The sequence below is a fragment of the Pseudomonas sp. LBUM1669 genome, from assembly GCF_059695705.1.
Genome location: NZ_CP166784.1, coordinates 5,226,046 through 5,283,716, shown reverse-complemented (window position 1 = coordinate 5,283,716; position 57,671 = coordinate 5,226,046). Strand labels below are relative to the sequence as shown.

The 57,671-nt window shown below is 60.1% G+C and carries 51 protein-coding genes and 1 other RNA gene (2 of these 52 only partly in view); 32 read left to right on the top strand and 20 right to left on the bottom strand.

The window, feature by feature from the left end; translation table 11 throughout:
- On the bottom strand, positions 1-1,738 hold the 5' portion of the coding sequence (locus tag ACA051_RS24495; RefSeq protein ID WP_497305346.1) for a penicillin-binding protein activator. Its footprint begins 74 nt before the window's first position; the window shows 1,738 of its 1,812 coding nt (coding positions 1-1,738); its start codon is at positions 1,736-1,738; the stop codon falls past the left edge of the window.
- 175 nt (positions 1,739-1,913) lie between these two features.
- Between ACA051_RS24495 and rsmI the strand changes: the two genes are divergently transcribed.
- The 18 genes from rsmI (at position 1,914) to lpxC (ending at position 21,420) form a co-directional block, all read left to right on the top strand.
- Positions 1,914-2,819, top strand: coding sequence for a 16S rRNA (cytidine(1402)-2'-O)-methyltransferase (rsmI, locus tag ACA051_RS24490; protein WP_497305344.1), 906 nt, complete (start codon positions 1,914-1,916; stop codon positions 2,817-2,819).
- Between the two features lie 76 nt (positions 2,820-2,895).
- Positions 2,896-3,249, top strand: an RNA gene (gene rnpB / locus ACA051_RS24485) — RNase P RNA component class A.
- A gap of 354 nt (positions 3,250-3,603) precedes the next feature.
- The gene (gene mraZ, locus ACA051_RS24480; protein ID WP_497372278.1) at positions 3,604-4,059 is read left to right on the top strand and encodes a division/cell wall cluster transcriptional repressor MraZ; all 456 of its coding nucleotides are present in this window, start codon (positions 3,604-3,606) and stop codon (positions 4,057-4,059) included.
- Positions 4,056-5,003 carry a 16S rRNA (cytosine(1402)-N(4))-methyltransferase RsmH gene (gene rsmH / locus ACA051_RS24475; RefSeq protein WP_497305342.1) on the top strand — a complete coding sequence of 316 codons (948 nt, stop codon included), beginning with the start codon at positions 4,056-4,058 and terminating at the stop codon, positions 5,001-5,003. Before mraZ ends, rsmH begins: the two co-directional genes overlap by 4 nt.
- A complete protein-coding gene (ftsL, locus tag ACA051_RS24470; RefSeq protein WP_497305341.1) occupies positions 5,000-5,293 on the top strand; it encodes a cell division protein FtsL in 294 nt (97 codons plus the stop codon). Before rsmH ends, ftsL begins: the two co-directional genes overlap by 4 nt.
- Positions 5,293-7,032: a peptidoglycan D,D-transpeptidase FtsI family protein gene (locus tag ACA051_RS24465; RefSeq protein ID WP_219094613.1), complete on the top strand. Its 1,740-nt coding sequence runs from the start codon at positions 5,293-5,295 to the stop codon at positions 7,030-7,032. Before ftsL ends, ACA051_RS24465 begins: the two co-directional genes overlap by 1 nt.
- A complete protein-coding gene (locus tag ACA051_RS24460; RefSeq protein ID WP_497305339.1) occupies positions 7,032-8,495 on the top strand; it encodes a UDP-N-acetylmuramoyl-L-alanyl-D-glutamate--2,6-diaminopimelate ligase in 1,464 nt (487 codons plus the stop codon). Before ACA051_RS24465 ends, ACA051_RS24460 begins: the two co-directional genes overlap by 1 nt.
- Positions 8,488-9,855: a UDP-N-acetylmuramoyl-tripeptide--D-alanyl-D-alanine ligase gene (locus tag ACA051_RS24455; protein ID WP_497372276.1), complete on the top strand. Its 1,368-nt coding sequence runs from the start codon at positions 8,488-8,490 to the stop codon at positions 9,853-9,855. Before ACA051_RS24460 ends, ACA051_RS24455 begins: the two co-directional genes overlap by 8 nt.
- Complete coding sequence (gene mraY / locus ACA051_RS24450; RefSeq protein ID WP_403107801.1) at positions 9,855-10,937, top strand: phospho-N-acetylmuramoyl-pentapeptide-transferase; 1,083 nt, start codon at positions 9,855-9,857, stop codon at positions 10,935-10,937. The genes ACA051_RS24455 and mraY overlap by 1 nt, the downstream gene beginning before the upstream one ends.
- A 5-nt stretch (positions 10,938-10,942) precedes the next feature.
- Positions 10,943-12,289: a UDP-N-acetylmuramoyl-L-alanine--D-glutamate ligase gene (murD, locus tag ACA051_RS24445; RefSeq protein WP_497305337.1), complete on the top strand. Its 1,347-nt coding sequence runs from the start codon at positions 10,943-10,945 to the stop codon at positions 12,287-12,289.
- Positions 12,286-13,503 carry a putative lipid II flippase FtsW gene (gene ftsW / locus ACA051_RS24440; RefSeq protein ID WP_497305336.1) on the top strand — a complete coding sequence of 406 codons (1,218 nt, stop codon included), beginning with the start codon at positions 12,286-12,288 and terminating at the stop codon, positions 13,501-13,503. The genes murD and ftsW overlap by 4 nt, the downstream gene beginning before the upstream one ends.
- Positions 13,493-14,563 (top strand): undecaprenyldiphospho-muramoylpentapeptide beta-N-acetylglucosaminyltransferase, encoded by a 1,071-nt coding sequence (gene murG / locus ACA051_RS24435; RefSeq protein ID WP_219094429.1) that lies wholly within the window; start codon positions 13,493-13,495, stop codon positions 14,561-14,563. Before ftsW ends, murG begins: the two co-directional genes overlap by 11 nt.
- Positions 14,556-16,016: a UDP-N-acetylmuramate--L-alanine ligase gene (gene murC / locus ACA051_RS24430; RefSeq protein ID WP_497372274.1), complete on the top strand. Its 1,461-nt coding sequence runs from the start codon at positions 14,556-14,558 to the stop codon at positions 16,014-16,016. The genes murG and murC overlap by 8 nt, the downstream gene beginning before the upstream one ends.
- Entirely contained in the window at positions 16,013-16,981 is a 969-nt protein-coding gene (locus tag ACA051_RS24425; protein WP_497305332.1) for a D-alanine--D-alanine ligase, read from the top strand. The genes murC and ACA051_RS24425 overlap by 4 nt, the downstream gene beginning before the upstream one ends.
- A gap of 4 nt (positions 16,982-16,985) precedes the next feature.
- Positions 16,986-17,855 carry a cell division protein FtsQ/DivIB gene (locus tag ACA051_RS24420; protein ID WP_219094435.1) on the top strand — a complete coding sequence of 290 codons (870 nt, stop codon included), beginning with the start codon at positions 16,986-16,988 and terminating at the stop codon, positions 17,853-17,855.
- Between the two features lie 15 nt (positions 17,856-17,870).
- Positions 17,871-19,130 carry a cell division protein FtsA gene (ftsA, locus tag ACA051_RS24415; RefSeq protein ID WP_046048247.1) on the top strand — a complete coding sequence of 420 codons (1,260 nt, stop codon included), beginning with the start codon at positions 17,871-17,873 and terminating at the stop codon, positions 19,128-19,130.
- A 72-nt stretch (positions 19,131-19,202) separates the two neighbouring features.
- Positions 19,203-20,396, top strand: a complete 1,194-nt coding sequence (ftsZ, locus tag ACA051_RS24410) for a cell division protein FtsZ (RefSeq protein ID WP_033061342.1) — start codon at positions 19,203-19,205, stop codon at positions 20,394-20,396.
- Between the two features lie 112 nt (positions 20,397-20,508).
- On the top strand, positions 20,509-21,420 hold the full coding sequence (lpxC, locus tag ACA051_RS24405; protein WP_008147525.1) for a UDP-3-O-acyl-N-acetylglucosamine deacetylase: 912 nt from the start codon (positions 20,509-20,511) through the stop codon (positions 21,418-21,420).
- A 118-nt stretch (positions 21,421-21,538) separates the two neighbouring features.
- Here the strand turns inward: lpxC and ACA051_RS24400 are convergent, their stop codons facing one another.
- The 7 genes from ACA051_RS24400 to ACA051_RS24370 form a co-directional block, all read right to left on the bottom strand.
- Positions 21,539-23,035, bottom strand: a complete 1,497-nt coding sequence (locus ACA051_RS24400; RefSeq protein WP_497305330.1) for a sensor domain-containing diguanylate cyclase — start codon at positions 23,033-23,035, stop codon at positions 21,539-21,541.
- Between the two features lie 147 nt (positions 23,036-23,182).
- Positions 23,183-24,451: an OprD family porin gene (locus ACA051_RS24395; RefSeq protein ID WP_497375632.1), complete on the bottom strand. Its 1,269-nt coding sequence runs from the start codon at positions 24,449-24,451 to the stop codon at positions 23,183-23,185.
- A 246-nt stretch (positions 24,452-24,697) separates the two neighbouring features.
- Positions 24,698-24,922, bottom strand: coding sequence for a hypothetical protein (locus tag ACA051_RS24390; protein WP_497305327.1), 225 nt, complete (start codon positions 24,920-24,922; stop codon positions 24,698-24,700).
- A 274-nt stretch (positions 24,923-25,196) separates the two neighbouring features.
- Positions 25,197-26,561, bottom strand: coding sequence for a heavy metal sensor histidine kinase (locus tag ACA051_RS24385; RefSeq protein WP_497372272.1), 1,365 nt, complete (start codon positions 26,559-26,561; stop codon positions 25,197-25,199).
- On the bottom strand, positions 26,551-27,228 hold the full coding sequence (locus tag ACA051_RS24380; protein ID WP_007916978.1) for a heavy metal response regulator transcription factor: 678 nt from the start codon (positions 27,226-27,228) through the stop codon (positions 26,551-26,553). The genes ACA051_RS24385 and ACA051_RS24380 overlap by 11 nt, the downstream gene beginning before the upstream one ends.
- Before the next feature lie 9 nt (positions 27,229-27,237).
- Entirely contained in the window at positions 27,238-30,339 is a 3,102-nt protein-coding gene (locus tag ACA051_RS24375; RefSeq protein WP_497305323.1) for a multidrug efflux RND transporter permease subunit, read from the bottom strand.
- A complete protein-coding gene (locus tag ACA051_RS24370) occupies positions 30,336-31,496 on the bottom strand; it encodes an efflux RND transporter periplasmic adaptor subunit (protein WP_497305321.1) in 1,161 nt (386 codons plus the stop codon). The genes ACA051_RS24375 and ACA051_RS24370 overlap by 4 nt, the downstream gene beginning before the upstream one ends.
- Before the next feature lie 1,473 nt (positions 31,497-32,969).
- On the opposite strand from ACA051_RS24370, the gene ACA051_RS24365 reads away from it, so the two are divergent.
- Positions 32,970-33,341 (top strand): DUF6124 family protein, encoded by a 372-nt coding sequence (locus ACA051_RS24365; protein ID WP_497305320.1) that lies wholly within the window; start codon positions 32,970-32,972, stop codon positions 33,339-33,341.
- Between the two features lie 202 nt (positions 33,342-33,543).
- A complete protein-coding gene (locus tag ACA051_RS24360) occupies positions 33,544-33,801 on the top strand; it encodes a hypothetical protein (RefSeq protein WP_007943495.1) in 258 nt (85 codons plus the stop codon).
- 155 nt (positions 33,802-33,956) lie between these two features.
- On the opposite strand, the gene ACA051_RS24355 is transcribed toward ACA051_RS24360, so the two are convergent.
- The 5 genes from ACA051_RS24355 to norR form a co-directional block, all read right to left on the bottom strand.
- Positions 33,957-34,706 carry a YkgJ family cysteine cluster protein gene (locus ACA051_RS24355; RefSeq protein ID WP_497305318.1) on the bottom strand — a complete coding sequence of 250 codons (750 nt, stop codon included), beginning with the start codon at positions 34,704-34,706 and terminating at the stop codon, positions 33,957-33,959.
- Positions 34,707-34,789: 83 nt separating this feature from the next.
- Positions 34,790-35,116 carry a hypothetical protein gene (locus ACA051_RS24350; protein ID WP_497305316.1) on the bottom strand — a complete coding sequence of 109 codons (327 nt, stop codon included), beginning with the start codon at positions 35,114-35,116 and terminating at the stop codon, positions 34,790-34,792.
- Between the two features lie 167 nt (positions 35,117-35,283).
- Positions 35,284-35,742, bottom strand: a complete 459-nt coding sequence (locus ACA051_RS24345) for a GNAT family N-acetyltransferase (protein WP_497310657.1) — start codon at positions 35,740-35,742, stop codon at positions 35,284-35,286.
- Positions 35,743-35,769: 27 nt separating this feature from the next.
- Positions 35,770-36,672 carry a chemotaxis protein CheV gene (locus ACA051_RS24340; protein WP_461955629.1) on the bottom strand — a complete coding sequence of 301 codons (903 nt, stop codon included), beginning with the start codon at positions 36,670-36,672 and terminating at the stop codon, positions 35,770-35,772.
- Between the two features lie 285 nt (positions 36,673-36,957).
- On the bottom strand, positions 36,958-38,508 hold the full coding sequence (gene norR / locus ACA051_RS24335) for a nitric oxide reductase transcriptional regulator NorR (protein ID WP_497305314.1): 1,551 nt from the start codon (positions 38,506-38,508) through the stop codon (positions 36,958-36,960).
- A 157-nt stretch (positions 38,509-38,665) separates the two neighbouring features.
- On the opposite strand from norR, the gene hmpA reads away from it, so the two are divergent.
- From hmpA to cyoE, 7 genes are all read left to right on the top strand, one after another.
- The gene (hmpA, locus tag ACA051_RS24330) at positions 38,666-39,847 is read left to right on the top strand and encodes an NO-inducible flavohemoprotein (RefSeq protein ID WP_497372270.1); all 1,182 of its coding nucleotides are present in this window, start codon (positions 38,666-38,668) and stop codon (positions 39,845-39,847) included.
- A gap of 271 nt (positions 39,848-40,118) precedes the next feature.
- Positions 40,119-40,628, top strand: a complete 510-nt coding sequence (locus ACA051_RS24325; RefSeq protein WP_497305311.1) for a disulfide bond formation protein B — start codon at positions 40,119-40,121, stop codon at positions 40,626-40,628.
- An 817-nt stretch (positions 40,629-41,445) separates the two neighbouring features.
- On the top strand, positions 41,446-42,390 hold the full coding sequence (cyoA, locus tag ACA051_RS24320) for a ubiquinol oxidase subunit II (RefSeq protein ID WP_497305309.1): 945 nt from the start codon (positions 41,446-41,448) through the stop codon (positions 42,388-42,390).
- Between the two features lie 3 nt (positions 42,391-42,393).
- On the top strand, positions 42,394-44,424 hold the full coding sequence (cyoB, locus tag ACA051_RS24315) for a cytochrome o ubiquinol oxidase subunit I (protein WP_497305307.1): 2,031 nt from the start codon (positions 42,394-42,396) through the stop codon (positions 44,422-44,424).
- Between the two features lie 3 nt (positions 44,425-44,427).
- Positions 44,428-45,054 carry a cytochrome o ubiquinol oxidase subunit III gene (locus ACA051_RS24310; protein ID WP_497305306.1) on the top strand — a complete coding sequence of 209 codons (627 nt, stop codon included), beginning with the start codon at positions 44,428-44,430 and terminating at the stop codon, positions 45,052-45,054.
- Positions 45,055-45,390 (top strand): cytochrome o ubiquinol oxidase subunit IV, encoded by a 336-nt coding sequence (gene cyoD, locus ACA051_RS24305; protein WP_497305304.1) that lies wholly within the window; start codon positions 45,055-45,057, stop codon positions 45,388-45,390. It abuts the gene before it with no gap.
- Between the two features lie 11 nt (positions 45,391-45,401).
- The gene (gene cyoE, locus ACA051_RS24300; RefSeq protein WP_497305302.1) at positions 45,402-46,289 is read left to right on the top strand and encodes a heme o synthase; all 888 of its coding nucleotides are present in this window, start codon (positions 45,402-45,404) and stop codon (positions 46,287-46,289) included.
- 208 nt (positions 46,290-46,497) lie between these two features.
- Here the strand turns inward: cyoE and ACA051_RS24295 are convergent, their stop codons facing one another.
- Positions 46,498-47,901, bottom strand: coding sequence for an aminotransferase-like domain-containing protein (locus ACA051_RS24295; RefSeq protein WP_497372268.1), 1,404 nt, complete (start codon positions 47,899-47,901; stop codon positions 46,498-46,500).
- 121 nt (positions 47,902-48,022) lie between these two features.
- Between ACA051_RS24295 and ACA051_RS24290 the strand changes: the two genes are divergently transcribed.
- Positions 48,023-48,517 (top strand): RidA family protein, encoded by a 495-nt coding sequence (locus ACA051_RS24290; RefSeq protein WP_497372266.1) that lies wholly within the window; start codon positions 48,023-48,025, stop codon positions 48,515-48,517.
- 225 nt (positions 48,518-48,742) lie between these two features.
- Here the strand turns inward: ACA051_RS24290 and ACA051_RS24285 are convergent, their stop codons facing one another.
- The 3 genes from ACA051_RS24285 to ACA051_RS24275 form a co-directional block, all read right to left on the bottom strand.
- On the bottom strand, positions 48,743-49,447 hold the full coding sequence (locus ACA051_RS24285; protein WP_497372264.1) for a hypothetical protein: 705 nt from the start codon (positions 49,445-49,447) through the stop codon (positions 48,743-48,745).
- Between the two features lie 120 nt (positions 49,448-49,567).
- Positions 49,568-51,109: a sensor histidine kinase gene (locus ACA051_RS24280; RefSeq protein ID WP_497372262.1), complete on the bottom strand. Its 1,542-nt coding sequence runs from the start codon at positions 51,107-51,109 to the stop codon at positions 49,568-49,570.
- Positions 51,106-51,822: a response regulator transcription factor gene (locus tag ACA051_RS24275; RefSeq protein WP_497305293.1), complete on the bottom strand. Its 717-nt coding sequence runs from the start codon at positions 51,820-51,822 to the stop codon at positions 51,106-51,108. The genes ACA051_RS24280 and ACA051_RS24275 overlap by 4 nt, the downstream gene beginning before the upstream one ends.
- 152 nt (positions 51,823-51,974) lie before the next feature.
- Between ACA051_RS24275 and msrB the strand changes: the two genes are divergently transcribed.
- From msrB to msrA, 3 genes are read left to right on the top strand one after another with little or no spacing between them, the layout of a single operon-like run.
- The gene (gene msrB, locus ACA051_RS24270) at positions 51,975-52,493 is read left to right on the top strand and encodes a peptide-methionine (R)-S-oxide reductase MsrB (protein ID WP_497372260.1); all 519 of its coding nucleotides are present in this window, start codon (positions 51,975-51,977) and stop codon (positions 52,491-52,493) included.
- Between the two features lie 43 nt (positions 52,494-52,536).
- The gene (locus tag ACA051_RS24265) at positions 52,537-54,300 is read left to right on the top strand and encodes a cytochrome c biogenesis protein DipZ (protein ID WP_497372258.1); all 1,764 of its coding nucleotides are present in this window, start codon (positions 52,537-52,539) and stop codon (positions 54,298-54,300) included.
- Between the two features lie 31 nt (positions 54,301-54,331).
- Positions 54,332-55,039, top strand: coding sequence for a peptide-methionine (S)-S-oxide reductase MsrA (msrA, locus tag ACA051_RS24260; protein WP_497372256.1), 708 nt, complete (start codon positions 54,332-54,334; stop codon positions 55,037-55,039).
- 12 nt (positions 55,040-55,051) lie between these two features.
- On the opposite strand, the gene ACA051_RS24255 is transcribed toward msrA, so the two are convergent.
- The 3 genes from ACA051_RS24255 to ACA051_RS24245 form a co-directional block, all read right to left on the bottom strand.
- Entirely contained in the window at positions 55,052-55,456 is a 405-nt protein-coding gene (locus tag ACA051_RS24255) for a GNAT family N-acetyltransferase (RefSeq protein ID WP_497372254.1), read from the bottom strand.
- Positions 55,453-56,466 (bottom strand): sensor domain-containing diguanylate cyclase, encoded by a 1,014-nt coding sequence (locus ACA051_RS24250; protein ID WP_497305284.1) that lies wholly within the window; start codon positions 56,464-56,466, stop codon positions 55,453-55,455. Before ACA051_RS24250 ends, ACA051_RS24255 begins: the two co-directional genes overlap by 4 nt.
- 75 nt (positions 56,467-56,541) lie before the next feature.
- Positions 56,542-57,447, bottom strand: coding sequence for a LysR family transcriptional regulator (locus ACA051_RS24245; RefSeq protein WP_497305282.1), 906 nt, complete (start codon positions 57,445-57,447; stop codon positions 56,542-56,544).
- Between the two features lie 102 nt (positions 57,448-57,549).
- On the opposite strand from ACA051_RS24245, the gene ACA051_RS24240 reads away from it, so the two are divergent.
- A protein-coding gene (locus ACA051_RS24240; RefSeq protein WP_497305280.1) for an aspartate aminotransferase family protein crosses the window boundary here: on the top strand, positions 57,550-57,671 show its 5' end (the start). The gene runs 1,054 nt beyond the window's last position; the window shows 122 of its 1,176 coding nt (coding positions 1-122); the start codon lies at positions 57,550-57,552; the stop codon falls past the right edge of the window.

Sequence of the window (57,671 nt, the reverse complement as noted above, 5' to 3'; positions counted from 1 at the left end):
GCTGGTTTTGAGTCATGCCCAGGCTGCCCGACTGGCCTTCAATGCGGCTGTCCGGAAGCGCCTTGAGTTGCCCCAGTCGCGGCGCCAGGCGATAGGCGTCAACGCCCATTGCGTACAGGCGGCCCAGGCTGCCAGCCGCTTGCGGCCATTGTGCCGTGACCTGTTTGCGCAGCGGATCATTGGCGTCCAGCAACCACGGGGTTTCGCAGAAACGGATGCCGTTCATGTCGTTGTACTGGTTCACGTCGCCGCTGGCACTGAACACGTGGGACGTGGCGTAAACCGGCACGTCGCCCGCGTACTGGAAGTTCAGGGTCGGCTTGATCTGCTGAGCCTGTTGCGGAGTCGCGGCCAGGAAGATGAACTCGATGTCCTGGCGGCGCGAAGGCTGGGCCGCTACCTGCGAGCCAACGGTACTTTGCAGGCTCTTGGCGCGACCTTCGCTCTGACGCAGCTGGAACATGTCGGCAATCTGCTGGGCCAGTTGAACCGGTTGGTCAACGCGCTCGGTCGCGACGATGCTGCCGCCGTTGGCTTGCCAATCCTGGCTGAACGCTCTCAGCACGCGATCGCCCCATTCGCCTTTCGGCACCATGATCGCGGCGCGATGCAGGCCGTCGGCGCGAGCACGACGAGACACTTCACGTGCTTCATCTTCAGCGGCCAGACCAAACTGGAACAGCTGGGCCGGACCTTGTTCGCCTTCGCTGTAATTCAGCGCCAGGGTGGTGATCGGCAGTTGCGGGCGAGCACTGAGCTGTTTGACCAGTGGTTTTTCCAGCGGACCGACCACCAGTTGCACGCCATCGGCCTGGGCCTTGCGGTAGAACTCGTCCATCGAGGTCAGGCGTGAGCTGTCATAGAACTCGATGGCTGGCGGCTTCTGCCCGGCTTGTTGCGCCTGGTAGTGAGCGGCCAGGAAGCCTTCACGCAGCGCTTTGCCGACCGATGCCAGCGGGCCGTCTTGCGGCAACAGCAGGGCGATCTTGCTCAGGGGCTGGCTGGCCAGTTCCTTGAGCTTGGTCAGTGGCAGCGGCAATTGAATGGCAGCCGGGTGCTTAGGGTTCTGGGCGCGCCAGTTGTCGATCGCGGCTTGCTGTTGTTCCAGGGTGCCGGCGGTTTTCACCGTCAGTGCCAGGCTCATCCAGCCACCAAGGTCGTCGTCGGTGGTTGGCTGCAGTTGATCGGTCGGCAGCGAGGCGATCAGGGTCCAGATCGCTTCGTGGTTTTTGCCGGCGGCTTCACCTTCGAGCATGGGTGCGATGAAGATGCGCTCCCGTGCGGCGGCCAGCGTCTGCCCGTCGGCCTCAAGGGCGCGAGCATGGACAGTGCCGGTGCGAACCTGTTGCTCGACCGGCAACTCGCTCAGGCGTTGCAGGCTCGGATGGCTCAAGGCAGTCAACGCCGCCTTGGGCTGATTGCGCGCCATGGCCAGTTCAGCCGCCAGGGTGCTGGCGAAGACCTGTTGGCCGGGCTTGAGTTGTTCCACCGGAACCTGTTGCAGGATTTGCGCGGACTGGCCGGCATTGCCCTGGCGATAGGCCAAGTCTGCCGCGCTCAGACGCAACAACGCGGCTTTTTCCGCGTCCTTGCTTTGAGCGGCCTGTTCGAGCAGTTGCTCGATACTGGCGTCCGGGGTCCGTGGAAGTTCGCCAAGGCTGGAAGAGGGCGAGCTGGCGCAAGCCGCCAGCAAGGCAGCGAGGCAGAGGGCAGTGAACAGCCGCAGGCAAGCGATCATGTAGTGTTCCTGATACTCGATCAAATTAGCGTGGAATTGTACCCAAGCACTGGCCGGGGCGCGATGTTACTGGCGTGAATCGATCAATTTAGCTCGTGCAAATGTTGCAGCGCTGCACAAACGCCTGAAAAACCCGAGGAGGGCGGGGCGATCGCAAGCGCCGCTACGCGCTACAATGTCGCCTTTTACCGATCATGAGGTGTGCGCTTTGACTGCTCCAGGTGCTTTGAATTCCGCTGCTGGCTCGCTTTATGTGGTGGCGACGCCCATCGGCAACCTGGACGACATCAGTGCACGTGCGCTGAAGATCCTGCGCGACGTCGCGTTGATTGCCGCCGAAGACACCCGTCACTCCCAGCGCCTGATGCAACACTTCGGCATTCCCACGCCGCTGGCGGCCTGCCATGAACACAACGAGCGCGATGAAGGTAGCCGCTTTATCACGCGATTGCTGGCGGGCGACGATGTGGCGCTGATCTCCGATGCCGGTACGCCGCTGATTTCCGATCCGGGTTATCACCTGGTGCGTCAGGCTCGCGCCGCCGGGATCAATGTGGTCCCGGTTCCAGGCGCCTGTGCCTTGATCGCGGCGTTGTCGGCGGCGGGACTACCGTCGGACCGTTTCATTTTCGAAGGCTTCCTGCCGGCCAAGGCTGTCGGTCGTCGCGCTCGTCTTGAGCTGGTCAAGGAAGAGCCGCGCACACTGATTTTCTATGAAGCGCCGCATCGTATTCTTGAGTGCCTGCAAGACATGGAGTTGGTGTTCGGCCCCGAGCGTCCGGCGTTGCTGGCCCGTGAAATCACCAAGACCTTCGAAACCCTTAAAGGCCTGCCGCTGGCCGAGTTGCGTGAGTTCGTCGAGTCGGACAGTAATCAGCAGCGCGGCGAGTGCGTGGTGTTGGTGGCGGGTTGGTCGGCACCCGAGACCGAGGATGCGGTCAGCAGTGAGGCCATGCGCATCCTCAATCTGTTGCTTGAAGAGATGCCGCTCAAGCGTGCGGCGGCATTGGCGGCGCAAATTACCGGTGAACGCAAGAATGTGCTCTATCAGGTTGCGTTGGATAAACAGAAGGGCGAGTAAAAACCCGACGCGCAGGAGCAGCCAAAGGCGTTTAGCGCTTGTTCTTCGGCCGCTCTGCCGTTAACCTTCGCGGCGGAGAGTCGATTGGACAGTCGCTGCCCTCTATGAAAATTAGGGGGGGGAGGAAAGTCCGGGCTCCATAGGGCGAAGTGCCAGGTAATGCCTGGGAGGCGTGAGCCTACGGAAAGTGCCACAGAAAATAACCGCCTAAGCGCTTCGGCGCCGGTAAGGGTGAAAAGGTGCGGTAAGAGCGCACCGCACGTCTGGCAACAGTTCGTGGCTAGGTAAACCCCACTTGGAGCAAGACCAAATAGGGTCCCAAGGCGTGGCCCGCGCTGGGACCGGGTAGGTTGCTAAAGATGTCCAGTGATGGCCATCGTAGACGAATGACTGTTCAAGACAGAACCCGGCTTACAGATCGACTCTCCACCTTTTTTCCCTCCCTGCTTTAATCGTTGAGCAGGGCGCTGGTAGTAGCATTTTCCCTCCTTCCAGAATCGTTGCCAGAATACTTTCGTAATACCGAAAAAATCTTACACTTAACAAATTACTTTAACTTTCGAACGCAGCCTTCTGTGCTGATTCAAGTTATAGGACAAATTCATCCGCCAGATTGTCGTTACTCCTCCGTTTACCCTCCTAAATCTCAGTTCTGTAAGGGTTTTCCTTTAAACCGCGCCTTGACGGTGCGGTGGCCGCATTCCTATAGTGTGCGCAAGTGGCGGAAAGTGGCATGAAGTGGGTTTTTTGAGCGTAAAACGCTAATATTTGGAGAAACGCTGACGTGTTTCGCGGAGCTAACGCTATCAGTCTCGATGCAAAGGGCCGTCTCGCCATGCCGAGCCGGTACCGTGACGAGCTCGTTTCGCGTAGTTCCGGTCAGTTGATCGTCACAATTGACGCCGTTGATCCGTGTTTGTGTGTTTACCCCCTCGATGAGTGGGAAATTATCGAAACCAAACTGCGCGCACTGCCTTCGCTTCGCGAAGAGAACCGCCGCCTGCAACGTTTACTGATTGGTAATGCCGTCGACCTCGAGCTCGATGGCAGTGGTCGTTTTCTGGTTCCGCCGCGTCTTCGTGAATATGCCAACTTGGATAAGCGCGCGATGTTGGTAGGCCAACTGAACAAGTTCCAATTGTGGGACGAGGATGCCTGGGATGCGGTTTCTGCCGCTGACCTGGCTGCCATTCAACAACCGGGCGCCATGCCTGATGAACTGCGTGATTTGATCCTGTGACTATTGATAGCGGCTTTAACCACATCACCGTACTGCTTGACGAAGCCGTCGAGGCTCTCGCCGTACGTCCTGATGGCTGCTATCTGGACGGTACGTTCGGGCGCGGCGGACATAGCCGGTTGATCCTGAGCCACCTCGGCCCCGATGGCCGGCTCCTCGGATTCGACAAGGATCCTCAAGCGATTGCCACCGGGCAAACGCTAGCGGCCGAAGACGGCCGCTTTGTCGTTGTGCAGCGCAGCTTTGCCGAGCTCGGTTCGGAAGTGGCCGAACGCGGTCTGCACGGCAAGGTCAGTGGCGTTCTGCTCGACCTGGGCGTGTCTTCGCCACAGCTCGACGACCCTGAACGCGGCTTCAGTTTCCTCAATGATGGCCCGCTGGACATGCGCATGGATCCGTCCCGCGGGATCAGTGCTGCCGAATTCGTCAACACCGCACCGGTGGAAGAAATCGCCCGGGTGTTCAAGGAATACGGCGAAGAACGTTTCTCCGGTCGCATGGCCCGTGCCGTGGCCGAGCGCCGCGACATCAAGCCGTTCGAGCGCACGGCCGACCTGGCTGAAGTCCTGAAAGTCGCCAACCCGGCATGGGAAAAGGGCAAGAACCCTGCCACCCGCGCGTTCCAGGGCCTGCGTATTCACGTCAACAACGAACTGGGCGATCTGGAAGCCGGCCTCGAAGCCGCACTGGACAGCCTGGAAATCGGCGGCCGTCTGGTGGTCATCAGCTTCCACTCGCTGGAAGACCGCATCGTCAAACTGTTCATGCGCAAACTGGTAAAAGGCGAAGCCGACAACCTGCCGCGCAACCTGCCGGTCCGTCACGTCGCGTTCGAACCGATCATCAAAATCCATGGCAAAGCGCAGTCCGCCTCCGAGGCCGAACTCAAAGCCAACCCACGTTCCCGGAGCGCCGTCATGCGCGTCGCGGAGAAGCTGCGGTGAGCAAGCTTTTCGCCAAGCCTCTTCCCGGCGGAAGCTTTTTCATGCTGCTGCTGTTTATTGGCGTGCTCGTGTCGGCCATTGGCGTGTCTTACAGCGCCCACTGGAATCGTCAGTTGCTGAACGCGCTGTTCGCCGAGTTGAGCGTGCGCGATAAGGCGCAGGCGGAGTGGGGCCGGTTGATTCTCGAACAGAGCACCTGGACCGCGCACAGCCGTATCGAAGTCCTGGCCACCGAGCAACTGAAGATGCGCATTCCCGGCGCCGCTGAAGTGCAGATGGTGGCGCCATGATGAAACTCGAAGGCGCACTGTTCCCATGGCGTTTCCGCCTGGTGCTGGGCTTGCTCGGCGTCATGGTCGCGGCGATTTGCTGGCGCATCATCGACCTGCAAGTCGTCGATCGTGCCTTCCTCAAGGGGCAGGGCGATGCGCGCAGCGTTCGTCACATTCCGATTCCGGCTCACCGTGGTCTGATCACCGACCGTAACGGCGAGCCGTTGGCCGTGAGTACCCCGGTCACCACTCTGTGGGCGAATGCCAAGGAAATGCAGCTGGCCAAAGAGAAATGGCCCGCCCTGGCGGCCGCTCTGGGTCAAGACCCTAAAGCCCTGGCCGAACGTCTCGAAGCCCAGGCCAACAAAGAATTCATCTACCTGGTGCGCGGGCTGACCCCCGAGCAGGGCCAGTCCGTGCTCGACCTGAAAGTGCCGGGTGTCTATGGCATTGAAGAGTTCCGGCGTTTCTATCCGGCCGGTGAAGTCACCGCGCACATGGTCGGCTTTACCGACATCGATGACCACGGTCGTGAAGGGGTCGAGCTGGCCTACGACGAATGGCTGGCCGGGGTCGCCGGCAAGCGACAGGTCATCAAGGATCGGCGTGGCCGACTTATCAAGGATGTCCAGGTCACCAAAAACGCCAAGGCCGGCAAGCCCTTGGCGTTGTCCATTGACCTGCGTCTGCAATACCTGGCCAACCGCGAGCTGCGTAACGCGATCATCGAGAACGGCGCCAAGGCCGGCAGCCTGGTGATCATGGACGTGAAGACCGGTGAGATCCTCGCCATGGTCAACCAGCCGACCTACAACCCGAACAACCGTCGCAACCTGCAACCGGCGATGATGCGCAACCGTGCCATGATCGACGTGTTCGAGCCGGGTTCGACCATGAAAGCCATCTCCATGAGCGCCGCGATCGAAACCGGTCGCTGGAAGCCGAGCGATACCGTCGAGGTATACCCAGGCACCTTGCAGATTGGTAAATACACCATCAAGGACGTCTCCAAGACCGAAGGCCCGGTGCTCGACCTGACCGGCATTCTGATCAATTCCAGTAACGTCGGCATGAGTAAGGTCGCGTTCGATATCGGCGGCGAAACCATCTTCCGCCTCGCGCAGAAGGTCGGCCTCGGCCAGGACACGGGTCTTGGCTTCCCGGGCGAACGCGTCGGCAACCTGCCGAACTACCGCGAATGGCGCAAGGCTGAAACCGCCACGCTGTCCTACGGTTACGGTATTTCCGTGACCGCGATCCAGTTGGTCCACGCCTTCTCGGCCCTGGCCAATAACGGTCGCCTCGCACCGCTGACCCTGATCAAAACCGACAAGCCAGCTCAAACCACGCAAGTGCTGCCGGAAGCCGTCGCGAAAACCATGCAAGGCATGCTGACCCAAGTGATCGAGGCCCCGCGCGGTGTATTCCGTGCGCAGGTGCCGGCGTATCACGTGGCCGGCAAGTCGGGCACTGCGCGCAAGACGTCGGTGGGCACCAAAGGCTACGCCGAGAATTCCTACCGATCGCTGTTCGCCGGCTTCGGCCCGATGAGCGATCCGCGTTACGCAATCGTGGTGGTGATCGATGAGCCGACCAAGGCCGGCTACTTCGGTGGTCTGGTCTCGGCGCCGGTGTTCAGCAAAGTGATGTCCGGGACGCTGCGCCTGATGAACATCACCCCGGACAATCTGCCACCGACGCAAACCGCTAACGCCACACCGGTCGTTCCGCTGAAAGCCAATGGAGGGCGCGGCTGATGTCTCTTAGTCTGAATAAAATTTTTGCCCACGCAGGCCGTGATCTGTTGATCCGCGAACTGACCCTGGACAGCCGCAACGTGCGTGCTGGCGATCTGTTTCTCGCCGTCCCTGGCGGCAAGTTCGACGGGCGTGCGCACATTGCCGATGCCTTGCAGCGCGGTGCTGCTGCCGTGGCTTACGAAGTCGAAGGCGCTACCGTTTTGCCGATCACCGACGTTCCACTGATTCCGGTCAAAGGCCTGGCGGCGCAGCTGTCGGACATCGCCGGTCGCTTTTATGGCGACCCGAGCCGTCACCTGAACCTGGTCGGCGTGACCGGCACCAACGGCAAAACCAGCGTTACGCAATTGGTTGCGCAAGCTCTGGATTTGCTCGGCCAACATTGCGGCATTGTCGGCACCCTGGGCACCGGTTTCTACGGCGCACTGGAAAGTGGCCTGCACACCACGCCGAACCCGATCGCCGTGCAAGCGACCTTGGCCGACCTGAAAAAGGCCGGCGCCAAAGCCGTCGCCATGGAAGTGTCTTCCCACGGCCTTGACCAAGGCCGCGTGACCGCGTTGGCGTTCGATGTGGCGGTGATGACCAATCTGTCCCGCGATCACCTCGATTACCACGGCACCATGCAAGCCTACGGCGAAGCCAAGGCCAAGCTGTTTGCCTGGAACGATTTGAAGTGCCGGGTGATCAATCTCGACGACGAGTTCGGCCGCCAGCTGGCTGCGGACAAACGTGAATCGCGCCTGATCACCTACAGCCTGGAAGATGCCAGCGCCTACCTTTATTGCCGTGAATCGCAGTTCGACGACGAAGGCGTGCGCGCCACGCTGGTCACGCCGCAGGGCGAACACCATTTGCGCAGCACCTTGCTGGGTCGCTTCAACCTGAGCAACGTGCTGGCCGCCGTCGGCGCTTTGCTCGGCCTGGACTACGCGCTGGACGAAATCCTCAAGGTCCTGCCGAAACTCGAAGGTCCGGCCGGTCGCATGCAGCGCCTCGGCGGCGGTACTCAGCCACTGGTGGTGGTCGATTACGCCCACACGCCGGATGCGCTGGAAAAAGTCTTGATGGCCCTTCGTCCACACGCCAAAGGCCGTTTGCTGTGCCTGTTCGGTTGCGGTGGTGATCGTGATCGCGGCAAACGTCCGCTGATGGCTGAAGTGGTCGAGCGTCTGGCGGACGGCGTGCTGGTCACCGATGACAACCCGCGTACTGAAGATCCTTCGGTGATTTTCGACGACATCCGCGCCGGTTTTACCGCTGTGGATAAAGTCACTTTCGTCGCCGGCCGTGGTCAGGCGATTGCCCAATTGATCGCCAGTGCTTCGGCGGATGACGTGATTGTTCTGGCTGGTAAAGGTCACGAGGACTATCAGGAGATCAACGGCCAGCGTCACGCTTTCTCCGATCTGGTCGAGGCCGATCACGCCTTGACCGCGTGGGAGGTGGCCCATGCTTAAAGCCCTGAAACTGAGCGAGCTGACCGGCGCGCTGAATGCCCGCTTGGTCAGTGCCGATGCCACGTTCGATGGCGTCAGCATCGACAGCCGCGCGATCAAGCCAGGTCAGCTATTTATTGCCCTGACCGGTCCGCGCTTCGACGGTCATGACTATTTGAACGACGTTGCCAGCAAAGGCGCGGTCGCTGCACTGGTCGAGCGCGAAGTCGCCGACAGCCCGCTGCCGCAATTGCTGGTCAAGGACACCCGCCAGGCGTTGGGCCAGTTGGGCGCGATGAACCGTGCCGCGTTTACCAACCCGGTCGCGGCGATCACCGGTTCCAGCGGTAAAACCACGGTCAAGGAAATGCTCGCCAGCATCCTGCGCACACGCGGTCCGGTCCTGGCGACCCGTGGCAACCTGAATAACGACCTCGGCGTCCCGCTGACCCTGCTCGAACTCGCGCCGGACCATACCGCCGCTGTCATCGAACTCGGTGCTTCGCGTCTCGGCGAAATTGCCTACACCGTCGGCATGACCAAGCCGCATGTGGCCGTGCTCAACAACGCCGGGACCGCCCACGTCGGCGAGTTCGGCGGGCCGGAAAAAATCGTTGAAGCCAAGGGCGAGATCATTGAAGGGCTGGAGGCCGATGGCGTCGCCGTGCTCAATCTTGACGACAAGGCGTTCGGCATCTGGAAGACCCGTGCGGCCGGTCGCAAAATCCTTTCGTTCGCCCTGAACAACCCAAGCGCCGACTTCTACGCCAGCGACCTGGATCGCGATGCGCGCGGTTGCCCGGCTTTCAATCTGCACAGTCCTGAAGGTGTGGAGCGCGTTCAACTGAACCTGCTCGGCACCCATAACGTCGCCAATGCCATGGCCGCCGCCGCTGCCGCGCATGTCTTGGGCGTGTCGCTGTTCGGCATCGCCACCGGCCTCGGCGCGGTGCAACCGGTCAAGGGCCGTACCGTCGCGCAACTGGCCAGCAATGGCATGCGCGTGATCGATGACACGTACAACGCGAACCCCACCTCCATGTGCGCCGCCGTTGATATACTCGCCGGCTTTTCCGGCCGCACCGTTCTGGTGCTCGGGGATATCGGTGAGTTGGGCGATTGGGCAGAGCAGGGGCACCGCGATGTGGGCGAGTACGCCCGCGGCAAGGTTTGTGCGCTATACGCCGTCGGGCCGCTGATGGCTCACGCCGTGAACGCTTTCGGCCAGCAGGCTTATCACTTCGCCACTCAGGCTGAGCTGATCAAGGCCCTGGGCGCCGAGCAAGACACAAACACCACCATTTTGATCAAGGGCTCGCGCAGCGCAGCGATGGAAAACATCGTCGCCGCTTTGTGCGGGTCCAGCCTGGAGAAACATTAATGCTGCTGCTGCTAGCGGAGTATCTGCAACAGTTCTACAAAGGCTTCGCGGTCTTTCAGTACCTGACCCTGCGCGGGATCCTCGGTGTGCTGACCGCGCTGGTTTTGTCGCTGTGTTATGGCCCGTGGATGATCCGCACTTTGCAGAACCGTCAGATCGGTCAATCCGTTCGCAACGACGGTCCACAATCCCACCTGTCCAAGTCGGGCACTCCGACCATGGGTGGCGCACTGATTCTGTCGTCCATTGGTGTCAGCACCTTGCTGTGGGCTGACCTGAGCAACCGCTATGTCTGGACCGTTTTGCTGGTGACGTTGCTGTTCGGCGCCATCGGCTGGGTCGACGACTACCGCAAAGTCATCGAGAAGAACTCCCGTGGCTTGCCGAGCCGCTGGAAGTATTTCTGGCAGTCGGTGTTCGGCCTCGGCGCGGCGATCTTCCTTTATATGACCGCTGCAACGCCGGTGGAAACCACCCTGATCCTGCCGATGCTCAAGGACTACAGCATTCCGCTGGGCATAGGCTTCGTCGTTCTGACCTATTTCGTGATCGTCGGCTCGAGCAACGCGGTCAACCTGACCGACGGCCTCGACGGTCTGGCGATCATGCCGACGGTAATGGTCGGCGGCGGTCTGGGCATCTTCTGCTACCTGTCGGGTAACGTGAAATTCGCTGAATACCTGCTGATCCCTTATGTACCGGGCGCCGGTGAGTTGATCGTGTTCTGCGGCGCGTTGATCGGTGCGGGGCTCGGTTTCCTCTGGTTCAACACCTATCCGGCACAAGTCTTCATGGGCGACGTCGGCGCGCTGGCGCTGGGCGCGGCCCTGGGCACCATCGCGGTGATCGTCCGTCAGGAAATCGTCCTGTTCATCATGGGCGGCGTGTTCGTGATGGAAACCCTGTCCGTGGTTATCCAGGTGGCTTCCTTCAAGCTGACCGGTCGCCGTGTGTTCCGCATGGCACCGATTCACCACCACTTTGAACTCAAGGGCTGGCCCGAGCCGCGTGTGATCGTCCGTTTCTGGATCATCACCGTGATTCTCGTACTGGTCGGCCTTGCCACCCTGAAGCTGAGGTAGAACGAGTGTCTCTGATCGCTTCTGACCACTTCCGCATCGTTGTCGGCCTCGGCAAGAGCGGCATGTCCCTGGTTCGCTTCCTGGCGAACCGGGGCACGTCGTTTGCTGTGGCTGATACGCGGGAAAATCCACCGGAACTGGCCGCGCTCAAGCGTGACTATCCGCACGTGGAAGTGCGTTGTGGCGAGCTGGACGTCGAATTCCTGTGCCGTGCCGACGAGCTCTACGTGAGTCCCGGCCTGGCGCTGGCGACCCCGGCCCTGCAGGCTGCCGCCGCCCGTGGCGTGAAATTGTCCGGTGACATCGAGTTGTTCGCGCGTAACGCGAAGGCGCCGATTGTCGCCATCAGCGGTTCCAACGCGAAAAGCACCGTCACCACCCTGGTCGGCGAGATGGCTGTGGCGGCGGGCAAGCGTGTCGCTGTGGGGGGCAACCTCGGTACGCCGGCGCTGGATTTGCTCAGCGACGACGTCGAGTTGTACGTGATGGAGTTGTCGAGCTTCCAGCTCGAAACCACCGATCAACTCAACGCCGAAGTAGCGACCGTGCTCAACGTCAGCGAAGACCACATGGACCGCTACAGCGGTCTGCCGGCCTATCACCTGGCCAAGCACCGGATCTTCCGTGGCGCCAAACAGTTTGTAGTCAATCGTCAGGATGCCCTGAGCCGTCCATTGATCGGCGAGGGCCAGCCATGCTGGACCTTCGGTTTGAGCAAACCTGATTTCAAGGCCTTTGGTATCCGCGAAGAAGACGGCGAGAAGTACCTGGCCTTCGAGTTCCAGAACCTGATGCCGGTGCGCGAGTTGAAAATTCGCGGTGCCCACAACCAGTCCAACGCCTTGGCGGCTTTGGCGCTGGGCCATGCTGTCGGCCTGCCGTTCGACGCCATGCTCTCGAGCCTGCGCACCTTCGCCGGGTTGGAGCATCGCTGCCAGTGGGTCCGTGACCTGGACGGCGTGAGCTATTACAACGATTCCAAAGCCACCAACGTCGGCGCCGCACTGGCCGCCATCGAAGGCCTGGGCGCGGACATCGACGGCAAACTCGTGTTGATCGCCGGTGGCGACGGCAAGGGTGCCGAGTTCAAAGATCTGCGTGACCCAGTGGCGGTCAACTGCCGCGCCGTGGTGCTGATGGGCCGCGACTCCGACTTGATCGGTCAGGCCATCGGCGACGCCGTGCCGCTGGTTCGCGTCAGTTCGCTGGAGGAAGCGGTTGCACAATGCCGCGCCCTCGCCGAGCCAGGCGACGCCGTGCTGCTGTCGCCTGCCTGCGCCAGTTTCGACATGTTCAAGCATTACGAAGACCGTGGTCATCAGTTCGTCCGCGCCGTGGAGGAACTGACATGAGCCTGCTCAATATCATCAAGCCTTATCCGTCGCCGATCATCACCGGGCGCGGCATCGACCTCGACTTCCCGATGCTCGCCGGTTGCCTGGCGTTGATCGGCCTCGGACTGGTCATGATCGCCTCGGCTTCGACGGAAGTGGCGGCCGTGCAGTCGGGCAGTGCCCTGTACTACATGATTCGCCACCTGATCTACATCGTGCTGGGCCTGGGTGCCTGCATCGTCACCATGATGATTCCGATCGCCACCTGGCAACGCCTGGGCTGGCTGATGCTGATTGGTGCGTTCGGTTTGCTGGTGATGGTGATCATCCCGGGGATCGGCCGTGAAGTGAATGGTTCGATGCGCTGGATCGGCTTCAGCTTCTTCAACGTTCAGCCGTCCGAGATCGCCAAAGTATTTGTGGTGATCTACCTCGCCGGTTATCTGGTGCGTCGCCAGAAAGAAGTGCGGGAAAGCTGGATGGGCTTTTTCAAGCCGTTCATCGTTCTGCTGCCAATGGCCGGCCTGTTGCTGATGGAGCCGGACTTCGGCGCCACCGTTGTCATGATGGGCGCGGCGGCGGCGATGCTGTTCCTCGGCGGTGTCGGACTGTTCCGTTTCTCCTTGATGGTGGTCCTGGCGGTCGGCGCGGTGGTGCTGTTGATTCAAGTGCAGCCGTATCGAATGGCGCGTCTGACCAACTTTGCCGATCCATGGGCTGACCAGTTCGGTGCCGGCTATCAGTTGTCGCAGGCATTGATCGCGTTCGGTCGCGGCGAATGGCTGGGCGTTGGCCTGGGCAACAGCGTGCAGAAACAGTTCTACCTGCCGGAAGCCCACACCGACTTCGTGTTCTCGGTCCTGGCCGAAGAACTGGGTGCCGTGGGTTCCTTGTGTACGGTGGCGTTGTTCGCCTTTGTTTGCGTGCGTGGCATGTACATCGGTTATTGGGCCGAGAAGGCCAAGCAATTCTTCGCCGCCTACATCGCTTACGGCCTGTCGTTCCTGTGGATCGGCCAGTTCCTGATCAACATCGGGGTGAACGTCGGCCTGTTGCCGACCAAAGGCCTGACCCTGCCGTTCCTCAGTTATGGCGGCAGTTCGCTGGTGATCTGCGGTGCCTGTCTCGGCTTGTTGTTGCGCATTGAGTGGGAGAGTCGGACCCACCTGGGCAGCGAGGAGATGGAGTTCCATGAGAGCGACTTCGCCGAGGAGCCGACCCATGGGCGCTAACGTCTTGATCATGGCGGGCGGCACCGGTGGCCACGTGTTCCCGGCGCTGGCGTGCGCTCGCGAATTCCAGGCACGCGGTTACACCGTGCACTGGCTCGGAACGCCACGCGGGATCGAGAACGAGCTGGTGCCGATGGCCGGTATCGAGCTGCATCGGATCAATGCCACCGGTCTACGCGGCAAGGGCAAATTGTCCCTGCTCAAGGCCCCGTTCATGGTGCTCAAATCCGTCTGGCAGGCGCGGGCGATCATTCGTCAGCTGCGGCCAGTGTGCGTGGTCGGCTTCGGTGGTTATGTGACCGGCCCCGGCGGCGTTGCAGCCAAACTGGCCGGCGTGCCGGTGATCGTTCATGAGCAGAACGCTGTGGCCGGTACCGCCAATCGGTTGCTGGTGCCGTTGGCCGCCCGAGTCTGTGAAGCGTTCCCCGACACCTTTACCCTGTCGGACAGCCGTCGGACCACCGGTAACCCGGTGCGCACCGAGCTGTTCCTCGAAACACAGCGCCCCGCCCTGGCGGGTCGCAAGGCGCGTTTACTGATTCTGGGCGGAAGCCTGGGCGCAGAGCCGTTGAACAAGTTGCTGCCTGAAGCCCTGTCGCAAGTCGCCCCCGACCTGCGCCCGGAAGTGTTTCATCAGGCCGGCAAAAACCACGATGAAGTGACTGCAGAGCGCTATCGCGCGGCTGGCGTCGAGGCGCAAGTGCAGCCTTTCATAAAAGACATGGCCCAAGCCTATGGCTGGGCCGACCTGGTGGTGTGCCGCGCAGGCGCATTGACCATCAGTGAACTGGCTGCCGCCGGTCTGCCCTCGATGCTGGTGCCTTTGCCCCACGCGATCGACGATCACCAGACCCGCAACGCCGATTATTTGGCCCGTGAAGGCGCTGCCTTCCTGATGCCGCAAAGAACGACTGGCGCAGCGGATCTTGCCGCACGCCTGACAGAGGTCCTGATGCAACCACAACGACTCAACGACATGGCCACTGCGGCACGCCGCCTGGCCAAACCCGATGCAACCCGTAACGTGGTCGATACCTGCCTGGAGGTGGCCCATGGTTGAGAAACAGAAAGCCATGCCGCAACCGGAAATGCGCCGCATCCGTCGCATCCACTTCGTCGGCATTGGTGGCGTGGGCATGTGCGGCATCGCCGAAGTGTTGCTGAACCTGGGCTATGAAGTGTCCGGTTCCGACCTGAAAGCATCGCCGGTAACCGAGCGTCTCGAGTCCTTTGGCGCGCACATCTTTATTGGCCACCGTTCCGAGAACGCCGCTACTGCTGATGTGCTGGTGGTGTCGAGCGCCGTGAACACGTCCAACCCGGAAGTGGCCACCGCTCTGGAGCGCCGAATTCCTGTGGTGCCACGCGCTGAAATGCTGGCCGAGCTGATGCGCTATCGCCACGGCATTGCCGTCGCCGGTACGCACGGCAAAACCACCACCACCAGCCTGATCGCTTCGGTGTTCGCGGCCGGTGGCCTGGACCCGACGTTCGTCATCGGTGGCCGTCTGAATGCCGCGGGCACCAATGCTCAGCTCGGCACCAGCCGCTACCTGATCGCCGAAGCCGACGAAAGCGATGCCAGTTTCCTGCACTTGCAGCCGCTGGTGGCCGTGGTCACCAACATCGACGCCGACCACATGGCGACCTACGACGGTGACTTCAACAAACTGAAGAAAACCTTCGTCGAGTTTCTCCACAACCTGCCGTTCTACGGTCTGGCGGTGGTGTGCCTGGACGATCCGGTGGTGCGTGACATCCTGCCGCTGGTGAAGCGCCCAACCGTCACTTACGGCTTCGGCGATGACTGCGACGTGCGCGCAATCAATGTGCGCCAGCAAGGCATGCAGACCTTCTTCACTGTGTTGCGTCCTGATCGCGAGCCATTGGATGTCTCGGTGAACATGCCGGGCAACCACAACGTATTGAACGCGCTGGCCACCATCTGCATCGCCACCGATGAAGGCGTCAGCGATGAAGCCATCGTCCAGGGCCTGTCCGGCTTCCAGGGTGTCGGCCGACGCTTCCAGGTCTACGGCGAACTGCCGGTAGAAGGCGGCAACGTGATGCTGGTCGACGACTACGGTCACCACCCGACCGAAGTCGCGGCGGTGATCAAAGCCGTCCGCGGTGGTTGGCCGGAGCGCCGTCTGGTGATGGTGTACCAGCCGCACCGTTACAGCCGCACCCGCGACCTGTACGACGATTTCGTCAATGTACTGGCCGACGCCAACGTCCTGCTGCTGATGGAAGTCTACCCGGCCGGAGAAGAGCCGATCCCGGGCGCCGACAGCCGCAAGCTGTGCAACAGCATCCGTCAGCGCGGTCAGCTCGACCCGATCTACATCGAACGTGGTGTCGACCTCGCACCGATCGTCAAGCCGCTGTTGCGTGCCGGCGACATCCTGCTGTGCCAGGGCGCCGGTGATATCGGTGGTCTCGCCCCGAAACTGTTGGCCAGTCCGCTATTCGCGGGTGCTGTTGCCGCGCCGACTGCGGGGAAGTTGAAATGACTGCTGCCTACGCCAACCTCGTCTCCACAATCGCGCCGAAAGACTTCGGCCGAGTCGCCGTGCTGTTCGGCGGCAAGAGTGCCGAGCGTGAAGTGTCCCTGAAGTCGGGTAACGCGGTACTCGACGCGCTGCTGAGCGCCGGTGTGGATGCGTTCGGCCTCGATGTGGGCGATGACCTTCTGCAGCGTTTGCTGAACGAAAAGATCGACCGCGCCTTTGTCATCCTCCACGGTCGTGGCGGTGAAGACGGCAGCATGCAGGGCCTGCTCGAATGCCTGGGCATTCCCTACACCGGCAGCGGCATTCTGGCGTCGGCGCTGGCCATGGACAAGCTGCGCACCAAACAGGTCTGGCACAGCCTCGGCATCCCGACGCCGCGTCACGCGGTACTGAGCTCCGAGGCTGATTGTATTTCGGCAGCGACGGAACTGGGCTTCCCTTTGATCGTCAAACCGGCCCATGAAGGTTCAAGTATCGGGATGGCCAAAGTGACGTCCGCGTCGGAATTGATCGACGCCTGGAAAGCGGCCAGTACCTACGATTCGCAAGTGTTGGTCGAGCAATGGATTCAAGGTCCGGAGTTCACCATCGCCACCCTGCGTGACCAGGTGTTGCCACCGATTGCCCTGGGCACCACGCACAGCTTCTACGACTACGACGCCAAGTACGTGGCTTCCGATACCCAGTACCGGATCCCATGTGGCCTGGACAGCAACAAGGAAAAAGAACTGATGGACCTCACGGCGAAAGCCTGTGAGGCGCTAGGTATCGCCGGCTGGGGCAGGGCAGACGTGATGCAGGACGCCGACGGGCAGTTCTGGTTCCTCGAAGTCAACACCGCACCGGGCATGACCGATCACAGCCTGGTGCCGATGGCGGCCCGTGCTGCCGGTCTGGATTTCCAGCAACTGGTTCTGGCGATTCTGGCGGCAAGTACTGCCAGCAACCAAGAGCCGCGAGGTTAAGACCATGCAAGGCGCACAGCTGAGACATCAGCCCCCTCCAGCACCCGGCCGCAAGCCGGTGCCGCGGGGTGCGAGCCGAATGGTGGCCAAAGAGCCGATGTCTGCGCGCCTGCCGAAAGCCAATTTTGGTTTTCTGAAAAGCCTGTTTTGGCCAGTGCTGTTGGTTGCGCTGGGGTTCGGCACTTACGAAGGCGCGCAGCGTTTGCTGCCCTACGCCGACCGGCCGATCACTAAAATCGCGGTGCAAGGCGACTTGAGTTACATCAGCCAGCAAGCGGTGCAGCAGCGAATCGCCCCTTATGTGGCGTCGAGCTTCTTCACCATCGATCTTGCGAGCATGCGCACCGAACTTGAAACGATGCCATGGATTGCCCACGCCGAAGTGCGTCGGGTGTGGCCGGATCAAGTCGTGATCCGCCTGGAAGAACAACTGCCGGTGGCCCGTTGGGGCGATGAATCGCTGTTGAACAACCAGGGCCAGGCGTTCACCCCGCGTGAGCTGGCCAATTACGAACACTTGCCACAGCTGTTCGGCCCACAACGGGCACAACAGCAAGTGATGCAGCAATACCAGGTGCTGAGCCAGATGCTCAGGCCGTTGGGCTTCTCGATTGCACGCCTGGAGTTGCGTGAACGAGGCAGCTGGTTCCTGACCACCGGCGCCGGCAGCGCGGGCCCAGGGATCGAACTGCTGCTGGGACGCGGCAAGCTGGTGGAAAAGATGCGCCGCTTCATTGCCATCTACGACAAGACGCTTAAAGAACAGATTACGAACATTGCGCGCATCGATCTGCGCTACGCCAACGGCCTCGCTGTTGGCTGGCGGGAACCTGTAGCGCCCACGACAGCCCAACCCGCTGTCGCGAAGAATTAAGAAGAGGCAGGACCCATGGCAAACGTGCAAAGCGGCAAAATGATCGTCGGTCTCGATATCGGCACCTCCAAGGTGGTGGCGCTGGTCGGCGAGGTCTCGGACGACGGCACGCTCGAAATCGTCGGGATCGGCACTCATCCGTCCCGTGGCCTGAAGAAAGGCGTGGTGGTGAACATCGAGTCCACCGTGCAATCGATCCAGCGCGCGATCGAAGAAGCGCAGCTGATGGCCGGTTGCCGGATCCACTCGGCGTTCGTCGGCGTGGCGGGCAATCACATCCGCAGCCTGAACTCCCACGGCATCGTGGCGATTCGTGATCGTGAAGTCAGTGCTGCCGACCTTGAACGCGTCCTCGACGCCGCCCAGGCCGTGGCGATCCCGGCTGACCAGCGCGTGCTGCACACCTTGCCGCAGGATTACGTGATCGATAACCAGGAAGGCGTTCGTGAGCCGCTGGGCATGTCGGGCGTGCGTCTGGAAGCCAAGGTCCATGTGGTGACCTGCGCCGTCAACGCCGCACAAAACATTGAAAAATGCGTGCGTCGCTGCGGTCTGGAAATCGACGACATCATTCTTGAGCAACTGGCGTCGGCCTATTCGGTCCTGACCGATGACGAGAAAGAGCTGGGCGTGTGCCTGGTGGACATCGGCGGCGGTACCACAGACATCGCGATCTTCACCGAAGGCGCGATCCGTCACACCGCGGTGATCCCGATTGCGGGCGACCAGGTGACCAACGACATCGCCATGGCGTTGCGCACCCCGACCCAGTACGCCGAAGAAATCAAGATTCGCTACGCCTGCGCCCTGGCCAAGCTGGCCGGTGCCGGTGAAACCATCAAGGTGCCAAGCGTTGGCGACCGTCCACCGCGCGAGCTGTCCCGCCAGGCCCTGGCCGAAGTGGTCGAGCCGCGCTACGACGAGCTGTTCACGCTGATCCAGGCCGAACTGCGCCGCAGTGGCTACGAAGACCTGATCCCGGCCGGCATCGTGCTGACCGGCGGTACCTCGAAAATGGAAGGCGCGGTCGAACTGGCCGAAGAGATCTTCCACATGCCGGTCCGCCTGGGCGTGCCCCATGGCGTCAAGGGCCTGGACGACGTGGTCCGCAACCCGATTTATTCCACCGGCGTAGGCCTGTTGATGTACGGCCTGCAGAAGCAGTCCGACGGGATTTCGTTCTCGGGCATCAGCAGCCGCGACAGCTACAGCAATGAAGAACCGAAAGCCGCCTTGCTCGATCGCATCAAGAGCTGGGTACAAGGCAACTTCTAAAAGATTTACCGCAGCACCGTTGTAGATACAGGCAGTAGGCGAAAAAACTAGAGAAATGAAAGGAGAGGGAAAATGTTCGAACTCGTAGACAACATCCCCGCAAGCCCGGTTATTAAAGTTATCGGTGTTGGCGGAGGCGGCGGCAACGCCGTCAACCACATGGTCAAGAGCAACATTGAAGGCGTTGAGTTCATCTGCGCCAACACTGATGCCCAGGCGCTGAAATCCATCGGCGCGCGGACCATCCTGCAACTGGGCACCGGTGTGACCAAAGGTCTGGGCGCCGGCGCCAACCCTGAAGTAGGTCGTCAGGCCGCTCTCGAAGACCGTGAGCGCATTGCCGAAGTCCTGCAGGGCACCAATATGGTGTTCATCACCACCGGCATGGGCGGTGGTACCGGTACCGGTGCTGCGCCGATCATTGCTGAAGTGGCCAAGGAAATGGGGATCCTCACCGTTGCGGTGGTGACTCGTCCGTTCCCGTTCGAAGGTCGCAAGCGCATGCAGATCGCCGACGAAGGTATCCGTCTGCTGTCTGAAAGCGTCGACTCGTTGATCACCATTCCAAACGAGAAGCTGCTGACCATCCTTGGCAAGGACGCAAGCCTGCTGTCCGCATTCGCCAAGGCCGACGATGTACTGGCCGGAGCCGTTCGCGGTATCTCCGACATCATCAAGCGTCCAGGCATGATCAACGTCGACTTTGCCGACGTACGGACCGTGATGAGCGAAATGGGCATGGCGATGATGGGCACTGGCTGCGCCAGCGGTCCGAACCGTGCACGTGAGGCCACCGAAGCGGCCATTCGCAACCCGTTGCTCGAAGACGTGAACCTGCAAGGTGCACGCGGCATCCTGGTGAACATCACCGCCGGTCCTGACCTGTCTCTGGGTGAGTACTCCGACGTGGGTAGCATCATCGAAGCCTTTGCTTCCGAGCACGCGATGGTCAAGGTCGGTACCGTTATCGATCCGGACATGCGCGACGAACTGCACGTGACCGTGGTTGCCACTGGTCTGGGCGCGAAAATCGAGAAGCCTGTGAAGGTTATCGACAACACCATGCACACGTCCGTGGCATCGCAGCCGCAGCAACAAGCGCCTTCGCGTCAGGAAGCGCCTGCTGTGAACTATCGTGATCTGGACCGTCCGACCGTCATGCGCAACCAGGCTCAGGCCGGTGCTGCGACTGCCGCGAAGATGAATCCGCAAGACGATCTGGATTACCTGGACATCCCGGCTTTCCTGCGTCGTCAGGCTGATTGATGGAATGTATCAGGGCTATGAAGGTGATTGGTGTTCAGCAAAGGTCTGGTCTGCTATCATCGCCAGCCTTTGTTGATACCAGTTCGCAATTTGCGCTGAAGCGGCCCAAGCCATGATTAAACAACGCACACTGAAAAATATTATCCGTGCTACAGGTGTAGGCCTGCACTCCGGGGAGAAGGTATACCTGACCCTCAAGCCCGCGCCTATCGACACCGGCATTGTGTTTGTTCGTGCCGACCTCGACCCTGTGGTGCAGATTCCTGCCCGCGCGGAAAACGTTGGTGAAACCACGATGTCGACCACATTGGTCAGTGGTGACACCAAAGTGGATACGGTGGAGCACTTGCTCTCGGCCATGGCTGGCCTGGGCATCGATAACGCCTACGTCGAGCTCTCCGCGTCCGAAGTCCCGATCATGGATGGTAGCGCTGGACCTTTCGTATTCCTGATTCAGTCGGCCGGCCTGGAAGAACAGGACGCACCGAAGAAGTTCATCCGGATCCTGCGGGAAGTGACAGTGGAAGACGGCGACAAGCGCGCCACTTTCGTCCCTTTCGAAGGCTTCAAGGTGAGTTTCGAGATCGATTTCGATCACCCGGTTTTCCGTAACCGCACACAAAGTGCAAGCGTGGATTTTTCCAGCACTTCGTTCGTAAAAGAAGTCAGCCGCGCCCGTACCTTTGGTTTCATGAGTGACATCGAGTACCTGCGCAAGCACAACCTCGCACTCGGCGGCAGCGTTGAAAACGCTATTGTGGTCGACGCGGATGGTGTACTGAACGAAGACGGCCTTCGCTATGAAGACGAATTCGTGAAGCACAAGATCCTCGATGCAATTGGTGACCTCTACCTGCTGGGCAATAGCCTGATTGGTGAGTTCAAGGGCTTCAAGTCCGGACATGCATTGAACAACCAGCTGCTGCGCAAGTTGATTGAGCAGACAGATGCTTGGGAAGTCGTGACTTTCGAAGACGCCAGCACTGCACCGATCTCTTACATGCGTCCCGTAGCGGCCGTGTAAGTAAAAAACCTCTCTAGTTTTTAAAGGCTGCCTTCGGGTGGCCTTTTTTTATGCTTGCGGGAAAGAGGTGCGGCGATCCGACTTGCCCGCGAAGAGGCCAGTAGCGACACCGCAGATTTCAAACCGTGGCGACCACCCGATTCCGCCCCTTTTCCTTCGCCTGATACAACGCCTTGTCCGCCGCAAACAGCAAACTCTCCAGGCTGATATCGTTCGATGTCGTCCAGGTGCTGATCCCGATACTGACAGTCATCGGCAACTCGGCGCCCTGAATCATCGGCAACTGCTCAACCGCCTTGCGGATGTGTTCGGCAATCTGCCGTGCACCCGCGCTATCGGTTTCCGCCAGGATCACTGAAAACTCTTCGCCGCCGTAACGGGCTGCCAGGTCCGCCGGTCGACGGATGTGGGCGCTGATGACGTTGGCCAACGAGCGCAGCGCTTCGTCGCCAGCCTGATGGCCATGAAGGTCGTTGAACGCTTTGAAATGGTCAGCGTCAATCATCAGCAACGACAAAGGCATGCCGGAACGTTGAGCGCGAAACCATTCATGGCGCAGCGCCTGATCCAGCGTTCGGCGGTTGGCCAGCCCCGTCAACGCATCGGTGGCGGCCAGTTGCGCCAGCTCCTGCTCGGCGTTGTGGCGCAGGCGCAGTTCCCGGCAAAACAGCCAGGTCAGCCACAGCAGGCTGATGCACAGCGCAAGGGTCGCAACGCTGACCACCACCGCCGTGCGTTTCCACGACGCAAACACTTCATCGCTGGAGAGGGCAACGATGACGATCAACGGCAAGTTGCCCACCTTGGAGAACGTGTACAGGCGCTTGTCCTGGTATTGGCTTGAAACACTGGTGAAGCTGCCGTTGCCTTCCTTGACGATGCGCTGGAAGTTGGGGCGGCTGCTGAAGTCCTTGCCCACCAGCTCCTCGGCCAACCCGGGCTCCTGGGCCAGAAGAATACCGTCCGAGCTGATCAGATTGACCGAACTGTCCCGACCGATACTCAAGCTGTTGAACAACTGATCGAAGTAACTCAAGCGCATGGCGGCTTCGGCCACGCCAAGGAATTCGCCCTGCGAGCCGCTGAGCCGACGACTGAAGCTGATTCGCCATTCGTGTTCAGCCTGCCTGGATTGGAAGGGGCGGCTGATAAACATGCCCGGGTCAGGATTGTTGATATGGGACTGAAAATACTCTCTGTCGGCAAAATTGCCCTTTCTGGGCTCCACCGACGCTGAGTCGGCGATCACGTCGCCCTTGTTGTCGAGCAGCAGAATGTCGCCCTTGTACGGTGCGGCAGTGGCGCGGTCGAACAAGGCCAGATGGCGGATTACGGGGGAGACGCGCTTGAGGTCCTCTCGCTGCGAGGCCGCGATCAGGCCGAGCAAGGACAGGTCATAGAGTTCAACATTGCGCAGCACGTCGGCGTCGATCAATTGCACGATGTTGGACGCTGAGCGCGTGGCAGACAATTGTGCGTTGGCGCGCTCGCGCACCAGCAGGAACGCGACGATGCTCAGGATTGCGATCACCAGCAGCAAACTGCCGAGAACCAGAAGCCGCTCCGACCGGGTCGAACGGATCGGATCGTGAGGTTGTGTACGGCTCACACTCATGGTTCTGGCTTCTGCTGATAAGCGTTATGAAAGTAGTGCTGCAAGCATCGGGCAGAACCCCGGGAGCCATTTGCGTTCAGGGCGCCTGTATAAGGCCCTGATAAACAAAAGGCCAGCAAAACGTGCTGGCCTTTTGTTTGTTCAAGCTTAGAAGACATTGAGCGGGTAGTCGACGATCACCCGGTATTCATCGGTGTCTTGATCCAGCGCGCCATAGCCATTTCCGCCACGGTTGGTGGCCCATTGCAGGCGCACCGCCAGGTCTTTGGCCTTGCCTTGCTGGATCACGTACCTGAGATCAATGTCACGTTCCCAGTGCCTGGCGTTTTTGCCGTCGGCGCTGTACCACGAGGCATAACCACGGCTGTCCGGATCGACTTTGGTCAGGTCCAGTTCACCCCGGGAGTAAGACAACGCCGAAGTTAGGCCGGGCAAGCCGAGGCCCGCGAAGTCGTAGGCGTACTTGAGTTTCCACGAGCGCTCGTTCGGGCCGTTGAAATCCGAATACTGCTGGGAGTTGTCGAGGAAGACGCTGTCGCCCTGGCTGATGTAGTCGAACGGCGTGTTGCCGTTGACCCGCTGATAGGCGGCAGTGACGCTGTGATTGCCCACGCCGACGGTGAAATGCAGGCTGTAGGTGTTGTTGTCGATGTTACCCAGCAGCGCATCGCCGGTGTCTTGCGTGTGATAGAAGTGCAGGCCCGGGTTGAGGCTGACCAGGTCGTTCAGCGCGTAGGTGTAATCCAGGTCGTAGTAGTACTGGTTCCAGATGTCCTTGAGTTCGGACGCGTACAGGCTGCTGGTCAAACCTGGCAGGCCGCTCCACGCCACGCCGGCCCAGTTCAGGTGCTGACTGTCGTCACCGTCTGCCAGGCTGCCGTAGGAGGTGGCGATGCGGGTGTGGCCGCTCTGGTTGTACGGCTTGGTGAAACTCGCCTGGCCACCTTCGATCAGGAAGCCGTCGACGCTGTGGTTGGTCAGGCTGACGCCGCGGAAGGTCTGCGGCAGCATGCGGGTCTCGCCGCCGGCAATTACCGGGTTGGCGAGGAACAGGTCGCCGGCCTTCAACTCGGTATCAAAAGCACGCATTTTCAGCGTGCCCCCCGCCGTCGAAAACGACCGCGGCGCTTTGCCGTTGCCATCGCTGATCGGCAGGATGCTCGAGCCATCCGTACCGCCACCGCCGTCGAGCTTAAGCCCGAGCATGGCGTGGGCATCAACGCCGAACCCGACGGTGCCCTGGGTGAAACCCGATTCAAAGAGACCAAGGAAACCCTGGCCCCACTCGATGTTGTCGTCCGCCTGCTGCAGGCGGTTACGGTTCATGTAGTAGTTTCGGGCATTGAGGTTGAGGCTCGAACCTTCAACAAAACCTTCCTGACTGGATTCGTCAGCGGCGTAGGCGGCGGGTGGCATCGTTGCAGCGATTGCAATGAATAGCGGACTGAAGCGGAGAGGGAAAAGCACTTGCGGTAAAGCTCCTTGGGTCAACTAAACACTTCATATGCTTGAAGTGCAAAATGTTTCTTGTTAGTGAAGACGAACCGGACGGCGTTTAAACCACAACGAAAAAAAGCCGCTGATAGCAGCGGCTTTGAAGACAACTTTTCAAAGGGAAGAGCCAATGAAAAGTGTCGAGGGAAAAGGAGCGATTACGCGGGATCAGCTGTCTTTCTCAACCCGTGGCTGGGTCGTAGAGGTTGACGTTTGAGGGGTTTGCGCAGCGTCCTGAGCCTTGGCTGTCATTTCGCTCTGATGCTCTTCATACGCCGCGGCGCGCGCAGCATTTTGCGCGACGAACGTCTGCGACTCTTCAGCCAGGGCGAACGGAGACAGGAACAAAGAGGACAAGACGAAAGCGCTGGCAATACCCATAGTGTTGGACATCTTTAAAACCTTCTTGCTTGGCAAGTGCTGTTTGGTGCGGGAAAAGGTAAGGGGGATTGGACAGGGGAAAAAGAGCGGATTCATGAAAGGACTGTTGCGTGAATAGCAACAGTAGTCATTAAGTTGGCAAAATTGCTTTTGTGGCGAGGGAGCTTGCTCCCGCTCGGCTGCGAAGCAGTCGCAAACTTCCCGGTTTTCCTGAGGATCCTGGGTGGCTGATTCGGGGCCGCTTCGCAGCCCGGCGCGAGCAAGCTCGCTCGCCACAGGGAAAGGGTTAAACCGGGAGGTGGATGCCGAAGGTATTCATGCCGTGATCACTGCGCACGAACACATCGCCGCCATGCATCAGCGCAATCGCCTTGACGATCGCCAGCCCTAACCCGTGGTTGTTTCCGCTGTTACTGCGCGACGCATCTACCCGGTAAAAGCGTTCGAACAATCGAGGCAAATGCTCGCTGGCAATCGGCGATCCCGGGTTAGCCACCCCGATGCTGACCTGATGCTCCTCAGCCTCGATGCGCACTTGAATCACCTGGCCAGGCTCGGTGTGTTGCACCGCGTTACTCAGAAGATTGATCAACGCCCGGCGCAGATGAGCAATCTCGATCCGCACCTGCGCATCACCACTGACCTGCACCTGAACCTGCGCATCCTCAAGAATGAAATCCAGGTATTCCAGGGTCGTGGCCACTTCATCGGCCAGTGAGGTGGAGGTCAGTTTGGTCGCCTTGCTGCCCTGATCCGCGCTGGCCAGAAACAACATGTCATTGATGATCGAACGCAGCCGTTCCAGCTCTTCGAGGTTCGATTGCAGCACTTCGAAGTAGTGTTCCGCCGAGCGTCCACGGGTCAGCGCGACCTGGGTCTGGCCGATCAGGTTGGTCAGCGGCGAGCGCAGTTCGTGGGCGACGTCGGCGTTGAACGACTCAAGGCGCGAATAGGCCTGCTCGACCCGCTCCAGCGTGGAGTTGAACGAATTGACGAACTGATTGAGCTCCGGCGGCAACGGCGATAAGCGCAAGCGCCCGGAACGTAACGGCGGCGCCAGTCGCTGGGCTTCCTGCGACAACTTGATCAACGGCTTCAGACCAATCCGCGCCACCCAATACCCCAGCGCCGACGCCAGCAACACGCCAATAATTGCCAGGCTGATCAGCGCGATCAACAAATGATGCTGGGTCTGGAAAAACGTCTCGGTGTCGATGCCGATCATGAAACGTAGCGGCGGTCGTTGATCCTTGGCCGGGAACTGGCTGACCAGCACTTTCAGCGGATAAGGCTGGTCCGGCAATGTCATGTCGCGCATCCCCAGCGGCCCTTCGGCAAAGGCGCGGATCTGCGGCGTCAGGTTGCCGTATTCGTAGTGAGGGTCGCCGCTGATGATCCAGAAACTGATGCGCTTGTCTTCTTCGCCGAGCAACTTGAGCTTGTTGTTGATCTTCACCCAATGCTCCGGCGTGCCGTATCGCCCGACCGTGGATTCGAGCACGCTGTAACGTGCGTCCAGCTCCGCCTCGGGCAGCAAACCCAGGCCTTTGTCGACCTGCTGGTACAAGGCCCAGCCGATCAACAGAAACACCAGCAACGCCACCAGCGTGAACATGGCGCTCAGACGCAGGGCAATCGAATTACTGGACACCGCGGCTCTCCAGCACGTAACCCATGCCCCGGATCGTGTGCAGCAGTTTCTCGTCGAACGGCCCATCGAGTTTGGCCCGCAGGCGCTTGATCGCGACTTCGACGACATTGGCGTCGCTGTCGAAATTGATGTCCCAGACCATCTCGGCAATCGCCGTTTTCGAGAGGATTTCACCCTGCCGACGGGCCAAAACGCTCAGCAGCGAGAATTCCTTGGCGGTCAGGTCCAGGCGCGTGCCGGCACGTGTGGCCTTGCGGCTGATCAAATCGATCCACAGGTCGGCGATGCTCACTTGCACCGGTTCATGACCGCCACTGCGCCGGGTCAGCGCTTGCAGGCGCGCCACCAGTTCGAGGAAGGAAAACGGTTTGCCGAGGTAATCATCGGCACCATCGCGCAGGCCTTTGATGCGGTCTTCGACCCGCTCGCGGGCGGTGAGCATGATCACCGGGGTTTGCTTGCGCGCACGCAGCGCGCGCAAGACGCCGAAGCCGTCGAGGCCCGGCAGCATGACGTCGAGGACGATCACCGCGTAGTCGCTTTCCAGCGCCAGGTGCAGGCCTTCGACGCCGTCGCGTGCCAGGTCCACGGTGTAACCCTGTTCCGTCAGGCCGCGGTGCAGATAATCCGCGGTTTTTTCTTCGTCTTCGATAATCAGAACGCGCATGACCCCGCCTCAGTCTGTGGTTGCCAGCGCCGGCATCGGTGCGGGTTTGGGCTTATGGAAAAGCCGCTCCAGCCACAAGTATATGACCGGAGTGGTGAACAACGTCAGCGCCTGGCTCACCAGCAAGCCGCCGACCACCGCGATGCCCAATGGCTGGCGCAGTTCGGCGCCAGCGCCATAGCCGAACATCAGCGGTAGTGCGCCGAGCAGGGCGGCGAGGGTGGTCATGATGATCGGCCGGAACCGCGTGATACAGGCCTGGTAAATCGCCTCTTCCGGCGCCAAGCCACGATTGCGCTGGGCATCGAGGGCGAAGTCGATCATCAGGATGCCGTTTTTCTTGACGATCCCGATCAGCAACACCAGCCCGATCAGCGCCATGATCGAAAAGTCCTGGCCGCAAATCCACAGCATGATCACCGCCCCGAGTCCCGCCGACGGCAGGGTCGAAATAATGGTCAGTGGATGGACGAAGCTCTCGTAGAGCACACCGAGAATGATGTACACCGCCACCAGCGCCGCCAGGATCAACCACGGCTGGCTGGCCAGCGAACTCTGGAACGCTTGCGCCGCGCCCTGGAAGTTGCCGCTCATGGCGGCCGGCATGCCGATATCGGCCTTGGCCTGGTTGAGCATGATCACCGCATCGCCCAACGCCACGCCGGGCGCCAGGTTGAACGACAAGTTGGCAGCCGGGAACATGCCGTCGTGGGCGATAGACAATGGGCCAACCGTCGGCGCACCGAATTTCGCCAAGGCCGACAGCGGCACCATTTCCCCGCTCAGCGGCGAGCGCAGGTAGAAATAATTGAGGCTTTCGGCGTTGCCGCGTTGCTGGGTGTCCAGTTCCAGAATCACGTTGTACTGGTTGATCTGGGTCTGGAATTCATTGATCTGCCGCTGCCCGAACGCATCGTACAGCGCTTCATCGACATCGCTGGCGGTCAGGCCGAAACGCGCAGCGGCGCTGCGGTCGATGCTGATGTGGGTGATGCTGCCGCCCAGTTGCAGGTCGTTGGAAATGTCGCGAAACGCCGGGTTGGCCCGCAGTTTTTCCGTGAGGCGCTGGGTCCAGGTGCTGAGGGTCGCACCGTCGTTGCTCTTGAGCACGTATTGATACTGTGCGCGGCTCGGGCCGGAGCTGAGGTTGATGTCCTGGCCGGCGCGCAGATAGAGCACGATGCCCGGGACTTTCATCAGTTGCGGACGGATCCGGTCAATGAACTGGCTGGCCGAGACGTCGCGGTCGCCGCGTTTTTTCAGGGAAATCCAGAAGCGGCCATTGGCGATGGTCTGGTTACTGCCCGAGACGCCCACCGAGTGGGAAAACGCCTGGACCGCAGGGTCCGCCGCGACGATTTCGGCCATCGCCAGATGTTTTTTTACCATGTCGCCGTAGGAAATATCGGCGGCGGCTTCCGTGGTGCCGAGGACAAAACCGGTGTCCTGCACCGGAAAGAACCCCTTGGGGATGAAGATGTAACCGGCGACCGCCAGGCCCAAAGACAGAAAGAAAACGCTGATCATCAGCTTTTGATGGGAGAGGGCGCGGCGCAGCAGTTTTTCATAGCCTGCCAGCAAGCGATCGCCAACTGTAGGTTTGCTGTGGGCGTGATGCACCGGCGCACGCATGAACAGCGCGGCAAGTGTTGGTGCCAACGTCAGCGAGACCACCACCGAAATCATGATGGTCGACGTGGCAGTCAGGGCGAATTCCTTGAACAGTCGCCCGACCACGCCACCCATAAACAGCAGCGGGATAAACGCCGCCACCAGCGAGAAACTGATCGAGACCACGGTAAAGCCAATCTCGCCGGCACCCTTGATCGCCGCCTCGCGCATGTCGTCGCCGGCCTCGAGATGGCGGTGAATGTTCTCCACCACCACGATCGCATCGTCGACCACAAACCCCACGGCCACCACGATCGCCACCAGCGTCAGGTTGTTCAGGCTGAAGCCCATGATGTACATCAGAGCGAAACTGGCGGTCAGCGACACGCCGAGCACCGCGGATACGATCAGCGTTGCCGACCACTGACGCAGGAACAGCGCCATCACCGCCACCACCAGCATGATCGCGATCAGCAGGGTGATTTCCACTTCATGCAACGACGCGCGGATGGTCTGCGTGCGGTCGACCAGCACCTTGACCTGCACCGAGGCCGGCAGCATGGCTTCGAGGCCGGGCAGGGCGGCCTGGATGCGATCCACGGTTTCAACGATGTTGGCACCCGGTTGCCGGGAAATCACCAGATTCACCCCGGGTTGATCACCGGCCCACGCCTGAACGTAGGCATTTTCTGAACCGTTGACGACTTTAGCGACGTCCTTGAGGTGAACCGGTGCACCGTCCTTGTAGGAAACGATGAGCTGACTGTATTCCTCGGGGTGGAACAATTGGTCGTTGGTCGACAGTGTCGAGATGCTCGACTCACCGTACAACGCACCTTTGGCCAGGTTGAGGCTGGTTTGCTGGATCGCCAGTCGAATGTCCGCGAGGGTCAGGCCGATGGCCGCGAGTTTGTCTGCCGAGACTTGAACACGGATTGCCGGACGTTGCTGGCCGGTGATGTTGATTTGGCCTACGCCGTCGATCTGACTGATCTGACGCGAGAGCAGCGTTTCCACCAAATCACTGAGTTCGGTGCCGGGCATCAAGGTTGAGTTGATGCTGAGAATAAGCACCGGGCTATCGGCCGGGTTGACCTTGCGCCACGTCGGCAGGGTCGGCATGTCCTTGGGCAGTTTGCCGGCGGCGGTGTTGATCGCGGCCTGCACTTCCTGGGCGGCGGTGTCGATGCTTTTGTCGAGGGTGAATTGCAGGGTCAGGTTGGTCGAGCCGAGGGCGCTGCTCGAGGTCATCTGGGTGACGCCGGGGATGGCGCTGAATTGCACTTCAAGCGGCGTGGCCACCGACGACGCCATGGTTTCGGGGCTGGCGCCGGGGAGTTGCGCGGCGACCTGAATGGTCGGGAATTCGGCTTCTGGCAGCGGCGCAATCGGCAGGCGCGGGAAGGCGATGACGCCGAGCAACACCAGGGCAAAGGTCAGCAGGATCGTCGCCACCGGATGATCGATGCACCAGGCCGAGACAGAACCGTGGCCCTTCATGGCTTGGGCTCCGATTGCACCACTTGCGGCGGCTCGGTCAGCACCTGCACGGTCGAGCCGGGTTTGAGCCGCGACTGGCCGTCGCTGACCAGCACGTCACCCGGTTCCACGCCTTTGATGATGTCCTGGCCGCTGCCTTGGTGGACCATTTGGACGGTGACGGTTTCGACCTTGTCGCCGTTGACGCGGTACACGAAATGTTGATCGAGGCCACGTTGTACGACGGTGGGCGGGACCACCAGCGCATCTTTATCCAGGGCTGTCTGAATTTTTACCGTCACCAGCAGGCCCGGCCAGAGTTTCTGCCCGGGATTGTTGAATTCAGCCTTGGCGCGGATGGTCCCGGTGTTGGCGTTGATCTGGTTGTCGATCAGGGTCAGGTGCCCTTCGCCCAGCAGGTTGCCGGTTTCACCGTCGGTGTCGGCGCCGATATAGGCCTTCACTTGTGCGCGCTCGGGGTCGCCGATCAGGCCTTGCAGGGTGGGCAGCATTTGTTGCGGCAGGGAGAATTCCACGGCGATCGGGTCGATCTGGGTCACGGTGAATAGGCCCAGGGTGTCGGTCATGCGCAGGAAGTTGCCTTCGTCCACCGTGCGAATACCGACGCGGCCGGTGACCGGGGAGCGAATCTGTGTGTAGGAAAGCTGCACTTGAGCGGCGTCGATTGACGCCTGATTGCCTTGGGCGGTGGCTTTGAGCTGGTTGACCAGGGCTTGTTGCTGGTCGTAGGTCTGCTTGGATACGCCGTCGTCGACGCTGAGCAGTTTGTAGCGCTTGAGGTTGACCTGCGCGACTTGCAGTTGCGCCTGGCTTTCGCCGAGTTGTGCCCGGGCCTGGTCGAGGCTGGCGCGGATCGAGCGGTCGTCGATGGTGGCGAGCAGGTCGCCTTGTTTCACCAGTTGGCCTTCCTTGACCAGGATTTTGGTGAGGATGCCGTCGATTTGCGGGCGGACCACTACGCTGTGCAGGGACAGGACCGAGCCGATGCCGCTGACGTAGCGGGGGACGTCTTTTTCGGTGACGCTGACGACCCGGACCGGGATCGCTGTAGGCGCGGCTAGTTTGGCGGTGGCGGGTTTGGTGAGGTACCAGGTGCCCAGCGCTGCCAAGGCGATCAACAGACCTGCGATGAAGGCGGTTTTTTTCTGAATTCGCATGCGAGTGGGGCGCCGGGCTAGGTGGTCGGGAGTCGGGTCAGGTTTATACCTTCCTTTATAAACCTGTTCGCCGGTCAGGAAGGTGACTGCTAACTGACGGCGCTGTCAGTTTGGGCTGTGCTGTGAGCTTTTGACCTTGGCGGCCTGATAGCCGACCAAGTTCTTGTTGAGGGCGTACATATCCATTTCTGCGGTAACGGCTGCTGGCGGTTTCGCTCTTACAGCGACTCCCTTTGGCAAACGCCCCAAAGGAAGCAAAGGTCTTCGCCCCAACGTCCGGCCCCTCGCCTAGGCTCGGCGTTCCTTCGCTCCGGCATTCATCTGGGGGCATCGCCTCCGGTCGGCTTCGCTTCGACCTCCTCTCGATGTGTGCGGCTTCGCCGCACGGCGCTACGCGCCTACCCCCCAGATGAACGCCTCCACTCAGCCTCCCGACGGGGCGGGTGGATCAAGATCAAGAGCTGCAGGCGAGCTAACGCTCGGCCTGATGAGTGGTGAGAAGCGTGCGGTGTGCACCGCCCCACTGTAGGAGCGAGGCTTGCCCGCGAAGGCGGCCTGATAGCCGACCAATCACTTGCAGACGTACATCATTCCCTGTGGGAGCCGGCCTGCCCGCGATGGCGGCCTGATAGCCGACCAATTTCTTGCAGACGTACATCATTCCCTGTGGGAGCTGGCCTGCCAGCGATGGCGGCCTGATAGCCGACCAATTTCTTGCAGACGTACATCATTCCCTGTGGGAGCTGGCTTGCCAGCGATGGCGGCCTGACAGCCGACCAATCACTTGAAGATGTACATCATTCCCTGTGGGAGCTGGCCTGCCAGCGATGGCGGCCTGACAGCCGACCAATTTCTTGCAGACGTACATCATTCCCTGTGGGAGCTGGCTTGCCAGCGATGGCGGCCTGACAGCCGACCAATCACTTGAAGATGTACATCATTCCCTGTGGGAGCTGGCCTGCCAGCGATGGCGGCCTGATAGCCGACCAATTTCTTGCAGACGTACATCATTCCCTGTGGGAGCTGGCCTGCCAGCGATGGCGGCCTGACAGCCGACCAATCACTTGCAGATGTACATCATTCCCTTGATCGTTCCCACGCTCCGCGTGGGAATGCCGCCCGGGACGCTCCGCGTTCCATTTTTGTGTGTTGAAAGATGTGTAAAAAACACCGCGTTTTCCCACGCATTTTTCAGGTTGCCGGGTAGGAAGCGTGTTCTCTAATCTTTGGCTGTCGCTGAAAACTCAGCGACCGGGAGTGAGATTCCGGCTGAACAATTGGAAACCAGCGCAAGGCCCCCCATAATTGCCGCCAGCTTATCCGCTGCCTGCAAGTTTTTTATGGCGGCTGTGTGCGGGCAGACTTCGGTCTGGCCGGGTTCCTTTTGCCGGTAATCTCACACCGCACATAGCTGCCACCTCTGCTCCGAGTGAGATCGGAAATTGATGGCTCCAACATCAAAAGGAAATTTGCATGGATAAGTTAATCCCCGATCCACCCATCGACACCACCACTCCCCGCGACGAAACCACCCAGGCCGAAGCGCTCATCAAAGACCACGAAGCCATGAAACGCGCGCTCGATTACTACCTCGATCCCCCCGAGCGCTACAGCGCAAAACCGCGCCGCCCGAGCACGATGTTTGTGGTCGCCCCCGATGTTGATTCGGAAAGCCTGTTGGCCCATGCCTGTGAATCTTTGGCGTCGGCGAGTGTGATGAGCAGTGATTTTGCGACGAGTCTGGAGGGGCCGCAGCGGCATACGGTGTTGGCGATCCAGCAGGTCATCATGCTGGCGGAGTTGGCGGTGAATCGGGTGTTGGATAGGGTTGAGGTTCCGGCGTAGGTAATAGCGTTCGGTCTGGTTGGCCGCGTTATCGTTCTTCGCGGGCAAGCCTCGCTCCCACAGGTGCGAGGGTTGCTCGCGATTGGCACAAAACCCGACGGACTCGCTCGTGGTGTGAAGCTTGCGGCTCTGGACACAGGTATACTGCCGCCTTTCGCGGCTCGCTGACCGGGCCCGACTTTTTGCATCACCCGGAGCTTTCATGACTTCCCCGACACAACCGCCGGTTGCCGACGCTTTGAGCGACGACCAGGCAGACCTGCCAGACAGCGTCGACTCCAGCGCAGACAGCGAAACCAAAGCCGCGATCCCGGCGTTCAAGTTCCCGTTCAAACCGGGTGATTTGGCCGCTGCGAAGAATGCCAGCCAGCCTTGGTACAAGAATGGCGCGAAGAATGGCCATACCAAGACGCCGGGGGCTGCGCCTCCAGGGACTCGTCGGTCGATGGGTAAGCGCTGAGTTTCAAGCTCTGCGGTGTCTGATCTATCGCCTTCGCGAGCAAGCCCGCTCCCACAGTGGATCTCCATAGGACACAAGTTTTGTGTACGACAAAGATCCACTGTGGGAGCGGGCTTGCTCGCGAAGGGGCCATCAAAGGCAATACACCCTCTGAATCAAGCCGCCCGCAACGATATAAACGCGTAGTTCACCGGCACTTCAGTCGCCACGTGCGCCCCGGCAGCCTGCACTTGTCCGGCGATATCCTCACCCGACACATGGAACTGCCAATCACTGCCTGAGCCCGCCAGCGGCTGCCCGGCAAGCTGATCGATAACCCTGGCAAACGCATTCATATCCGGCAGATAAGCCGTAAACCCATCCCCCTTCAACGCTGTAGTCCGAATCCCCAGCAGCCCGCAAATTGCATCTTTGGCCTGGATATCATCGCGATCCGCCTGACGTGAACGCTGGATCAACCCTGCGAGTTCCTGATCCACCAACTCACCGCCAATGATCAAGTCCGGCCCCTGTTCCCATGATTCGGGCGGGCATTCTTTCACTGCGGTGTTCAGCGCAATGTGAGGATTAATTTCCATCGGGTAGATGCGGCACACCAGCGGGCGGCGTTCGTAGATGCGGCAGAGGTTGTCTTCGTCAAGATTCCGGCAGGGACCTACGTTGTACGCGGCAAAAGTGATCGCCACGTAAGCCTCGGATGTGCCGCTTCGAACCACTACTGAGCGACGTTCGGCGTGTTCGCGTTGTTGCACGGGCAGGCCCAGGCCGTTGCCGAGGAAACCTTCCACCAACACGATCACCTGACCGCCGTCGGCCGCCCACATGCGGGCTTCGGCCAAGGTCAGGGGCACGTGGTGGTCGTTGCAGCATTTGCCGCAACCGACGCAGGAAAATGTCGTATTCATTGAACGGCCGATCGCTTCCGAGGGCATGAAACGGCGCCAGAAAGACACCGCGAAGGTGCGTTTCGAAGCAAGTTATGCGCCATTCACTGGGCTTTGGCGGCGGGGCGGATGGAATCCCACTCGGTCACGTAGGCGGTTTTGCTCTTTTTGTTGTAGAGGCACAGCTCGGTGCCTTGCTGGCCTTTCATGTGTTTTTGCGGGTATTGGCCTTGCATCAGGAGCGCGGTGTAGCCGACCCGGTCATCGAACTGCGCGGCGTTGCCGACGGGCTTGGCGTTTTTCAGGCCGCTGGCTTTGGTGCAACTGGCGAGCACGGCTTTGTCGTAGGCGGCCCAGGCGTCGGGGCTGGAGGCGGTGGCCTGGGTGGCTATTGCGGTGAGGCAGAGGAAGGTCAGGGTAGCGGCTTTCATGGGTCAGGCATCCTTGGGCGTTGAGTTGGCCGGAAGGGGAGTATGCCTGATGGTTTTGTGTTGAATGTGTCGGCCTCTTCGCGGGCAAGTCAGATCGCCGCACCGCTCGCTCCTACAGGGATCGCGCATGACCTGTAGGAGCGAGGCTTGCCCGCGAAGGCGGGATATCAGGCCGGAACCGGCTCCCGGCGGACCACATACATCCCGGCACTTTCATACAGCCGCTGCGCCCGAAGGTTGTCTTCCAATACCTTCAAGTCCACAAAGCCTTCGCGACGTTGCTGAAACACGTTGAACGCGTGCAGTAGCAAGGCGCGACCCAATCCGAGACCTTGCGCTCGCTTATGCACCACCAGATTCTTGATATAGGCACTGGTCCAGCACTGGCATACGCCGACGATACTTTCGCCATACAGCGCAATGAAACACAAAGATGGATCGTATTCAGGATCGGTTTCAAAACGCTGCTGCCAGACATCCAGTGCTGGCACACGCCCGCCACCTTCCCGATAACCCAGTTCCATCAAACGATGAACAGCTTCAGCCAGTTCGGGGCGGTATGCGACGAGATCTATTCCTTGAGGCCAAGTGATCGCGGGCACAGCCTCAGCCAGGTTGCGCCGCATCAGCAAGCAAAAGCCTTCGGCCATGACTCAGTGACCTTGTTCGGCGACGGCCTTGGCCGCTTCGATCAGGCACCGGGTCAGCTCAGGCGAGGAGAACTTGGTCAGCACCGCGTTGGCTCCGGCAAGGCGCGCTTTCTCGCTGTTCATCGCGCTGTCCAGCGACGTGTGCAGCAGCACATAAAGGTGCGAGAAGTCCGGGGTCTCGCGCAGGGTGCGGGTGAAGGCGTAGCCGTCCATCTCCGACATTTCGATGTCCGAGACGATCAGGTTGATCTGCTGCGCCGTGCCTTGCAGGTCCAGCAGGCAGTCGATGGCTTCCTTGGCGCTGCGGGCGGTGTGGCATTGCAGGCCGAGGTTGCGCAGGGTGTGCACCGATTGCTGCAGCGCGACCTGGCTGTCATCGACCACCAGAATCCGCGCGTTACCCAGCACTTCAGCGTCTTCCATGCTCAGTTCGGTCGGCGCCGTTTCGATCTGCGCCGGGGCGATGCCGTGGATGACCTTTTCGATGTCGAGCACTTGCACCAGGGTCCCGTCGACCGAGGTCACGCCGGTGATGTACGAACGCACGCCACCGGAGCCAAAGGGTGGCGGACGGATGTCGGTGGTCAGGCAATGGACGATTTTGCTCACAGCCTGAACGTGCAGGCCCTGCTTGGAACGGCTGACGTCGGTGACGATCAGGCAGCCACCGTTCGGGTCTTCCAGCGGCCGCTCGCCGATGGCGCGGCTGAGGTCGATCACCGACAACGAGGCGCCGCGCAGGGTGGCGATGCCTTTGACGTGGGGGTGCGACTCCGGCAGCTTGGTCAGCGGCGGGCAGGGGATGATTTCGCTGACTTTCAGCAGGTTGATTGCCATCAGCTTGCCGCTGCGCAAGGTAAACAGCAGAAGCGAAAGTGAGTCTGCGCGGGCTTTGGTGGTGGACATAAAAACCTTCTGTGGAAAAAGGTGATGGGCGAGTAAAAAGTCGCCAAAAGCTATTGATGCCGGGTTATCGACTTGTTGGGGGCAGGCTTTAGGCTAATTCCCCGTCGCCGGCCAAACGGTGAATCCCTGTGGCGAGGGAGCTTGCTCCCGCTCGGCTGCGAAGCAGTCGCAAAACCTGTAAATGCGGACCGCCTGATACAACGCGGCGCCTGATTTTGGAGCGCTTCGCACTGGTGCGCCAGCCCGGTCCAGCGGGAGCAAGCTCCCTCGCCACAATGGATTGCGCTATTTCATCCCCAGCCGTTTCGCCATGCGCCCCAGATTCGCCCGGTCCAAGCCTAGCTCACGCGCCGCGCTTGCCCAGTTGTCGTGATGCCGTTCCAGGCAAGCGCTGATCAATTGTCGTTGATAATTTTCGGTGGCCTCGCGCAAATCTCCCGCAACCAATACGGCGGGACTGGCGACCGGCTGCTCGGCCGGGAGCTCAACACTGCCATTGGGCAAATCCAGATCCGCCGCACTCAAACTGAGAATCTTCGGCCGTACCTTGCAGTTACCCAGCGCCTTCAACGCGCTGCGACCAATCAAATGCTCCAGTTCCCGCACATTGCCTGGCCAACCATACGCCAGCAATGCCGCCTGCGCGTCACTGTTCAAGCGCAGGCTGTTAAGGCCCATCCGCGAGCGGTTCTGTTCCAGGAAATAACCGCTGAGCAACAACACATCGCGCCCGCGATCTCGCAGGGCCGGCACCAGCAGCGGGTAAACACTCAAGCGATGATAGAAGTCGGCGCGGTAGCGGCCGCTGCGCACTTCTTCGGCCAGGTCGCGGTTGGTGGCCGCGATCAGGCGCACGTCCACTTGATGTTCTTTATCCGACCCCAGGCGCTGCAACTGACCGCTTTGCAGCACCCGCAACAACTTGGCCTGCACGGTCAGGGACAGTTCGCCGACTTCATCGAGAAACAGCGTGCCGCCATTGGCCAGTTCGAACTTGCCGCGCCGATCGTTGGTGGCGCCGGTGAAGGCGCCGCGCACATGGCCGAACAATTCGCTTTCCACCAGGGTGTCCGGCAGGGCGGCGCAGTTAAGGCTGATGATCGGTTTGTCTGCCCGAGGCGAGGCCGCATGTATCGCTTGCGCCACCAATTCTTTGCCAACCCCGGTTTCGCCGGTGATCAGCACGGTCAGGTCGCTGCCGCCTACCAGGCTGATCTCCTCCACCAGGCGTTTATGCGCCTTGCTCTGGCCGATCATCTCGCGAGTCTGTTGGCCGCTGGCCTGGCGGTACACCTCGGCGCGCTGATGTTCGTCTTCGGCGCGATTGGCCAGGCGCTCGATGCGCTCGGCGGCGTTGACGGTGGCCGCCGCGAGGCTGGCAAAGGCATGCAGGGCGTCCAGTTCGATGGGTTCAAATTGTTCCGGGTCGAGGGCATCGAGGGTCAGCAAGCCCCATGGACGCTCGTCGATAAACAACGGACAGCCCATGCAGTCGTGGACTTCCAAATGATCGTCGAGGCCGGCGACCAGGCCGTCGTAAGGGTCAGGCAAGTCGCTGTCGGCGGCGAATCGCGTGGGTCCGGGGCTGCTGAGCAACGCTTCGAAGCGCGGGTGCTCGCTGACTTTGAAGCGGCGGCCAAGGGTGTCAGTGCTCAACCCGTCGACGGCCAGCGGCACCAGCCATTCGCCATCAAGGCGCAGCAGGGCGGCGGCATCGCAGGGGAGCAGGGCGCGCATGGCTTCGAGCAGGCGTCGATAGCGCTCGCCTTCAGGCAGTTCGCGGGACAGGTCGGAGACCAGCGGTAGCAGGGCGGTGAGCAAAGATTTTGCAGTCATAGTGACTCCGTGTAGTCGGGATGACTATAAGTCAGCCTGTGTCGATATGACTACATTGTTTTTAAGTTGTTGATTTTAAACGTTTAAATTTTTGGCATGGAAACTGATAAGCATAGGGTAATCAGTTAGCAATCCAAGAAGCCCCAGGAGTCACTTTATGCTTAGCGTCCAAGACCGTGCCATCGTCAAATCCACCGTGCCGCTGCTGGAAAGCGGTGGCGAAGCGCTGATCACTCACTTCTACCGCATGATGCTCTCCGAATACCCGGAAGTCCGCCCGCTGTTCAACCAGGCCCACCAGGCCAGCGGTGACCAGCCACGCGCCCTGGCCAACGGCGTTTTGATGTACGCGCGCCACATTGACCAGCTCGACCAGTTGGGCGACCTCGTCGCCAAGATCATCAACAAGCACGTGGCCCTGCAAATCCTGCCTGAGCACTACCCGATTGTCGGCGCTTGCCTGCTGCGTGCGATCTCTGAAGTGCTGGGCGCCGAAATCGCCACCCCTGAAGTGATGAGCGCCTGGGGCGCGGCCTACGGTCAGTTGGCCGACATCCTGATCGGTGCCGAAACCAGCATCTACGATCAAAAAGAACAGGCACCCGGCGGCTGGCGCGGGGCGCGTGAATTCATCGTGACGGCCAAGGTCGAGGAAAGCGCGGAAATCACGTCGTTCTACTTCGAACCTGCCGACAAAGGCGCGATTCTGGCGGCGGAACCGGGCCAGTACATCGGCATGAAACTGATCCTCGATGGCGAAGAGATCCGTCGTAATTACTCGTTGTCGGCGTTGGCCAACAAGGGCCAGTACCGCATCAGCGTCAAGCGTGAAACCGGTGGCCGCGCCTCTAACCACTTGCACGATCAACTGCATGTCGGCTCGAGCATTCAACTGTTCCCGCCATCGGGCGAGTTCACCCTGACCGCCAGCGACAAGCCGTTGGTGCTGATCAGCGGCGGCGTCGGCATCACCCCAACGCTGGCGATGCTGGAAGCGGCGCTGGCGACCGAGCGGCCAGTGCACTTTATCCACTGCGCGCGCAACGGCAGCGTTCATGCCTTCCGCGACTGGATCGATGGTTTGGCTGAGCGTCACCCGCAACTCAAACGCTTCTATTGCTACGCCGAAGATGACGGCGTGAGCCCGGCGGCGGACAAGGTCGGGTTGTTGAGCCGCGAGCAGTTGGGCGAATGGCTGCCGGAGCAGCGCGATCTGGATGCTTACTTCCTGGGGCCGAAAGGGTTCATGGCGGCAATCAAGCGCCACCTCAAAGCTTTGGGTGTGCCGGAGAAGCAGAGCCGTTACGAGTTCTTTGGGCCGGCTTCGGCGTTGGAATAAACAGCAGTGGCGACTTGGGAGACCGAGTCGCCTGCTTCGCGAGCAAGCCCGCTCCCACATTGGATTTGCGTACGACGCGGTCAAGTGTGGGAGCGGGCTTGCTCGCGAATGGCCGCACCTCAGTCTAGATTCGTAAAAATCCCGCCAAAGTTAATCCGTTCTTAACCGCTTTATCGTCTATTCCCCGATCACCACCGGAGCGCACCGGGCTCTCAAAGGTTGGAGCCTGCGTGTAGACTTCCGGGCAATCGATTTTTAAAAGGGAAACGCGATGAGCGAGGAAACGATGCGGTTGGGACGTGAACGGCGCTATCTGGTGTTGCTGGGCATCATCTGCCTGGCGCTGATCGGTGGCGCGCTGTACATGCAAATTGTGCTGGGCGAGGCGCCGTGCCCGCTGTGCATCCTGCAACGTTATGCGCTGTTGCTGATTGCGCTGTTTGCCTTCATTGGCGCGGCCATGAGCACCCGTCGCAGCATCACGGTGTTCGAGACGCTGGTGGTCATCTGCGCCATCGCAGGCGTCGCGGTGGCCGGGCATCACGTCTACACCCAGTTCTACCCGGCGGTCAGCTGTGGCATCGATGTGCTGCAACCGATTGTCGATGGCCTGCCGCTGGCGAAGATCTTCCCGCTGGGCTTCCAGGTCGATGGTTTCTGCTCCACGCCGTACCCGCCGATCCTCGGTTTGTCGCTGGCGCAGTGGGCGCTGGTGGCGTTCGTGCTGATCGTGGTGCTGGTGCCGCTGCTCACTTCGCGTAACCGCAAAGCACTGCGCTGAGGTCATCCGCCACTCGCGCGGATAACGTGAAAAAAACGCCCCGGTCCTCATCAAGAGGACCGGGGCGTTTTGCATTTCAGGGCCCGCGCAAAAAGTTCGTGATGTGTGGCAGTGAAGGGTGCGACACGTGTGCGACATGTTGTCACAGCAGGACTGTCGCAACGCATTTCACGGGGCAGAATCGGTGCATAACCAGGCAACGAAATTGGTCTATTCAGGCGTCTGCCGATTTATAGGCTATTGCGCGCAAGCAGGCAGTTTTAACAGGGGCTGGCGAATCGCCAGAGCCCTTGTCTCATAGGGTCTAGGGCTCCGTCGAAGTGTCTGCGTCAGCCCCGATAGCTGTCTGAACTGCGCCCTGTAGACCTACAAATTTTGGTGTTTTTGTTGAGAATGAATTTCGATAAGATGCCGCACTTTTGCAAAATCCGTTAATGATTGTTGCTGGAATGGATAAAAATTATTTCGGGATGAGACATGGTTTATGAATCGCTACATATCTACAATCGCCCGCACTGAATTCCGGCACTGCTCACCTTGAGCAGGAAAACAGGGCGTCGAGGGGCTTGAACGCTTCGTGCGACTCCCAGGTGTCGGAGCCTTCCAACTATCCGCACCAAATGGAATTGGTCTGTAACAAGGCCTTTGACCACGAATTCGAATAAGAACTTACCGCTAGCCCAGGATTTGTCGAACAGCGTCTGACGCGCGACGGGCAGCCCTTATTCAATCCAAGAAAAATGCCAACCCTTGGCAGGGTGAAGTGTTGGCGATCAAAACCCAACTGCATTGCGCAAGCTGCTTTAGAGGTCGTGAGATGAGTAAAAACAGGTACCCCAGACTACTAGGCTTATTGCCGCTGCTCGGCACGTTGTTGCTGTCAGGCTGCAACATGACCTTGCTCAATCCCAAGGGCCAGGTTGGCCTGGATGAGCGAAACCTGATCATCACCGCTACGCTGCTGATGCTTCTGGTCGTGGTACCGGTCATCGTCATGACCTTCCTGTTCGCCTGGAAATACCGCGCGTCGAACCAGGACGCCGTCTACACGCCGAAGTGGTCGCACTCCACCAAGATCGAAATCGCAGTGTGGACGATCCCGGTACTGATCATCATTGCCCTGGGTTACATCACCTACAAGTCGACCCACGCGCTGGATCCTTACAAGCCGCTGGAATCCGACGTCAAGCCGATCACCATTGAAGTGGTCGCGCTGGACTGGAAGTGGATGTTCATCTATCCGGAGCAAGGCATCGCCACCGTCAACAAGATAGTGTTCCCGGCGCACACGCCGATCAACTTCAAGGTGACTTCGGACTCCGTGATGAACTCGTTCTTCATCCCGGCCCTGGGCGGCCAGATCTACGCAATGGCCGGCATGCAGACCAAACTGCACCTGATCGCCAACCAGAACGCTGAAATGGACGGTATCTCCGCCAACTACAGCGGCGCTGGTTTCACTGGCATGAAATTCAAGGCTATCGCAACTTCCCAGGAAGATTTCGACGCCTGGGTAAGTGAAGTCAAAAAGGCACCTAAACAGCTTGAAGAAGCTGAATACGCAGCCCTTTCCAAGCCGAGCCAGAACAACCCAGTCGAGCTCTACTCCTCGGTCACTCCGAACCTGTTCCAGATCATCGTCGACAAGTACGAAGGCATGAAACCGGGTCCGAAGGTCAAGCACGAGAAGAAAGAGAAAGAAGTGGCCGCTACGCAAGGAATGGACATGAACTCGCATTCAGCTGCCGGGGCAGAGGAGTAAACGATGTTTGGTAAATTAAGTTGGGAAGCGGTCCCATTCCACGAACCGATCGTGATGATAACCATCGCCATGATCGCGCTCGGTGGTCTGGCGCTGTTCGCTGCAATCACCTATTTCAAGAAGTGGACCTACCTGTGGTCCGAGTGGCTGACCTCGGTCGACCACAAGAAAATCGGCGTGATGTACATCATCGTTGCCATGGTCATGCTGCTGCGCGGTTTTGCCGACGCCATCATGATGCGTACCCAGCTGGCCATGGCCACCGAGGGTTCGCCTGGCTACCTGCCGCCTGAACACTATGACCAGATCTTCACCGCTCACGGTGTGATCATGATCATCTTCATGGCGATGCCATTCTTCACCGGCCTGATGAACCTTGCAGTGCCGCTGCAGATCGGCGCGCGTGACGTTGCCTATCCGTTCCTGAACTCCCTGAGCTTCTGGTTGCTGGTATCCGGCGTAGTGCTGATCAACCTGTCCCTGGGCGTCGGCGAATTCGCCAAGACCGGTTGGGTTGCCTATCCGCCGCTGTCGGGCCTGCAATACAGTCCGGGCGTGGGGATGGATTACTACATCTGGGCGCTACAGCTATCCGGGTTGGGTACGACGCTGACGGGGGTCAACTTCCTGGCCACCGTGCTGAAGATGCGTACCCCGGGCATGAAGCTGATGGACATGCCGATCTTCACCTGGACCTGCACCTGGGCCAACGTCCTGATCGTCGCTTCTTTCCCGATCCTGACCGCCACCCTGGCACTGCTGACGCTTGACCGTTACATGGATTTCCACATTTTCACCAATGAACTTGGTGGCAATCCGATGATGTACGTCAACCTGTTCTGGGCCTGGGGTCACCCCGAGGTTTACATCCTGATTCTGCCGGCGTTCGGGATCTTCTCTGAAGTCATCTCGACCTTCACCGGCAAGCGTCTGTTCGGCCACCACTCGATGGTCTACGCATCGGGCGCGATCTCGATCCTGGGCTTCATGGTCTGGCTGCACCACTTCTTCACCATGGGCTCGGGTGCGAGCGTCAACGCCTTCTTCGGTCTGGCGACGATGCTGATTTCGATCCCGACGGGTGTGAAGCTATTCAACTGGCTGTTCACCATCTACCAGGGCCGTCTGCGTTTCACCAGCCAGGTCCTGTGGACCCTGGGCTTCATGGTGACCTTCGCCATCGGCGGCATGACCGGCGTACTGCTGGCCATCCCGGGTGCGGACTTCGTCCTGCACAACAGCCTGTTCGTGATCGCTCACTTCCATAACGTGATCATCGGCGGCGCGGTATTCGGTTACATCGCAGGCTTCGCGTTCTACTTCCCTAAAGCGTTCGGCTTCAAGCTGCACGAAGGTTGGGGCAAGGCAGCGTTCTGGTTCTGGATCTCGGGCTTCTTCGTCGCGTTCATGCCGCTCTATGCACTGGGCTTCATGGGCATGACCCGTCGTCTGAACGCCACCACCAACCCTGAGTGGGTGCCGTACCTGTACGTCGCCATGTTCGGTGCGGTGATGATCGCCGTCGGTATCGCTTGCCAGCTGATTCAGCTCTACGTCAGCGTGCGTGATCGCAACAAGCCGGAAAACATGTGCGAACACGGTGATCCGTGGAATGCCCATACCCTGGAATGGTCGACCTCGTCGCCACCACCGTTCTACAACTTCGCGGTGCTGCCAAAAGCAGAAACCATCGATCCGTTCACTGAAGCCAAGGAAAACGGTACCGCGTACAAGGCTCCGGCCAAGTACGAACCGATCCACATGCCAAACAACACTGCGACTGGTGTGGTCATGGGGGCTCTGTTGACCGTGTTCGGTTTCGCGATGATCTGGCACATCTGGTGGTTGGCCATCGTCGGTCTGGTTGGCACCGTGGTGTATTTCACCATCCATGCTGCCCGTGACGATCAGGGCTACATGGTGCCGGTGGATGTCATCGAGCGCATCGAAGCCGAGCAGCACAAACGTCTGGTAGCGGCCGGAAAAGTTCCAGCCTCCGCCACCCGTGTTGAAACCTCGTTGGAACAGGCTTAAACCATGTCGAACTTAGTGACCAATGCTGGACACACCCATGTCGATGGACATGGGCACGATGACCATCACCACGACTCGGGCGAGATGACCGTCTTCGGTTTCTGGCTCTACCTGATGACCGACTGCATTTTGTTTGCGTCGATCTTTGCGGTGTACGCGGTACTGGTTAACAACGTAGCGGGTGGCCCGTCGGGCCACGACATCTTCGAGCTGCCATACGTACTGGGCGAAACCGCTCTGCTGCTGTTCAGCTCGATCACCTACGGCTTCGCCATGCTGGCGTTGTTCAAGGGCAAGAAGACTCAGGTCCTGGGCTGGCTGGGCATGACTTTCCTGCTAGGCGCCGGCTTCATCGGCATGGAAATCAACGAGTTCCACGTACTGATTTCCGAAGGCTACGGCCCTAGCCGCAGCGGCTTCCTGTCCGGGTTCTTCACCCTGGTCGGCACCCACGGTCTGCACGTGACCAGCGGTCTGATCTGGATGGCGATCATGATGTATCAGGTGCAGAAAAACGGCCTGACGGCGACCAACAAGACTCGTCTGAGCTGTCTGAGCCTGTTCTGGCACTTCCTGGACGTGGTGTGGATCTGCGTATTCACCGTTGTTTATCTGATGGGGACTATGTAAATGGCTAACGCTCATTCCCACGATAGCCACGACGCCGGCCACGGCAGCGTCAAGTCCTACGCTATCGGTTTCATTCTGTCGGTGATCCTGACCGTCATTCCTTTCGGCCTGGTGATGTACCCGTCGCTGCCGAAAGCCATGACCCTGTGGATCGTACTGATCTTTGCAGTGATCCAGGTGCTTGTTCACCTAGTGTACTTCCTCCACCTGGACCGCTCCGCCGCCCAGCGTAGCAACGTGATCGCGTTTGTCTTCGCAGCGCTGGTCATCGTCCTGTTGGTAGGCCTGTCGCTGTGGATCATGTTCAGCATCCACACCAACATGATGGCGCAGTGAGGTAAATCCGGATGTCCTTGAAGCACTTTATCCAAATCACCAAACCGGGGATCATTTTCGGTAACGTGCTTTCAGTGGCAGGCGGATTTTTCCTGGCCTCCAAAGGGCATGTCGATCTGGCCATCTTCCTGGCTGCAATGATCGGCACGTCCCTGGTGGTGGCTTCCGGTTGCGTGTTCAACAACTGCATCGACCGCGACATCGACCTGAAGATGGAACGCACCAAGAACCGCGTACTGGTCCAGGGCTTGATCTCCCTGAAACTGGCGCTGATCTTCGCGACCGTCCTCGGTGTGGCCGGCGTTGCGTTGTTGTACAAAGTGGCGAACCCACTGGCCGCGCTGTTCGCGGTGATCGGTTTCGTCATCTACGTCGGTTTCTACAGCCTTTACCTCAAGCGCAAGTCGGTTCACGGCACGCTGGTGGGCAGTCTGTCCGGCGCGATGCCGCCGGTGATTGGCTACGTGGCCGTGACCAACAGCTTTGACATGGCCGCACTGACGTTGCTGGTGATGTTCAGCCTGTGGCAGATGCCGCATTCCTACGCCATCGCGATCTTCCGCTTCAACGATTACCGGGCCGCATCGATTCCGGTGTTGCCCGTGAAGCGCGGAATCCAGGTGGCCAAGAGGCACATCCTGCTCTACATCCTGGCGTTCCTCGTGGCGACCTTGATGCTGACCTTCAGCGGCTACGCCGGCATGAGCTACCTCGCCGTCGCCGCCGCCATGGGCATGTACTGGTTGTACATGGCCTGGACCGGCTACAAGGCAGTGGATGACACGGTCTGGGCACGCAAGCTGTTCGTGTTCTCGATCTTCACCATTACCGCGTTGAGCGTGATGATGTCGCTGGACTTCAAAGTGCCAAGCGAGTTGTTGCTGACGTACGCGCCTTAAGCGTCGGATGCTGTAAATAAAAGCCCCGCCCTTCGAGAGAAGCGGCGGGGCTTTTTGTTGGCCAGCTTTCTGTTGGACCGTGTTGCCCCAATCGCGAGCAGGCTCGCTCCCACATAGGATCGGCGTTGCCGCCATTTTCGAGCACGACGCTGGACCCTGTGGGAGCGGGCTTGCTTGCGAAGGCCGCCCCTCGGTGCATCAGGAAACCTCAGCGTTCGAGCAGCCTGAAAAACCGCTCGCGCACCTGCAGGCTATCGCTATGCGCGACGTTGAAACGCAGAAAGCTGCTGGCATCGGCGGCTTTACTCAGCAAGGTGCCCGGCGCCAGCACCAGGTCGTTTTCGAGGCCTTTGATGGCCAGGGTTTCGGCGTGCAGTCCTTCGGGCAACCGAGTCCAGATAAACAGCCCTTCGCCCGGTATCGATGACACCGAGCATCCAGCCTCGACCAGCCATCTCGTCACGCGACTGCTCGATTCATACAGGCGATCAACAGTGCGCCGGGTGTGTTTGGCGTAGCTGCCGTTACTGAGCAGGGTGCAGGTGATCTGCTCCGCCAGTTCCGAGGTGACGCCACCGCAGGCCATTTTCAAGGTGATGATTCGTGCGGCCAGTTGCGGCGATAACACGGCAAAGCTGACCCGGCTGTTGGCGGTCAGGGTCTTGGAGAAGCCGGACACGTAACTGACATTGTCCAGACCGCTGGCGGCCAGGCGCGGGGTGCGTCTTTGCTGGATGTCGCCATACAAATCATCTTCGAGGATGTGGACGCCGTAACGGTGACTCAGCTCCAGCAAGCGATACACCTGGGCGGCGGAGAACGAGTGCCCGGTCGGGTTGTGCAGCGTGCTGTTGGTCATGTACAGCACGGGGCGATGGGCGATCAGCAATTGCTCGAACGCCTCTAGGTCCAGCCCGTCGCAATCCCGGGCGATGGTGATGACCTTGGCGCCGTGCAGCGCCAGATTGGTGTGCATATTGAAGTAACACGGATCGTCGAGCAGTACGGTGTCGCCGGGCTTTATCAACAGGCGCATCAGCAGGTCGATGGCCTGCACGGTGTTGGCGGTGGTGATGATCTGCTCCACCGGCACCTCGATGCCAACGGTCGACAGCTTAACCCGCAACGCCTCGCGCAACGGGAGGTAACCGCCGACCTCACCGTATTCGCCCATGCGCAGCGCGGTCGCGCGAAGGGTGGTGCGCACGGCTTTGAGCAATTCATCGGCAGGCAGCCACGAGGCGGGCAGAAATCCGCAGCCGGGGCGCAGCGCGCCGTTGTCCAGCAGCAAGGCGCGGCGGACCCGGCTGAGTGTGTCTTGGGGTTGTAGATCCGGGCCAGCGGCAGGTTGGGGCTGGATGCCAGGGCGGTGAATGTAATGCCCCGAACCCTGGCGCGAAACCACCAGTCCCTTGGCCCGCAAGCGGTCGAGGGCGTCGACCACCGTGGACTTACCGACGTTCATCAACTCGGACAGTTCGCGAATCGGCGGCAACTTGGCCCCGTTAGGCAGGCCACCCTGGTTGATGGCGACGGTCAGCTGATCGACGATTTGCTGCACCAGCGGCACTCCGGGCTGGAACTCGATGGCGGCGATGACGGCGCGCTGCATTTTACTGGTCTCCCTGGCAGTAAAGTTTGTTGGATCTTATACGAAGTTGCCCTGATCAAGACACGCATCTGTCTCTACCATCGTTTACGCGTGTGCATGATTGATTAAGAGGGTTCGGTTAATGGGTAATCAAATGAGTCGCGACGAGCGCTTCCTCGCGATGGCGAGAGAACTCGGCTTTGATATCTACGACGAGAACTCTGCCGGCGGGCATTACGCGCCGCTGATTCGGCACGATGACGAACTTTATGTCAGTGGGCTGGTGCCGCGAATGAACGGCAAAATCCAATACCCCGGTCGGGTGGGGCTGGAACTCAACCTGGCCGATGCCCAAGAGGCTGCCGGTATCAGCGCGATACGCGGGCTTGCCCTGATCCGTGAGGCCATCGGTACGCTGGATAACCTCAAGGCATTGCTGCGCATCACGGTCTATGTGAAATCCACGTTCGATTTTGTGGACCTCAGTGAAGTTGCCAACGGCGCGTCAGACGTCTTCACGCATGTGTTGGGGGAGGCTGGTAAACACACCCGAACGACCGTCGGTGTTTACCAGTTGCCAAAAAACGCGCCGATAGAAGTGGACATGATCGCGGCCCTGCATCCGTCTTCGCGGTGATTCTTTCGGGCAATAAAAAGCCCCGCTTCCGGGGCTCGATGCTGTTCACTCAAACGCAACACCATATCTGTGGCGAGGGAGCTTGCTCCCGCTGGGTCGCGAAGCGACCCCAAAAAAGGGACTGCTGCGCAGCCCAGCGGGAGCAAGCTCCCTCGCCACAAATGCAGGCTCGCGCTCAAGTAAACGGCATTACGCCCCGGAAGCGGGGCTTTCTGGTGAATTGAGTTACTGCGCTGCGATGCTGTAACCGTCGAACGCGGTTTGTTGTTGAATGGCAGTGATGATGTTCTTGCGATTGACCGATTGTTCAGCCCCGGTGTTGTCCAGGAACGTTTCGTTTTCAATTGTCGCGTCGTCACCTTCGCCCAAGAAAGTGAAACCGAGGAACTCCAGCGCTTTGCGATCAACGTTCAGGCTCGCACGTGGCGTGCGCAGCGGCAGCGTGACGCTCTCGCCATCCTTGCTGATGGTGAATACTTCGAGGTCTTTCTTGGCGCGAGCGACTTTGCTCTTGCCGGTGCTTGGGTTGCTGATGGCCTGGTGAGTCTGGTTCAGCACCTTCAATGCCAGACCATAGACGATTTCCTGAAAAGCCGGGTCGTCCTTGAAACTGGAAAGAATACGGCTGATCGGGAACTTGCTGCTCAGGTCTTCCAGCGCAGCAATGTCGGACGCTTCAGCGTCTTTCAGTTGTTTGAGTTCGCCCATCAGTTCATAGGCTTTATCGTCGTCGAAGCTGTCATGCGCCTGGCGAATCGCAGCGCGCAACTCGCGGATCTGGTCGCTTTCCCGGGTGGATTGAAAAGCGTCCAGGACCATCTCGCTGATGGTCTTGGCCTGTGGCACATGCTGTGAAAGATTGATGGAGTTTTCGTATTCCGCTTTGGACGACAAGGTGACTACGGATTCAGCGGTATTGGAATCGGACATTGAAATTTCACTACTTCTTTTAACTTGGGTTTAGGCGAGAAAGCACAGGGCCTTTTCAGGCCGCCTAATCTATTGGACCTGACTTGAGTTGTCACGGATGAACAGGCGGTTGGTCATTATTTAGCTGTGACCGCTGAAACCGGGCGATTTCCCCATCGAATTCAGGTTCATCGAGCGAACAGCCCATTTTTCCGCCGTTTGCTCATCCACCGGCAAGGAGAAACGGAACGTCGCCCCCCGCCCCGGAACGTCGATCAACTGAATCTCGCGACCGTGCAATTGCAGGATCCGATGCACGATGCGCAGCCCCAGTCCGCCATCGCGCCGGGCACCGCCGATGTTGAACGGGCGCAGAAACAAACCTTCGCGCAATTCGGGAGCGATGCCGGGGCCGGTGTCGCTGACGGTGACTTCGATAAAAGGCCCTTGAGGGCGCAGGCTCAGTTCGATTTCTCCACCCTGCGGGGTATCGCGCAAGGCGTTGTCGAACAGGTTGGTCAGCACGCGCTCGATCAGCCCCAGGTCGGCGCAGGCGGCCGAGACGTTGGGCGCGAAGGTGGCCTTGAGTTCAATCTGTCGCGCTTCGGCGGTGAGTTCGAATTTCTGGAAGATGTCCTGCACCAGATCGGTCAGGGAGAAACGCTCCAGCACCGGTTGCACAAAACCGTGCTCCAGCCGCACCAATTCGAGCAGCGATTGGGCCAGGCCACCAACCTTGCGGCTTTGATCCAGGGCGATGCCCAAATAGCGACGGCGGTCGGCGGGGGACAGCGTGGTGTCTTTGAGCGACAGGGTTTCCAGATAACCGTGCAGCGAGGCCAGCGGTGTGCGCAGGTCGTGGGAGATATTCGCCACCAATTCGCGGCGTTCCTGATCCTGGCGAGTCAGCGAGCGCCATTGTTCGCCGAGGCGGGTTTGCATCTGGCGGAAAGCGGCGTCGAGTACGGCTATTTCATCAGGACTGGACGTTTTTTCTACCGGGTCCGAGGCGGGCGGGGTGGAGGGGACGCCGTCGATGTCGAACTGGCTGACTCGATCGGTCAGTCGACGCAACGGTCGGGTGATCAAGGCAAATGCGGCAAGGCCGGCGATCAGGCACAACAACGCCACCAGACCGATGGACAGCAGCGCCGTATTGAGCGCGGCGCTGGTGGCACCGCGTGCGGCGAAGCGGTCGTGTTCTTCACTGAGCAATACCACATAGAGGTAACCTTCAGGCTTGCCGTTGACCTGCAACGGCGCGGCGCTGAACACCTTGCGTCCGTCGACGCTGCGCGGGTCGTCGCCGAGAATCGGCAGCGCCTCGCCGTTGAGCAAACGCTGGATCGGTGCCAGATCGACCCGCTCCCGATGCATCCGGCCTTCGGGGGCGGCGCTGCCGACGATGTGCCCCTCGTTATTAAGCAGATAGACCTCGACACTGGGATTGACCAGCATGAGTTTGCTGAACAATTCGCGCACGGCATTGGGCATCAGGCCGTTGGTGTCCATAAGCACCGTGTCGCGGGCGATGTGCTGGGCGAGATCACGTGACAGCCCTTGAACCACCTCCAGTTCGTGCATTTTGTTGGAGCGCACTTGCATCCAGGCCGAGGTGCCACAGCACACCAGCAACAGAACGGCGAACACCAGGGACAGGCGCTGAGTCAGGGTCAGCCTCATGGCTGCTCCTCCTTGGCTGCGAATTTATAGCCACGACCCCACACCGTCAGGATGCGCGCGGGTTGTGCCGGATCGGCTTCGATCTTGGCCCGCAGACGATTGATGTGGGTGTTTACCGTGTGTTCGTAGCCTTCGTGGCTGTAGCCCCAGACCGCGTTGAGCAGGTCCATCCGCGAGAACACCTTGCCAGGCTGGCGGACGAAGAAATACAGCAGGTCGAATTCCCGCGGCGTGAGGTCAAGGCGACGACCATCGAGAGAAACGTCGCGGGTGATCGGGTCGATGGAGAGGCCGTTCGTGATCAGGCTGCCGGCGTCCATTTTCAGGTTGCGGGCCATGGCGTCGACGCGTCGCAGCAGGGCTTTGACCCGGGCGACCAGTTCAAGCATGGAAAAAGGCTTGGCCAGGTAATCGTCGGCCCCGAGTTCCAGCCCCAGGATCCGGTGCATTTCGCTGGAGCGGGCGCTGGTGATGATGATCGGTGTGTAGCGGGCCATGGCCCGCGCCCGACGGCAGATTTCCAGGCCGTCGACGCCGGGCAACATCAGGTCGAGGATCAGTGCGTCCCAGCTTCCTTGCTGCAGCAGTCGCATGCCTTCATCACCGTCGGCGCAGTGCACCACTTCGAACTGCTCATCGCGTAGATGAAGGCAGATAAGGTCGGCGATGTGCAGGTCGTCCTCGACTACCAGGACACGTTTGTTCTGTTCCATAAAGCTCAATCCTTTGTAGCGCAATGGGCACATTGTGCGGGTTTTCCCCGGGGCGAGTTATCACGAATTGTTTAACTGTCCGTGAGGATTTGGCGATCAACCCAAGCCTAGGCTGTGTTCCTTATCAGGCACCTGGAATTTTGGAGATGGCCATGTTTTCACGGCGACAGTTTCTTGTAGCGAGCGGCGGGCTGGGCGCTGCAGCCCTGGTGATCGGTGTGTTGCCAAAATTTGCCGCCCGTACTGCGCTGGTCAGCGACGCCAATGCGTCGGAGGTGTTCGAGGTGATGCACAGCGACAGCGAATGGCGCGCCATGCTCAGCGCCGAGCAGTATGAAATCCTGCGGGAAGAGGGCACCGAGCGGGCCTACAGCAGCCCGTTGAACAACGAGCATCGCGAGGGTGTTTTTGCCTGTGCCGGTTGTAACTTGCCGCTGTTCTCTTCCGACACCAAGTTCGATAGCCGCACCGGTTGGCCCAGTTTCTGGGCGCCGCTGGACAATGCGGTGGCGACCCGTCAGGACCGTTCCTTCGGCGTGCTGCGCGAAGCAGTCCACTGCCGACGTTGCGGTGGCCATCTGGGCCATGTCTTTGATGACGGGCCCAAACCCACCGGATTGCGTTACTGCATGAACGGGCTGGCGATGACCTTCGAGCCCCAGGCGGCGTGACCCATGGGCACTTCCTTTCACTCATTTAATGCAGGTCGATGCTATGTGGCTTCTGGTTCTCGCTTATCTCGGTGGTGTGCTGACGATTGTCAGCCCGTGCATTCTGCCGGTATTGCCCTTTGTCTTCGCTCGCACCGGGCAGCCGTTTATGAAAAGTGGCTTGCCACTGTTGGCGGGGATGGCGCTGACCTTCGCGCTCGTCGCCTCGTTGGCGGCGGTGGGCGGCGGCTGGGTGGTGCAAGTCAATCAGTACGGTCGCTGGCTCGCGTTGCTGTTTGTGGCACTGTTCGGGCTGACGCTGCTGCTGCCTCGGTTGGCCGAGCGCCTGACACGCCCACTGGTGGCGGCCGGCAGCCGACTGTCGGAAGCCGCGGGCGCCGATGCTCGTCCGCGTCCCGGCGCTTCGTTCCTGATCGGCGTCGCCACGGGCTTGCTCTGGGCACCGTGTGCCGGGCCGATTCTCGGCCTGTTGCTGACCGGGGCGGCACTGCAAGGGGCAAGCCTCGCCACCACGTTGCTGTTGCTGGCTTACGCCGCGGGTGCCGCCACGTCCCTCGCAGTGGCGTTGTTGCTGGGCGGTAAAGTATTCGCCGCAATGAAACGCTCGATCGGCGCGGGTGAATGGGTACGCCGAGGTTTGGGCGCAGCGATGCTGGCCGGTGTGGCCGCGATTGCCCTCGGGCTGGATACCGGGATTCTGGCGCGGGTTTCGACAGCGTCCACCGGCGGCATCGAGCAGGCGTTGGTGGGACGGTTGGCGGGTAAGTCACCGAACAACAGCGGGGCGATGATGGCCGCTGGCGGGGCGATGAAAATGGCGGCGAAGGCGCCGGGGGCATTGCCGATTGAAGGCAACCTGCCGCCGCTGGATGGCGCCGTGCAGTGGCTCAATTCGCCTCCACTGACCGCACAGGCACTGAAGGGCAAAGTCGTGCTGGTGGATTTCTGGACTTACTCCTGCATCAACTGCCTGCGCACCTTGCCGTATGTCAAAGCCTGGGCCGAGAAGTACCGCGATCAGGGTCTGGTGGTGATCGGTGTTCATGCGCCGGAATTCGCGTTCGAGCGGGATGTGGGCAATGTCACCAAAGCCATGAAAGACCTGGGTATCACCTACCCGGTGGCGATCGACAACGACTACAAGATCTGGCGTGCCTTCAACAATGAGTACTGGCCGGCTCACTATTTTGCCGACGCGCAGGGGCGCATTCGTTATCACCACTTCGGTGAAGGCGAGTACGCCGAATCGGAGCGCGTCATCCAGCAGCTGCTGCGTGAAGCGGGCGCTACAAAGGTCGCCGACGGGTTGATCAACGCCGACGCCACCGGGGTTCAACTGGCCCCGGACATGAATGAAGTCCAGTCGCCGGAAACCTATGTCGGCTACCAGCGTGCAGAGCACTTCGTGCCGGAAACAGGTCTGGTGCCAGACAAGGTCTCGGCGTACAGCACGCCGGCGCAATTGGCACTCAATGATTGGGGGCTGGACGGTCAATGGAACGTCGGCTCGGAACGCGCGACCTCAAGCGCGCCGGCCAGTCGCATCGTCTACCGCTTCCACGCTCGGGATCTGCATCTGGTACTGGGCCCCGGCGCAGACGGTAAACCGGTGCGCTTCAAGGTGCTGATCGACGGAAAAGCCCCCGGCGATGCCCACGGTACCGACGTCGCCCCCGATGGCAGCGGCAGCGTTACCGAGCAACGGTTGTATCAATTGGTGCGCCAGAGCGGCGGAGTGACGGACCGCACCTTCAGCATCGAGTTTCTAGATCCGGGTGTGTCGGCGTATGCCTTTACGTTCGGTTGATCGCCCTATCATCTGTTCAGGAGTCAGACTCATGAAAATCCCGGTTACCTGGCGCCGCACCTTGTTGGGTTTGGCGGCTGCAGGCGTCATCGGCCAATGCTCGGCGTTTTCTTTCGGCGCTGCTGAAGAGGCGGTCATCATCCCGCCGCCTGCCCTGGATGAAACCACCCAGGCCCACAGCGAAACCGCGGTCTTCGCCGGCGGTTGTTTCTGGGGCGTCCAAGGGGTGTTCCAGCACGTCAAAGGCGTGAAAAAAGCCGTCTCCGGTTACGCTGGTGGTGAAGCCAACACCGCTCGGTATGAGCGTGTCAGCGACGGCGATACCGGTCATGCGGAATCGGTCGAGGTCACCTTCGATCCGTCGCAGGTCAGTTACGGCACGTTGCTGCAGATCTATTTCTCAGTGGCGCACAACCCCACCGAGTTGAACCGCCAGGGCCCCGACAGCGGCACGCAGTATCGGTCGGCGATTTTCCCGGCGAACACTGAACAGCAGCGCGTCGCCCAGGCCTACATTGCCCAGCTCGACGCCGCCCGTTCGTTCAACAAACCCATTGTGACCAAGCTGGAAACCTACAACGGTTTCTACCCGGCGGAAGAGGAACATCAGGACTTTCTGACCGAACACCCGACGTATCCATACATCGTCATCAACGACCTGCCGAAAGTGGCGCGACTGAAGCGGCTGTATCCGGATCGGTATCAGGATAAACCGGTGCTGGTGAAGGCGGGTATGTGAAGGGCGTTTTGGCTATCGCCTGCGCGGGCGCTCCATCGCGATGCTCGACGGTTCAAAGCCCAGGCGCGAAAAGAATTCCGCAGCGCCTTCACGGCCCGCGCGCAGAAGCCAGGTGATGTCGGTGTTCTCACCCATGACATGCTCAACCAGTGCCCGACCAACGCCTTCACGTCGATGCCGCCCGGACACGACAACCATCGACAGATAACCGTTGGACAGGCCGTCGGTGATGCCACGGGCGAAACCAACGATGTGGGCGTCCTTCACGGCAAGCGCAGTGCGTTGGGAGTTGGCGATCAACTGCGCAAAATGGTCGATTGATTCCAGGCGGTGAGCCCAGCCGTTCTGCTCAAGAAAAAGCCGCACGGATTCCACTTCCGAGGGCAGTACATCACGGACATGCAGGACGGTGCTCATCCGAAAACCACATTCTTACCCGCGATCTTCGACCTATACAGCGCCTGATCGGCCCTGGCCAGAAGGCCGGTCTGTTGCTCTTCTTCAAAGCGCTCGACCACGCCCAAACTCATGGTCACCTGAAACTCGCCCACAGGCGGCAGGCTTGCGAGGCCCTGGCGGATTTTTTCGGCGAAGGATCTGGCGTCGGCCAGCGAGGTATTGGGCAGGATGAGGATGAACTCGTCGCCGCCCCAGCGCGCCAGTAGATCGCCTTCGCGCACGCAACGCTTCACGCTCTCGACGACCTGCACCAACGCCGCGTCTCCCAGCGCATGGCCGTAGTAATCGTTGATGTTCTTGAAGTCATCGATGTCCATGGCAATTAATGACAGCGGCTGCCGAAAGCGCTGGGCACGCTCGCATTCCTGGGGCAGGGTTTTTTCCAGGCGATAGCGATTGGCGATCGATGTCAGCGCATCGGTTTCTGCCAGTTTGCGATTTTCTTCCAGTTGAATTTGCAGCTGCTGATTGACCCGCGACAACTCCCGGGTGCGTTCTTCGACGATGGCTTCAAGGGATTGATTGCGCCGTTCCATCTCCTCGAAGAGACGCTTCTTGTCATCGATACTGCGGTGCGCGCCGACCATCCGTGCCACCGATCCGTCAGCATTGCGTGCCAGCACGTAGCCGCGATCTTCGATCCAGGTGTAACTGCCATCCTGCTTGCGGCAGCGGTACTCGGCTTGATAGCCCGGCGCGTGTTGATTCAGGTACGCATCAAACAACGCCATCACCCGCGGGTAATCGTCGGGGTGCATCACGTTTTCCCAAGTAAATACGGTGTTGTCCAGGGAGTGAGGCGCATAACCGAGCATCACGTACCACCCGGGATTGCGGTAGACGAACCCGGTGTTGGCGTTCCAGTCCCAAATGCCGTCACTGACCAGTTCCAGAATGGTGTGCAGCATGTCTTCGTTCAGATCCGACACATTGAATTTCAACGGCTCGATATTTGATGCCTCACCCATCACCGCTCTCCCTGCCGCACTGATATCAAAGTGACCCGTCAGTTGGGGAGATTAGTGCATGGTGTATTGCCCCGGCTAGTGTTTGGCCCACATCTGCATGGCGAAGTCGACGAAGCGACGCAATTTCGGCAAGCGGTAACGATCCTGAGCGTATACCAGGTGCATCGGCCGACTCGGCAGTCGATAGTCCTGCATCAACGCCACCAGGTTTCCGTTGAGCAAATCCTGCTCGACCAACGCATCGGGCAACATCACGATGCCCATCCCGGTTCGAGCGGCCTGATGCAGGCCGGCCGAGCTGTTGATCAGCATCGGGCCCCTCACGGCCACCATGACTTCGCCTTCCGGCCCGCTCAGGCGCCATTGTTTTTCCACGGATTGCCAGTCATCGCCGACCGGATAGGCAAAGGACAAGCAGTCGTGGTGTTGCAGGTCGTCGGGTTTTTCCGGTGTGCCTCGGCGTGCCAGATAGGCCTTTGAGGCGCACATGGTCAGCGTGTAGTCGATGAGCGGGCGGGCGATCAGGTTGGACGGTTCAATAGCGCCCAGGCGAAACGCCACGTCGAGACCGTTTTCGAGAAGGTCGGGGCGCCCGTTGGTGAGCACCACGTCCAGTTTGACTTGCGGGTAACGCAGGGTGAACTCGCTGAGTGCCGGCGCAAGCTTTTCAGTGCCGAAGGTCAGCGGGGCCGTGATGCGCAAGGTCCCGCTCGGGGTGTCCTGGCTCTGTTCGGCCAGGCGTTCGGAATCGGCCACCAGGCCCAGCACCTCGAGACAGCGCTGGTAATAAGCGGAGCCGAATTCCGTCAATCGCTGACGCCGCGTCGTCCGGTTCAACAAACGCACACCCAGACGTTGCTCCAGCGCGCGAAGGTGGTTGCCGACCATGGTGGTGGACATTTCGCACTGCTGTGCGGCGGCCGTCATGCTGCCGGCTTCTACCACTCTGACGTAAACCGTCATTGCCTGGAATAAATCCATTATCAAGCTCAGCTTTAAGATGATTGAAGTGTTACAGCGTTTATCCAGCTCAGGTGGCTAACCATACTGCAAAAACACCGACAATTGATGGAGCTTGATGTCATGACCGCCGCTTGCCTGATGACCACTTACCAACCCCTGGCCCTGAGTTTCAGCAAAGGACTGGGCACCCGACTTTGGGATCAGGCGGGACGTGAGTATCTGGATGCTGTGGCGGGTGTGGC

Bases quoted from the DNA above. Each gene is read 5' to 3' on its own strand.
- ACA051_RS24265 (WP_497372258.1), top strand. From the start codon at position 52,537: ATGTGGCTTCTGGTTCTCGCTTATCTCGGTGGTGTGCTGACGATTGTC.
- ACA051_RS24395 (WP_497375632.1), bottom strand. From the start codon at position 24,451: ATGCCACCCGCCGCCTACGCCGCTGACGAATCCAGTCAGGAAGGTTTT.
- ACA051_RS24250 (WP_497305284.1), bottom strand. From the start codon at position 56,466: ATGGGTGAGGCATCAAATATCGAGCCGTTGAAATTCAATGTGTCGGAT.
- ACA051_RS24455 (WP_497372276.1), top strand. From the start codon at position 8,488: ATGCTTAAAGCCCTGAAACTGAGCGAGCTGACCGGCGCGCTGAATGCC.
- ACA051_RS24465 (WP_219094613.1), top strand. From the start codon at position 5,293: ATGAAACTCGAAGGCGCACTGTTCCCATGGCGTTTCCGCCTGGTGCTG.
- ACA051_RS24390 (WP_497305327.1), bottom strand. From the start codon at position 24,922: ATGTCCAACACTATGGGTATTGCCAGCGCTTTCGTCTTGTCCTCTTTG.
- cyoE (WP_497305302.1), top strand. From the start codon at position 45,402: ATGTCCTTGAAGCACTTTATCCAAATCACCAAACCGGGGATCATTTTC.
- ACA051_RS24280 (WP_497372262.1), bottom strand. From the start codon at position 51,109: ATGAGGCTGACCCTGACTCAGCGCCTGTCCCTGGTGTTCGCCGTTCTG.
- ACA051_RS24290 (WP_497372266.1), top strand. From the start codon at position 48,023: ATGGGTAATCAAATGAGTCGCGACGAGCGCTTCCTCGCGATGGCGAGA.
- ACA051_RS24295 (WP_497372268.1), bottom strand. From the start codon at position 47,901: ATGCAGCGCGCCGTCATCGCCGCCATCGAGTTCCAGCCCGGAGTGCCG.
- murG (WP_219094429.1), top strand. From the start codon at position 13,493: ATGGGCGCTAACGTCTTGATCATGGCGGGCGGCACCGGTGGCCACGTG.
- ACA051_RS24325 (WP_497305311.1), top strand. From the start codon at position 40,119: ATGAGCGAGGAAACGATGCGGTTGGGACGTGAACGGCGCTATCTGGTG.
- mraY (WP_403107801.1), top strand. From the start codon at position 9,855: ATGCTGCTGCTGCTAGCGGAGTATCTGCAACAGTTCTACAAAGGCTTC.
- ACA051_RS24310 (WP_497305306.1), top strand. From the start codon at position 44,428: ATGTCGAACTTAGTGACCAATGCTGGACACACCCATGTCGATGGACAT.
- ACA051_RS24285 (WP_497372264.1), bottom strand. From the start codon at position 49,447: ATGTCCGATTCCAATACCGCTGAATCCGTAGTCACCTTGTCGTCCAAA.
- murC (WP_497372274.1), top strand. From the start codon at position 14,556: ATGGTTGAGAAACAGAAAGCCATGCCGCAACCGGAAATGCGCCGCATC.
- ACA051_RS24425 (WP_497305332.1), top strand. From the start codon at position 16,013: ATGACTGCTGCCTACGCCAACCTCGTCTCCACAATCGCGCCGAAAGAC.
- ACA051_RS24275 (WP_497305293.1), bottom strand. From the start codon at position 51,822: ATGGAACAGAACAAACGTGTCCTGGTAGTCGAGGACGACCTGCACATC.
- ACA051_RS24420 (WP_219094435.1), top strand. From the start codon at position 16,986: ATGCAAGGCGCACAGCTGAGACATCAGCCCCCTCCAGCACCCGGCCGC.
- ACA051_RS24460 (WP_497305339.1), top strand. From the start codon at position 7,032: ATGTCTCTTAGTCTGAATAAAATTTTTGCCCACGCAGGCCGTGATCTG.
- lpxC (WP_008147525.1), top strand. From the start codon at position 20,509: ATGATTAAACAACGCACACTGAAAAATATTATCCGTGCTACAGGTGTA.
- ftsZ (WP_033061342.1), top strand. From the start codon at position 19,203: ATGTTCGAACTCGTAGACAACATCCCCGCAAGCCCGGTTATTAAAGTT.
- rsmI (WP_497305344.1), top strand. From the start codon at position 1,914: ATGTCGCCTTTTACCGATCATGAGGTGTGCGCTTTGACTGCTCCAGGT.
- hmpA (WP_497372270.1), top strand. From the start codon at position 38,666: ATGCTTAGCGTCCAAGACCGTGCCATCGTCAAATCCACCGTGCCGCTG.
- cyoD (WP_497305304.1), top strand. From the start codon at position 45,055: ATGGCTAACGCTCATTCCCACGATAGCCACGACGCCGGCCACGGCAGC.
- ACA051_RS24370 (WP_497305321.1), bottom strand. From the start codon at position 31,496: ATGCGAATTCAGAAAAAAACCGCCTTCATCGCAGGTCTGTTGATCGCC.
- ACA051_RS24355 (WP_497305318.1), bottom strand. From the start codon at position 34,706: ATGAATACGACATTTTCCTGCGTCGGTTGCGGCAAATGCTGCAACGAC.
- ftsW (WP_497305336.1), top strand. From the start codon at position 12,286: ATGAGCCTGCTCAATATCATCAAGCCTTATCCGTCGCCGATCATCACC.
- ACA051_RS24255 (WP_497372254.1), bottom strand. From the start codon at position 55,456: ATGAGCACCGTCCTGCATGTCCGTGATGTACTGCCCTCGGAAGTGGAA.
- ACA051_RS24375 (WP_497305323.1), bottom strand. From the start codon at position 30,339: ATGAAGGGCCACGGTTCTGTCTCGGCCTGGTGCATCGATCATCCGGTG.
- ftsA (WP_046048247.1), top strand. From the start codon at position 17,871: ATGGCAAACGTGCAAAGCGGCAAAATGATCGTCGGTCTCGATATCGGC.
- ACA051_RS24380 (WP_007916978.1), bottom strand. From the start codon at position 27,228: ATGCGCGTTCTGATTATCGAAGACGAAGAAAAAACCGCGGATTATCTG.
- ACA051_RS24340 (WP_461955629.1), bottom strand. From the start codon at position 36,672: ATGTCCACCACCAAAGCCCGCGCAGACTCACTTTCGCTTCTGCTGTTT.
- cyoA (WP_497305309.1), top strand. From the start codon at position 41,446: ATGAGTAAAAACAGGTACCCCAGACTACTAGGCTTATTGCCGCTGCTC.
- cyoB (WP_497305307.1), top strand. From the start codon at position 42,394: ATGTTTGGTAAATTAAGTTGGGAAGCGGTCCCATTCCACGAACCGATC.
- norR (WP_497305314.1), bottom strand. From the start codon at position 38,508: ATGACTGCAAAATCTTTGCTCACCGCCCTGCTACCGCTGGTCTCCGAC.
- ACA051_RS24350 (WP_497305316.1), bottom strand. From the start codon at position 35,116: ATGAAAGCCGCTACCCTGACCTTCCTCTGCCTCACCGCAATAGCCACC.
- msrA (WP_497372256.1), top strand. From the start codon at position 54,332: ATGAAAATCCCGGTTACCTGGCGCCGCACCTTGTTGGGTTTGGCGGCT.
- msrB (WP_497372260.1), top strand. From the start codon at position 51,975: ATGTTTTCACGGCGACAGTTTCTTGTAGCGAGCGGCGGGCTGGGCGCT.
- ACA051_RS24360 (WP_007943495.1), top strand. From the start codon at position 33,544: ATGACTTCCCCGACACAACCGCCGGTTGCCGACGCTTTGAGCGACGAC.
- ACA051_RS24345 (WP_497310657.1), bottom strand. From the start codon at position 35,742: ATGCGGCGCAACCTGGCTGAGGCTGTGCCCGCGATCACTTGGCCTCAA.
- ACA051_RS24245 (WP_497305282.1), bottom strand. From the start codon at position 57,447: ATGGATTTATTCCAGGCAATGACGGTTTACGTCAGAGTGGTAGAAGCC.
- ACA051_RS24400 (WP_497305330.1), bottom strand. From the start codon at position 23,035: ATGAGTGTGAGCCGTACACAACCTCACGATCCGATCCGTTCGACCCGG.
- ACA051_RS24365 (WP_497305320.1), top strand. From the start codon at position 32,970: ATGGATAAGTTAATCCCCGATCCACCCATCGACACCACCACTCCCCGC.